This is a genomic window from Psychrobacter sp. TB67 (assembly GCF_000511065.1).
Classification (GTDB): Bacteria; Pseudomonadota; Gammaproteobacteria; order Pseudomonadales; family Moraxellaceae; genus Psychrobacter; species Psychrobacter okhotskensis.
In genome coordinates this window covers 1-57,671 of the sequence record NZ_AYYA01000006.1, presented here as the reverse complement: position 1 = coordinate 57,671, position 57,671 = coordinate 1, and the positions used below count along the sequence as shown (strand labels likewise).

Here is a 57,671-nt window from a genome sequence, read left to right as displayed (position 1 = left end):
AGTCCAAAACAAATCAAAGCCAAACCAAATTGAAATAAAAACAAGCTTTCAAGCTGACCATCGACAGCGAGATAGGGTGAGATAATCCGTGATAAGGGAATACCAAACTGTACCAAGCCAAAGCCTAATATCAAGCCACTAGTACGTTTGACGGTTGGCATACCTTGCAAGCAATAGAATAAGCCTAATATGGTCATGCCACTAGCAACCATACCACTGAGTCCTCTAGCAATGATTTCTAAGTAATAAGGATCAATTTGGATACTGGTAGCGTTCAATAGATGGCTACTGACCAACCACTGCAAACTCGTGGCCGCCAATAAAAAAAACAAGGTAATTTTACTAAAGAGTGACATGCCAAATTGCTGGCGAATTTTGTACAGTAGCACCGTAATACAAGCATTGGTCATATTATAGCTGACAGATATCCAACCACCTTCGACTGGTGTTAAGCCCATTTCGCCCTGAATTTGGGACAGGTTTGCCACCAATAGCCCATTTTGAAAGCTGGCGGTTATCCCAATAAAAATTCCGATCATTAAATAACATAGTTTACGGCGTGTAGGATGATCAGGGTTGGCAGGAGAACCAACCATCATTGGCTGTTCATGCGGCTTAAATTTGTATTCAGTATTCATGGGCGTAAGATAATCGGCGTGGTTGGATAGAACAAGACTGGACAAAACAAGACTGGGGTATTGCTACCCATAATGGGCAGCGCTATCATCAGAGTGATAAAATGAGAAAAATAGCCCAAGCTGAGTTTGAACTATTTTATCATAATTCTATTAAGAGTTATCTTACAGCGCCCATTTATTTATGAGTACGCTTGCTACGAGAAGTAAAATATTAGCGGCATAAGATTACTATGGACAAGGGGTAACGTCTAAATCATAAAGGATAAACAGTAATAGTTAACCCTAAGCAAAGGTCAAGATAGGCAGTAGCTGCTTTGAATCTCTATTAGGGCATGTCCTCAATTCAATTGACCCTATTTAAATAAGCTAAAAATGGCTGAATTTTAAAAAATTAGTGGCAATAGAGAGTTTAAATATGGGATAACGTGTAATAGCCATAAGTACAATGACTGATAATTGTTGAATTTTTATAGACAGGATGCTTGCCGGTTTAACTTTGTCGGGTCAAACTGTGATGCTTATTTATCAATTTCCATCAATAAACCACTAAGCAATAAAAAAAGAAAAAAGACACAAGGCAATGTCTATAAAGGCGTAATTACTCACTTTTATAAGGAAGCAAAATGGATTTTGCGCAGATAACGATAACAGCACCCAAATCACCGAGTGCGTGGCTCGACATGGATGCCCTCGATCATAACATTCAGCTGGTCAATCAAAAAACCCAAGCCGTTAGCCTACGTTTGGCAACCAAGTCACTGCGCTCGATTGACGTCTTACACTATATCAAACAACACTCTCCTCATTTTATTGGCCTCATGTCTTATGCTGCCGACGAATCTGTCTATCTGTTAGAAAACGGCTTTGATAATATTCTCTGCGCCTATCCGACATTAGATATGACGAGCGTCACGCAAACTTTTCCCTATATAAAACAAGGCGCGACCATGATTTGGATGGTAGATCGTCCTGAACATGTAGAGGCACTGAATAAAGTCGGTAAGGCGCATGATGTGGTGGTAGATATTTGCCTCGATATCAATATGTCGATGCCGCTGCCAACGTTGTATTTTGGCACCAAGCGTTCTGCCTTAATGAGTAAAAAAGACATTAAAAAACTCATCAAACACATCAAAAAATTGGCCAATGTCAATGTCTGTGCAGCGATGGGTTATGAAGCACAAATTGCTGGACTGCCCGAACATCTGCCAGGTAAAGCGCTACTAACGCCAGCCATTAAGCTGTTAAAAAACCGCTCAAAAAAACAAGTCAGTCAGCGGCGAGGCTCGCTGGTCAGTTGGCTCAAAAAACAAGGTTATAAGCTAAAGATCGTCAATGGCGGTGGCAGCGGTAGTATGGATTTTACTTCTCGCCAGCCTGAAATCACTGAAATCACTGTTGGCTCGGCATATTATAAGCCTGCGTATTTTGATTACATGGACAGCATGACTGAGTTTCAGCCAGCGGCAGGATTTGTGTTACCCGTCACACGTCAGCCCGAAAAAGGCGTTATTACTTGTCATGGCGGCGGGTTTATCGCTTCAGGCGCCACCGGAGTGGACAAAGCTCCTGTTGTGCACTATCCCTCCAATTTGTCGATAATGGCTGATGAAGGTTTTGGCGAAGTACAAACGCCGATGACGGCTAGTAAAGTTGGTAAAAAATCTGCTAATGGTGAAAATGAGCTAAATATTGGTGATGCTGTCTGGTGCCGACATGCAAAAGCGGGCGAGCTGTGTGAACACTTTAATGAGCTAAGCTGTTATCGAAAATCTGACATATCTGCGCATTTTTCAAATACTGGAGCAATAGCAAACGGTGCAAAAGTTGAGCAAGCCATGACCACCTATCGAGGAGAGGGTAAATGTTTTCATTAAGACAGTGGCAAGGCAATAACGACTGGCAGAATTGGGTCGGTTATGTGACTGCTCAGCCTGAGCAAAAGCTCATGCCCTCATCCGTTGCAGAACTGCAAGATATCGTCAAAAATGCCCGCGCCAACAAAAAGCGAGTTAGAGTTACGGGTGCAGCGCATTCGTTTAGTGGCTGTGCAAAGCCAGAAGAGATTGCCGTCAGCCTACACAATATGCGTGGACTTGTCTCAGTAGATAAAGAGGCTAAATTAGCGACTTTGCAGGCGGGTACTTATTTATCTGAAATTGGGGAAGCGCTAAAAGAACACGGTTTGGCACTAGAAAATATGGGTGATGTGCAAGCACAGACCATTGCAGGGTCAGCAAGTACCGCCACCCACGGCACAGGCATTAGCTTGGGCTCAATCGCCAATCAAGTCGTAATATGGGAATGGGTAGATGGGCGCGGGGAGCTGCATACTCATCACCGCGGTGATCCCGAAACCGACGATTTAGGCAATGCCTTGCATGCCAGTCTAGGTATGCTCGGCATATTTACCAAGCTCACCATCAAAGTTGTTGACCTTTATGGCCTAAAAGAGAGCAATGAAGTATTGGATTTTGAAGAGGGTTTGGCCAGATTTTATGAGACCGCCCACAGTCATCGCCATCTGGAATGGTTTTTATTTCCAGGTACCAATAAGCTCCAACAAAAAACGCTGTCTGTGATAGCGCCAAAGCCAATGAGTGAATGGCAGAAGTTTAAAGATCAGTTTGATAGTGCCGTGACCCTCAATGGCGCTTTTTATCTGCTTTGTGAGCTGGCACGTATGAAGCCCGCCCTCACCAAAAAAGTCAGTGAAATCTCGGCAAGATCGATACCGAATACCAAACGCGAAGGCTATAGTTATGAGGTGTTTCCGACACCGCGCGGTGTCAAATTCAACGAATCAGAATACTTTATTAAACTCTCTGACTTTGATGAATGTATCTCGGAGGTCAATCACCTTTTACTAAAAGATAATAAGGGCTCACATTTTCCGATTGAAGTGCGCACCCATAAAGGCGAAACAGGCATGTTGAGTCCAACTCAAGGAGAAGACTGTGCTGTCCTATCATTCCATGTGTATAAAGGAATGAATGATGAGCCACTATTTGAATGGTTATACCACTATATGAAAAAATGGGAAGGTCGTCCGCACTGGGGTAAGGTCAATAAACTGAGCCATATAGAACTACAAAACTTGTATCCTAAGCTAAATCGATTTTTGGAGATTCGCCGTCAATACGATCCCGATAATGTCTTTATGAACCGCTGGCTTGAAGAAAAGTTTCTCAACCGCTAATTTTAGACTTTTTCGAATCAGTCTCGTCAAACGATTAAGCGTTCATTTATAGTCATAATATCCTAAGAACGCGACGGTATTGCTGATATCAGTTTTCAGTTTTTTGTAGCCTCTGTCTGCGCAGGCACAGCTAGCAAGAAAAATTGATATCAGCAGTGCATGATGTATCGATATTACTTTTCACTGACGATAAGCAAATCGCACGTCTTTCGTTTATGACATAAAAAAGCAGCTCGTTAAAGAGCTGCTTTTTATAAAATTAATAATAGTTTAAGACTGGATTGATTCATCGTGTTCCGCTTCTAAGCGCATCGCACGTTGATGACTATCAAGACTGGCCAAGTGTAATGCATACTGCTTAATATTTGGATAGTTGTCTAATTTCTGACGACTGGCCAAAATAATTAAGTCAAATGACAACATAAAGTCAGCACCGCTAAGCTGGTTGCCGACGATATAAGACTTACCCTCGACCGCTGCATCTAAATACTTGAACAGTCTGGTTTTTTCTGTCTCTATATAACCGTTCAAAAACTCGTTGTCATTGATACCTGCTTTTTTAGAAAACAACTCAAGCATCAATGGCAGCATGAGCGAGCTTTCAGCAAAATCAATCCACTGTAGATAATGTCCATAATCCACACTATCAGTAGCGGGGCGCAAACGCTCTGGCGCAAAGCGTTCGATCAATAGCTCAGTAATGGCCCCTGACTCCGAGTATATTTCACCATCCATTTCGATGACCGGTGACTTACCAAGGGGATGTACGGCTTTTAAGCTATTAGGTGCCAGATGCGTTTTAGCATCGCGCTGATGACTAATAATTTCGTACGGCTCGCCTAGCTCTTCTAGCAGCCACAAAATGCGTAGCGAGCGTGATTGGTTTAGATGATGCAGTCGAATCATAATAGTACTCTTCTTTACTTTGTCAATTGGATTAACCGTTAAGCTTTGCGATCAAACGCTTAGCGGCTTCTTCTGACGATGCTGGGTTTTGACCTGTGATTAACAAGCCGTCTTCTACCACAAACGATTCCCAATCAGCTGCTTTTTCATAATTACCGCCATTGGCTATCAGTGCATCTTCTACTAAGAAAGGTACCACATCTGTAAGGCCAACCGCCTCTTCTTCTGAATTGGTAAAGCCAGTGACTGTTTTTCCTTTCACTAAATATTCGCCATCGATTTTGACATTTTTGAGGGCAGCAGGAGAGTGACAAACAAAAGCAACCGGCTTATCTTGCTTCACAAACGTCTCAATCAAATTAATAGAGTTTTTATCCACTGCCAAATCCCATAATGGGCCGTGACCACCTGGATAAAATACTGAGTCAAAATCTTCCGCTTTCATATCAGCAAGTTTTTTGGTATTGGCAAGATGCTTCTGCGCCTCAGAGTCTTCTTTAAAGCGCGTCGTATCTTTCGTTTGCGCATCTTCAGTATCGCTACTAGGATCAAGAGGTGGCTGACCGCCAGCAGGAGAGGCTAGGGTTACATTGACACCAGCATCCAAAAACGCATAGTAAGGGGCGGCAAATTCTTCTAGCCAAAAGCCTGTCTTCTTACCAGTATCGCCTAGTTGATCATGTGAGGTTAGTACCATTAAAATATTCATAAGTGTCCTTATTTATTGTTGATGTTGTTTTTAAATTATTGAGTATTAGCAGTCATGCTTAACTATTTATACTGAATTAATTATTCGTACTTAATTAATTTAATATTGTCATTAGCAATGACTGCTAACAGTATTCATGGTTAATGTGTCACTTTCAGTAGTTGTCGTAACGAATTATGTTGTGAAGTCGTTATTTAATGACTTAATTAACGTCACTTACTCGACGTCAGCTACTTTTACGACAGTTTTACCAAAGTTATCGCCATTGAGCATACGGACAAAGGCATTTGGTGCATCATCTAAGCCTTCAGCCATATATTCTTTAGTTTTCACATCGCCTGACTCTACCCATTTACTCATGGTTTTCAAGAATTCTGGGAAATGATCGCCATACTCTTCAAAGATGATAAAGCCTTTGATGGTTAGACGGTTGGCCAATACTTGACCCATTAGCATACCCAAGCGATCTTTACCATCAGGCAGTTCAGTCGCGTTGTATTGTGAGACCAGACCACATACTGGGATACGTGCATGAGCATTTAGTAATGGAATCACTGCATCAAACACTTTGCCGCCGACGTTTTCATAATAGATATCGATACCGTCTGGGCAGGCAGCTTTTAATTGCTCAGCGAAGTCATCCGCTTTATGGTCAATACAGATGTCAAAGCCTAGCTCATTAACAGCGAAATCGCATTTATCGACGCCGCCGGCGATACCAACCGTACGTACGCCATACTGATTACCTACTTGACCAACGGTTGCACCAACTGGACCGGTTGCAGCAGCGACGACTAGCGTTTCGCCTTTTTGTGGTTTACCGATATCGGTCAAACCCATATAACCGGTAAAGCCCGGCATACCGAGGACGCCTAAGCCATAAGAAGGGTTTGGCATATCTTTATCTAATTTCAACACGCCTTCGCCATCACTGACGCTGTAATCCTGCCAGCCTGAATTTGATACCACCAAATCACCGACGGCAAATTTATCAATGTTAGATTCAACGACTTGGGCAACCGTTCCACCCATCATTACGTCACCGACTTCTAAGGGATCAGCGTAGCTTTTGGCATCGCTCATACGTCCGCGCATGTACGGGTCTAATGATAGGTAAACCGTACGCAGTAGCATTTCATTGTCATTTGGCGTTGGGATATCGCTGGTAGCCATATCGAAGTTGTGAGCTTTTGGCGCGCCATGAGGACGACTGGCCAGTTTAATTTGACGGTTTGTTGCTTGGTTTTGTTGTTTTTCAAAGCTCATAGTGAAGCCCCTTTTTTATTTATTAAGTGTTAGATGTTGATGGTCAGTTAATGACTAATATTTAGACAGTTAACGGTTTAACGGTTAGATATTGCATAGTCGTTTTTTAATAGTTATTGACTCTTTGCTTGTTGAAAGCTAATGGCGGATTAAAAGGGCAGTAACTACTCATATTTGAATAGCTACTGTTACTGCAGTCATTAAAGATACTGGTATTCTAAAAAGTGGTATTTTGGCTATCAATATTTTGAGCGTTGTTGTTTCAGCCAAATACCATTCAATCTCAGACAGCATTCGTTTACTGTGTTGATTGGTTACGAAGCTTTGCTGGTCACTGCACGATCTAAGATGCGACGTGATACGTCAAGATCATTCGTGCCGTGCTCACCCAGTTTGACCATTTTATGAGATTCGAGCTGCTTAATAATAGGGTCAATTGCTGACTGGTCTAATTCAGCATCTTCTAAACTGACTGGTAAACCAAGCTCGCGGAAGAAGTTCTCAGTATTGACAATCGCTGTCTCAATGATGGTGTCTTCGTCTTGAGTGCTATCAGTAAGGTTCCAGACATTGCGTGCATACTGGAGCAGTTTGTCTTTTTTGCTGTCTTTTAGCTCACGTAGCACTGAGGGTAAGACGATGGTGAGCGTACGTGCATGATCAATGGCGTGCAATGAAGTTAGTTCGTGACCAATCATATGCGTCGTCCAATCTTGTGGCACACCAGTACCAATCAGACCGTTCAATGCCATGGTCGCGGTCCACATGATGTTTTTACGCGTTTCCATGTTTTCTGGATCTTTTTTGACGGCAGGGCCTTCTTCAATCAAGATTTTTAGTAAGCTCTCAGCGAAAGCATCTTGCACTTTTGCATTGACTGGGTAAGTCAAATACTGCTCCATAACATGGACAAAGGCATCTGCAACACCGTTCATTACTTGACGTTCAGGCAATGTTAAGGTTTTCGTTGGATCTAAGATTGAGAATTTAGGGAAGGCCAATGGGTTACCAAAGGGCAGTTTTGCCTGACGTTCGCTATAGTTGACGACACCGCCTGAGTTCATCTCTGAGCCCGTTGCTGGAATGGTCAATACAGCACCTAAATCAACGGCAGAGTCGATATTTCTGCAATAGCTGGTCAATGCATCCCATGCTTGCTCACGTGAGACAGACCCATCTTCTTCAGTTAATGAAGACACAAGCGCGACAAACTTACTGCCATCAATGACTGAACCGCCACCGACTGCTAATAAGAAGTCAATGTTATGTTCATTGACCATGTCAGCTGCTTTCAATAAAGTCACAAATTCTGGATTGGGCTCGATACCACCAAACTCAAAAATTTCACGATTGCCACTGGCTGCTAACGCTTCTTTAACTTCATCTAAAGTACCAGTGCGCTGAGCTGAGCCGCCACCGTAAGTAATGAGGACGCGAGCATCAGTAGGGACGAGCTCTGATAGTTGTTTGATTTGGCCTTCACCAAAAACGATACGTACTGGGTTGTAATATTGGAAGTTGTTCATAATTTTCCTAAAGGTTGTAGAGTGTATGTCTTACGTTTTAAAACTAAAATTCGTGATGCGTGTTCTAAACATCTGCACGCATTGTACATGAATTAGACCGGTCGTCTAGAGCTTGACCGTGAATGGTTACAAAACTATCGTAAAGCAAATGGTATGAATCTAATGAATGACTATCTATAACCACGGTGCGTTTTTATCAAAAACGTATAATCTAATTTATCAGAAGCATAGACCTAATTAGAGACGTACAGCTTCATGAAAAACAGGCGGCTTCGTTGAAAAAGCACCGTGAGTGACAGTGTGTGATGATGGTGCGTGCTGACAGTTAGCGACCCAGTTGCGAAGTCGTCATTTGCCAGACTTCTGCAAGTGGGGTATTGGTTTGGCTGGTTTTAGCGATTAAGCTGGCACCAAGCCACGCAAAGTACCAGCGCTTTGCCATACTCTCAGCAGCGATATTGTCGAGTTGTGGTACAGAGCCATCAGCCCAACCAGCCTTTATTTGTGTGGCAAGCCAAGTGACGGTTTGCTGATAGCCAGCGTTTAAGGCCTCACGCATTGTCTCTGACATATCTGCCACCTCTGCGCTAAGCTTGACGACCAAGCACTTCCCATGGTCACAGCCATTTTGCTGAGTGTCATACCAGTTTTGAAAGTAGTTATACAGTTTTTGCTGGGCACTTACATCTTGTTCGCCGATCGTTTCTAAACGATTTTTATAATTAAAAAAATAATCACCGATGATTGCCTCACCGAAAGCTTCTTTTGATTCAAAGTAATGATAAAAGGAGCCTTTGGGCACCCCTGCGGTATCCAGTATTTGTTTGATACCAACGGCTGTGAAGCCTTTTTTGGCAATAAGCTGGTAGCCTGTGGCTAATAGGTGGGCTTTAGTATCTGATGAAGTGGTCGTTGTAATAGTAGACATAAAGATAATGTCCTCCTGAGATTTTTTTGATAATTGGGATGGAATAGTTTGTGCAAAATTAAGTTGTGCAAATAGCATATTCGATTATAAAGTGCTTCATTGGTAGGTTTGGGCGAGATATAGATCATTACTTTTAACGCTCTCTTTCAACGTATTTTATTTGGCGTTACGTTTATTCAACAATCTTTAATGATAAATTATTCTCGTTTTCATGATGCCTATGGTAGCATTAGACCAGTCGTCTAGCAAGTTGCGTTTTATAACGGCTTATAACTGAGGTTTTAGTAGGCACTCATTTTTGAGATGCTGACGAAATTTTTTTAGCCCATCTAGATGACTATCGAGGGAATTGAAGACGTGCCCTAGTAGCAGCGTTCATTAATTGCATCATTAGTCATCTAGATACTTGCTAGCTCAACCACTTTATTTCACAACCATAAAATAAATAAGGATAATTATGTCAACCGATACCAATAAAACTGGCGTCTATAATGATTTTCATCTGCAATATATCGCAGGCTCATGGCAACAGGGTAAAGACGATAGCGTCAATACCAACACCAATCCCTTCAATGGCGACACGCTGGTCGAGATTCAACAGGCGACCAAAGATCAGCTCGATGAAGCTTATAAGGCGGCAAATGCGGCACAAAAAGAATGGGCGCAAAAGACGCCAGCTGAGCGTGCCAGTTTAATGTATAACGTCGTCAATGTCTTAGATCAGCGTCAAGACGAGATTGTCGATTGGCTCATCAAGGAGTCGGGTAGTACGCGTATCAAAGCAATGGTAGAGTTCGGTAGTGCGCGGGCGATTACACTTGAGGCCGCAAGCTTTCCTAACCGTGTCCATGGTGAGATTCGTGCATCGAATACACCTGGCAAAGAAAACTTCGTCTACCGTGAGCCAATCGGTGTCGTGGCCGTCATTAGCCCATGGAACTTTCCACTACATCTTACCCAACGCTCTATCGCGCCTGCATTAGCACTCGGTAATGCGGTCGTACTCAAGCCTGCAAGTGATACACCTATTACGGGTGGTTTATTGTTAGCAAAAGTATTCGAAGAAGCGGGTCTGCCAAAAGGACTGCTCAACGTCGTCGTCGGTGCTGGTAGTGAGATAGGGGACGCCATCGTCACTCATGATATTCCAAGCTTTGTCTCATTTACCGGTTCAACCTCAGTTGGCAAACATATTGGCGAACTGGCCAATGGTGGTGACTACATTAAGCAAGTCGCGCTTGAGCTCGGTGGTAATAGCCCATTTGTGGTATTAAAGGATGCTGATATTGAGCAAGCGGTAAAAGCCGCCGCCTTTGGTAAGTTCCTGCATCAAGGTCAAATCTGTCTCGCTATCAACCGTATTATCGTTGAAGACGAGATTTATGATGACTTCGTAGAGCGATTCTTAGCTCATGTTAAAACCTTAAACGTCGGTGATCCGAACAAGCAAGATACGGCAGTCGGTCCAATCATTAATGAAAAACAAGTCAAATCGCTGAAAGAAAAAATCGCTAAAGCACAGGAAGAAGGTGCCAAAATGATTTTGAGTGGTGAGATAAAAGGTCAAGTAGTACCGCCGCATATCTTTACTGAAGTCACTCGTGAGATGGATTTGTCACGTAATGAGGTGTTCGGACCATTGGTCGGTATCATCCGTGCCAAAGATGAGGACGATGCGTTATCGATAGCTAATGACTCCATGTACGGTCTATCTAGTGCGGTATTTACAGCAGATATGCAAAAAGGTCTGCGCTTTGCGCGTGGTATCAGAGCTGGCATGACCCATATTAATGATATCTCAGTCAATGATGAGAGCAACATGCCATTTGGCGGCGAAAAAAACTCAGGTATTGGTCGCTTCAATGGTGAGTGGATACTGGAAGAGTTTACCAGAACGCATTGGATATCAATGCAAAACGAACCGCGTCAATATCCATTCTAATTTAGCCGTTTTAGCTAGTCTTTTTAACTAGCTGTTTTAATAGTATGTTCTAGTCGAGTTAGAATTGTTAATAATGAAAAAGACCGCTTTTATAGCGGTCTTTTTTTTGTGAGTGTCAGCTGTCATTGTGAATCGCTTTATCTAAAAACAGGCTATCGAGAATGAAAACCTAGCAAAGCTTCAATCTCTTCAATAGTTATCTTTCTAACGAGCGCTTGCTCTTCTACTGATAGGCGATTGGTATGTTCTTTTATCATCGTATGGATGCTACGGGAGATCTCAGATGTCGTTGCATAATACATTTGCGGCTGTTCTTTGGTCAGCGTCATCAAAAACTTATTAACGATTTTACGCTTTTCAGCAGGTGCATTTTCTTCAGTCATAGTATTCTCCTAAGTGTCCACCATTTAATCAGCCCACTCAAGTAGAGTCAATGCTAGCGATTACAGTAGCTGCAAAAAGGCAGGTATTTAACACGTCCTATACTGTATCGCTTTTTTTAAAATATTATAGTCATAGCGTAGGGGCTTTTAAATTCTAAAGGATAAGCATGAGCAATCAGTTAGTAGCTAATGAGTCAGGTGAAAAAACAGTATTAATGCTGTTTCATAATGATCTGCGCGTGCATGACAACGCGACTCTGAATCACGCTGCAGCGTTGGCTGATAGTGGGTCTTTAATAATGGTTTATGCGTCGGAGTTGACCGATAGTCAAACGCCAAACTGGGGGCAAGCTTATCACTTTGATGAGAGGGGATTGGCGCGCCAGCAATTCTTAATGGAAAGTTTGGCAGATTTGGAGTCATCGATACAGCGTTTAGGCAATAGGTTGTTGCACTTAAATCAAGATAAAAAAGCAGACGAAGATGCGTTTACCCATCTGTGTCAGCTTATTGAATCACAAAATGTTAGTGATATCTGCGTTAGTAACACCGCCGACTACGCTCAGAATTTGGCTTATAAAGCGCTACGAAATAAGTATCCACAAATCATTTGGCACTATCGATCGACCGCAACGCTTTTTGCCTCAATGCCAACTCAAGAGCTACCCAAAAGCTTTACTCAGTTTCGTAAAAAAGTAGAGTATGAGCATAATCTATTGAGCGCTCAAGACGATCTTGCCATTTGTCAAACCCCCACTAAGTTACCACCTATGCCTAAAACGCTAGATAGTAGCCATTATATTTTTGAATCCAAAACATTTGATAAATCTGTACAGTTAGAGCCAAACTTCAAAGGCGGAGAAGGGCAGGCACTTGTACATCTAAATAATTATTTCAAGTCGGATGCGCCAAGTCGCTATAAGACCACTCGTAATGCGCTCGATACTTGGACTGACTCAACAAAGTTCTCGCCGTGGCTGGCTAACGGTTCACTATCGGTCAAAGTCTTATTAAACCGTTTGCGTCAGTACGAGCAGGAAGTGATCGCTAATGACTCGACGTACTGGATATGGTTTGAGTTGTTATGGCGCGAGTATTTTTACTGGTATGGCGTCACTCATGACAAGGAATTATTTTTATTCAAAGGTATCAGTCATCAGGCACCAGCCAATCGTCATAATCAACAGCGCTTGGAGGCGTGGCAAAATGGCGAAACGAGATATCCTATTATCAATGCCTGTATGAAGCAGTTGAATAGCACAGGATATATGTCAAATCGCGGTCGACAACTGGTTGCAAGCGCCTTTATTCACGAATTGGGACTTGATTGGCGCTACGGTGCGACTTATTTTGAGCAGCAGTTGATTGATTATGACGTCTGCAGTAATTGGGGCAATTGGCAGTATCTAGCTGGAGTCGGCGCTGACCCTAGAGGATGTCGTCAGTTCAATCTAAAAAAACAAACTCAGCAGCACGATCCTAATAGTGAATTTATGGATAAGTGGTTGTCTTAAATATTTCTTATCAGCTCAAATAACATATAAGTATGACTTATGAAAAAACCCAGTCCTTATTTAACGTTTGCCGGTGTCATTCCGTTCGTTGCCTGCGCCATCTTTATCACTATGGGCATTGACGCTATACGGGTACTGGGCGCAACCACGCAGATTCTTTCAGTCTATGGGTTAGTCATTGCCTCATTTATGGCAGGCGCGCATTGGGGCAATCATCTGGGGTTGGCTGATAACCATCCGTGGGCTGTCAAGCTACCTATACTCAGCAATATTATTGCGCTGCTGCTATGGCTTGGCTTTTTAAGCCTATCAACGACGGGTTTTATCTGGTTGCTTATAATTGGCTTCATTTGTCTGCTGCTCATTGATTATGGTTTACGTCGCGCTGATATTATTGATAATAAGTATTTTAAAGTTAGAAAGTACGTGACCCTAATCGTGGTTTTTTCTTTGTTTGTAGCCGCTATACAAATTTAAAGGCTGCTTGCTTAGCATCTGTATTACTTTATCAAATAGACATTAAAAAAGGCTATCACTCTAGTCGCCTTTGTTGTATGCATTCATCATTTTATAAGCTATCAAGTGCATTGCGCATATTGTATAATTTATAACATTCATTTAATATGAACTTTTAAGTAAGCGATTTAAATCAATTCTAAGAAGACTGCTATGCACTCTATCAAGCTACCGAGTAAAGCACCATACTCTCCACATCCTATTCTTAACCTCAGCTTTCGCCTATTTTTTAGTGCTGCGGCAGTATTTGCGATTATCATGATGGTGTTGTGGTCGTTTGTGTTTACCGGACATACCGACATCGATGCTCAGGTTTTAAACCCGCTGTACTGGCACGGTCACGAGATGATTTATGGTTATGCACTCGCTGTGGTGGCGGGTTTTTTACTGACGGCAGTAAAGACATGGACAGGAGTGATGATGCCGCATGGTTATTCGCTACTGGCAATCTTTGCTTGTTGGTTGCTGGCGCGTTTAGGATGGTTGGCTTTTGGGCTTGGCGTCACCATTGCAGGAAGTAGTGCATGGTTATTATATGCAGCGGCATTATTTGATTTGTTGTTTGTCGGCTCGATGGCTTTCGTTATATTTCGCGCAGTGCTACAAGTCAAACAATACAAACAAATGGGAATTTTGGCCAAGCTGGCGCTACTAACACTGGGTAACGGTCTGTGCTACTGGGGTATTATAAGCGCAGACATGAGTACGACCAGAGTAGGTATCTACTTGGGCTTTTACTTAATCATTGGCTTAGTGCTAACTATTGGGCGGCGAGTAGTCCCTTTCTTTATTGAGCGCGGATTAAGTGGGGCTGGCACTGGCACTATAACGCTACGAAATAGTAAAATTCAGGATATTGCCAGCTTGGCTTTTTTCTTCGCTTTCTTTTTGGCCGATTTGTTTTATCCTAATAAGTATTTGCTGACGATCACGGCACTTGGCGTAGCCGTGGTCAATATCATTCGTTTGTTGGGATGGTATAATCGCGGTATTTGGCAAAAGCCACTGCTGTGGTCATTATATATTGCCTTTTTGGGAATGTGTCTGAGTTTCCTGCTCTACGCTTTGCAGCCTTGGCTGGGCTACGCGCATAGTATTGCGCTGCACGGATTGGCCATTGCAGGGGTTGGGATGATGACGGTGGCGATGATGACGCGGGTATCGCTTGGACACACGGGCCGCAGTATTCATCAGCCACCAAAGAGCGTGAATGTCGTATACATTCTGATGATACTGGTATTTGTCAGCCGAGTGTTATTACCGCTGGTTGATATGAATCATTATTTGTTATGGATTATGGTGGCACAAAGCGCGTGGATTGCTTGCTTTGTACTGTTCTGCATCAGTTATTTACCGATGCTAGCACGACCAAGACCAGACGGCTTATTTGGATAATATGCATTAGAGCAAAAATTTCGAAAACGTATAATATGAAAGCATTAACTTTTAATAATCTCAAACTAGACAGGAGCGCGAATCAATGCGACTAACCAATTATAGTGACTACGCACTGCGCTCATTGATTTATTTAGCAGTGAAACCAGATCAGTACTCACTGGCCAACATCAGTGATATCGCAAACAGCTATAATATCTCTAAAAGTCATTTGACCAAGATTATTCATCAGCTCGGTCAGCTTGGCTATATCGATAGCGTCCGTGGCAAAAACGGCGGTATTCGGCTGGCATGCGCGCCAAAAGACATCAACTTGGGCGTATTGATTAAGCAGATCGAACCAGATTTTGCGCTAGTAGAATGTTTTGCGACGCAGTTGCCCAATGGCGAGCGCCAACCACATTCAAAAGGATTGCCCATTACGCTAATAGATGAGTCCGCATCTATCTCTAAGGTAGGCTGTGTGATTAGTCCAGTTTGCCAATTAAAAGGGGTGTTTTTTGAAGCGCTTACAGCCTTTATTGCGGTGCTTGAGCGCTATACATTGGCTGACGTGATGAATAATGAAGCGGAGTTGGCAGCATTATTGTCTTAAATTGCTTTACCATCAAAATCATTCTGTTCAAGGTTTTGGAAATAGACCCTATAATAATAAATTCATAAAAAAGCCGCTGATAATAGCGGCCTTTTTGCATTGAAAATTTTAGATACTGATAAGCTTTAAGCGCTTTCTAGTTTAGGACGCGCTTTATCAATGGTCTTTAACAATGCTGCGGTGAATTCGCCTGCTTCAAACTCGATCATATGGGTATGTGCCGCGCAAAAATGACGGACATCCCAATCATGAGCCAAGCTTGTTGCCCAGTCGCAATACTGTTTGCCAGCATTAGTTTCATTCTTCAGGGCTTTTTCGGTATCAGGTTGCAGTAGTACGTCAGGCAACACGGCATCTAGTAGCTTTAAAGGTGGCGTCACAAAGGTATCATCGACGTGCAAGCTGCGGCTGTCAGGATGATAAACCAATAGCGAACCAGCATGAATCTTTTCATCAGGCGCAATATAATAAATGCCCTTGGGTAAAGAGAAAGCCAGCTCAGGATAGCGCTGAGCTACTGCTTCGCTTTCAACCAAATCATCTGCCCATGCTACCTCTGGCACTTGTTCGGCATGACGGCTACTACCGTAAAATATAGCCTTTGGAAAGTCCTTGGCCATTTGCGCACAGTGTACCGTATGGAAGGGGTGGACATTGAGCACCGCCTCGACATCTTGACCGTCATTGGTCAATGCCATGACCTGAGCACGAACCTCATCGGTCAACGTATAGCTGTCCAAGAATACAAACTTTCCTGACTGTAAGCGTACCAAAGAGCATTGCGCGCCTATATTAACGACACCGCCTATTTTAAACGAGCCGCGTATGTTCCAAAAGCCTGAGCCCAAATCATGAATCTCGTCTGACATAGTTATTATTCCTTTTCATTTTTATTTATCATAACGGTACTAATCATAACGGTTCTACGACGTTACGCCTGCTCAAGCTTAGGACGCGCTTTGCTTACTGCCTTGACTAACGCCTTTTCAAATTCACCTTCTGCAAAGGTTGTTAACTCTGAGTGCGCTGCGCAAAAGTGACGCACATCACGCCACTCATGAGCCAAGCTCGTTGCCCAGTCGCAATACTGTTTACCAGCATCAGGCTCGCTTTTTAGCGCTTTTTTGGTCGTTGGGTGCAACATTATCTCGGGTAGCACCGCGCGCAGTAACTTTGATGGTGGATTCATAAAAGTATCATCGACGTGTAAGCTTTTACTGGCAGGATGAAATACCAATAATGAGCCTGCGTGAATCATCTCGTTAGGCGAGATATAATGCACACCTTGGGATAAAGAAAACTCTAGTTCAGGATAGCGCTGTGCCACCGCTTCGCTCTCCACCAAGTCATCTGACCATTGGACCTCAGGTATTTTTTTATGATGGCGGCTACTGCCATACATAGTGGCTTGCGGGAAATCCTTTGCCATCTGTGCGCAGTGAATCGTGTGAAAGGGGTGCAAATTAAGCACCGCTTCGACATCTTGACCGTCATTGGTCAATGCCATAACCTTGGCACGAATATCACCGGCCAATGCATAGCTGTCCAAAAATATAAAACGTCCCGATGCCAGCTTGATCAGTGAGCATTGGGTACCGATATTTAGGACGCCGCCTATACGAAAAGTTCCGCGTATGTTCCAGAATCCTGAGCCTAAATCTATAATTTTGTCTGTCATAATTATTTCTCCTTAATTGATCAATGATAAACAGTCTCGCCATGGATAATGACTTAGGACACGCTTAAAGTCTGTTATAAAAAAGATGTTATGTGTGGCGATATTCCATCAGCGCAGTGAATTCAAGAGAAATTGTCATTAATAAACGCGCATTCGCTTGGCTTTTTTCACTGCTGATGGGTTTTAATGCTTATAATTTACGCTTATTATTTGTGCTATTTCTTGTGATTGTTTAGACCATTCAAGTTAACTCATTTAAGCCTTCTCAAGCTCAGAACGGGCGCTGTGGATAGTAGACAATAATGCTGCTTCAAATTCACCTTCTTCAAACACTACTAAACCTGAGTGCGCGCCGCAAAAGTGACGCACATCGCGCCAGTCATGTGCCAAATTGATGGCCCAATCGCAATAATTTTTGCCCGCATCTGGTTCATCTCTTAGTGCTTTTATCGTCGTGGCATGTAAGTTTATACCCGCTTGTACCGCATTGAAGCGTTTTGACGGTGGCGTCTCGATGGTATCGTCGACATATAAGCTTTGGCTGGCAGGATGGAATACCAAGAGCGAGCTTGCATGTACCGTATCATCAGGGGCAATATAATGAATGCCTTGCGGTAGTGAAAATTCAAGCTCAGGATAACGCTCGGCGACCGCTGCACTTTCAACGTAATCCTCACTCCAGGTTACTTCTGGCACTTCTTTATGATGACGTGCACTCCCGTAAAATAGAGCATGTGGAAAGTCTTTTGCCACTCGCGCACAGTGCACCGTATGAAAAGGATGTACGTTGAGTACGGCTTCTATGTCCTGCCCATTGTTGGTCAGCGCCATCACTTGCGCGCGGACGTCACCCGTGAGCGTATAGCTGTCTAGCAGCACAAACTTTCCAGAGTGTAACTTTACTAAGGCTGATTGATTGCCTATATCGATCATGCCTTGTCTCACGAACGAGCCGCGAATGTTCCAAAAACCTGCACCCAAATCATGTATCTGGTCTTCCATTGTAGATAATCCTCTTTAAATCATAGCTGAATTCGATAGCTAAATTCGAATGTTCTTAGACCTAATATACGCAAATAAAGGGAGACTTAAAGCAAATGTCACCATTCCTATACACCGCTTTACGGACAGTCTTTATAATTGTAAGCAGAAATGCGCGGGCTTTTGCTATAGTTTTCGTTGGCACATAAAAACTTATCGAAGCGTGTGTCATTATTAATATGGCGCTGCATCCACGCGATGCCAGGCTTACTCAGCAATATCTCGTTAAAGCGGTAACTTGGACAAAAGTGGCTACCATTGTTTACTTCAACTATCATTTTGGGGCCGGTGGCATTTTTATAGAAAGCGTTGCTATATTTATTGTTAGGCGCAATCCGATCATGCTCGCAGGTAATGACTAAGGTTGGCGTTTTTACCGCGCCATAGCTTTTGTTATGGTAGGGTGCTAGTGGCATGATGGCTCGTACTGTGCTGCGCTCCGTTGCCAGTCTAAGCGCACCGCCGCCGCCCATCGACCAGCCAATAGCACCCAACCGCGTAGGATCTATCATGCTGCCGACGGTGTCATCAGCGATCATGTGGTCGAGCGCGGCGTTCAATTGAGCCGCTCTGCTATCTGGATCGTCATAGATAGAGTGGGTATTGATAGTGATAACGACGAAGCCCCAAGATGCCAGACGCGGCCCCCACCATTTAATAGCAGCCTCGTAGGACACATAACCCGGAACCACAGCGATAGCGCCTAACAGACCGCAGCCGCTAGCATTGGTCGGGTAGTGAATCGTACCACCACCGAAACCCTTTGCTGACTGTCGCGAAACGCGTTTGGTGCGGACAGAGAAGGGACCATTATCACGAGTATCTGACAGAGCATCTGCCGTGATTGCGCTATCTGCAATACAGTCTGATGGCATCGCTGGTACTTCTGGTAATGCTTCATTTACTGTATGAACTGTAATCTCAGATAGGCTGAGTTCAGCCAAAGTCGGCATAGAAAAAAACAACGCGCCCGTGACAATAATAGCTTTTGCAAGCCCAGCATTTTTTACCATGATAAACATTCTTGTATGTGAGGGTTGTATAATTTTGATTGGCTTAGCTATTGATTTTTTATTCTATTTTTGACGCTATACCTGATAAGGCAAAATAATAGTAGACATTAATCTTTTAATTGTCAAAGCCATAAACCGCCTGCACGGTATCGAATGCGACTAGGCTACAATGCCAATTTGAAGGTAAAGCGTGGCTAATGTTAAGTAGCGCGGCTAATTTTAAGCAAAGGTATTTCTATAAGTGGCGGCGCTATGATATAAAGAAAAATGGCAATATTTTTTGGTCAAATAACAAGGCTAATGTAGCGCCAATAACACATCTAAAACTGAGTATGAGGTCTGATGTGGTAACATAACTCGCTTGTCTTTAGGATAAATATTTATCATTTAAGAGGTATTTACTATTTAAAAATACCATTTTATCCTATAGATTTATCATATAACGCTTTTAGTATCTATAGTCAGTGAAAAGTAATATCGAACCATCACGCACTACTGATATCCATTTTCCTTGCTTGCTGTGCCTGTGCAGACAGAGGCTACAAAAAATTGATATCAGCAAGCAATACCGTCGCGTTTTTAGGATATTTTGACTATAGCTGTATCAACCATCTTTCATCCAAGTCAATAACAGGTATTTATCACTGTCATGGCATAACCAATATAGTCAGCCTCCTTGTGAATCATTCTACTGATCAGACCCAATATACCGCCCCACCGCCTTCCACTTCGCCAAATGGTTCTACGTCATGGGTTTTAAAACTCACCTTTGGCTTGATTGGCATGTTTGCTTTTTTACAAGTGTATTCTATTCAAGCGGTGCTACCTGTCCTGATGCTAGATTTTGCGGCGACTGAAGTCCAAGCGGGCATGATCGTTGGAGCAACTGTGTTAGCGATTGCTATCATGTCACCGTTTTTGGGTATGCTCTCTGATGCCGTGGGGCGTAAATCATTTATCGTTGGCGCGTTACTGTTTTTAGCGATTCCGACGGCGTTAATTGCGCAAAGCCCTAGCATTGGCTGGATGGGTATGTGGCGCTTTATACAAGGGTTGTCCGTGCCCGGTATCACTGTGGTGACGATTGCTTATATCGGTGAAGAGTTTGAGGGGCGGGCAGTCACTGAATTGATGTCTTTTTACGTCTCAGGCTCAGTGTTTGGTGGCTTTATGGGACGGTTTTTGCTCGGTCATTTACACGAGCTTATCGGCTGGCGCGCAGGCTACTATGTAATGGCAGCGATGACGCTGATTGGTGCGCTTTGGGTGGGTAAGATACTACCATCGTCACGTCACTTTGAAGCCAACCCGAACTTTCGCTCAGCGATACAGACACTTAGCGAGCACCTGACCAATCGTTATGTGGTCACTGCCTGTTTACTTGGTTCCTGTGTGCTATTTTCCTTAGTTGGCTGTTTTACCTTTATCAATTTGTACCTAGCAGGCACGCCCTATGAGCTTAGTACTGGGGCGCTGGCTAATATTTTTGCGGTATATTTAATTGGGGTGGTCATTACGCCATTATCCTCTACCTTGCTAAGACGATTTGGTTCAGCACGAACCGTTCGGGTAGCCGTTGTTGTATCAATGCTTGGGGTATTATTGACCCTTGTGACGCCACTTTGGGGTATTGTGGTAGGACTTGCAATTATGTCCTCGGGCGTGTTTGTCACGCAGGCGGCAACCATCAGCTATATCGCAGTCAATGTCAAAAAAGGTCGCTCATTGGCTTCTGGTTTATACTATATGGCCTATTATGCAGGTGGTACTTTAGGTGCTTGGCTATGCGGGATAGCCTATGCGCGCGGTCAATGGTCGCTTACGGTAGGGTTGTTATTATTCGTGCAAGTATTGGCATTATTAGTCGCTAGCTTTGGCATGATAAAAACCAAAACTCGTACTACTTAACCTATATAGCCAATAAAAAAGGGCAGGAAAATCACTGTTGCTGTTTCAGTACTTACGCAAGCAGCCTTTACATATAAGCGGTTTTTTCTTACTATCAGTATCAGGCTTATCGAACATATCTTTTATTAAAACAATAATTTTAGTTTGCCTCAAACCCTTTAATAGCCATTAAAATTATCAAAAATACTCAACAAGGACGTCAGATTTATGTCAAATATTTACCACAGCGCACCAGCTGCTTATGAGTTTCCACTTCTGATCAAGCAATTGTTAAACCGTGCCAAAACCGTCTCACAAGATCAAGAAATCGTTTACGCGGATAAAAAACGCTTTACTTATAAAGATCTGTTTAATCGTATCAATCGCTTAGCGAACGTTTTAGCCGACTTGAATCTCGCTACTGGTGATGTGGTCGCCGTCATGGATTGGGACAGCCATCGCTATTTAGAATCCTACTTTGCAGTGCCGATGTCGCAGTATATTTTGCAGACCGTCAATATCCGCTTATCACCAGAAAAAGTGCTGTACACCATTAATCATGCGAAACCAAAAGTGCTGATGCTGAACTCTGAGTTTGCCGCACTGGTGAAGGATTATCAGTTTGAGAACTCTAGTATCGAGCATATCATCTGGCTAGATGACAATGGCATGACAGTAGAAGGGGTCTTTGGTGACAACCAAAGTCGCGTAACGGGTGAGTATGAGGCATTGCTCGAAGCCGCTGATGACACCTTTGACTTCCAAGACTTTGATGAAAACACCATTGCGACGACTTTTTATACTTCGGGCACCACAGGCGACCCAAAGGGCGTGTTTTTTAGCCATCGTCAGCTAGTGCTACATAGTATGGCAGAAGCCGCCACCCTAGGTATGTTGCCGAACAAACAAGGCGTGAGTAACGGCGATGTTTATATGCCGATGACGCCGATGTTCCATGTGCATGCATGGGGTTTCCCGTTTACCGCAACGATGGTCGGTCTCAAGCAGGTCTATCCGGGACGCTATGCGCCTGATACTTTGCTGGATTTAATCATTAAAGAAAAAGTCAGTATCACCCATTGTGTGCCGACGATTTTGCAAATGGTACTCAAAGAAGCGCAAGATCGTGGGGCCAGCTTTAACGGTCTAAAAATGATCATCGGTGGTTCAAGATTGACCGAAGGCTTAGCAAAGTCTGCATTGGCGCAAGATATCGAAGTCTATACGGGCTATGGTATGTCAGAGACGGCGCCGCTTATTAGCTTGACAGAGTTTAGCCTCAACGAACCAGAAATGACGGAAGAAGAAGACATTTCTCGCCGTTGTATGACTGGTAAGCCAGTGGTCATGGTCGATGCACAGGTATGGGGCGAAAACAATCAATCGGTGGGTACGGGTGAAGAAAATACAGGTGAGCTGGTACTGCGCGCACCGTGGTTGACCCAGAGCTATCTGAAAAATGACGATGCAGGCAAAGAGCTGTGGGAAAACGGCTACATGCATACTCAAGATATCGCCTATGTCCGTCCTGATGGCTACATTAGAATCACCGATCGTCTAAAAGATGTGATTAAGTCAGGCGGCGAATGGATATCATCGCTTGAGATTGAGACGATTTTATCCCTGCATCCAGCAGTGGCTGATGTGTCAGTTATTGGCGTTCGCGATAAGCAGTGGGGCGAGCGTCCATTGGCCTTGGTGGTACTCAAGCCTGATTGCCAAGATACCAAGGTGGAGGACATCAAAGCCATCGCTGAGAAAGCGGTAGAGCGCGGTATCATTCCTAAATATGGTGTGCCCAGTCAGTTTAAGTTCGTTGATGAGTTGCCCAAAACTTCTGTAGGCAAACATGACAAAAAAGTCATGCGCGAAATGTACGATGAGCAGAAATAAGACTTCATTAAATAGTCAGCTGTTTAAAACGCTTGCGTTAAGCAAAATATCAAATGGCTGACATGCGTAGTAGTTGACCTTTATATCTAGCTCTGCTACATTTTAAACCGATACATAACGTATCGGTTTTTCAGTTCTGGCAGGGACAGCCAGTTTTATATTATGATAGTATTGAATAAGAGCGTATCTTATAAAGCGTCATATTATAAAATCATCTCTTATAAAAGCGCTTTTTATAGTATCGCTTATTATAACCTTGTTTTTTATAAAAACGTACAGCATTACCCATCGTTTACGCTAAGGACAGCCATTATGAACGAGCAAGCCATTCGTCAAAATTCTCAACAAACTAGCCAGCCAGCTATAAATCACAATAATAATCAAAACTTTAATCAATCCTCTAGCCAAGAGTCTCCCCCATCATTTAATAGCACGCAAAGCTTTGCCGATATTTATCAGTCCTCTATTGATAATAAAGAGCAGTTTTGGGCAGAGCAAGCCAAGCGGATTTATTGGCATAAAGAGCCTGAGCAAATCCTTGATGACAGCAATTTGCCATTTGCCAAATGGTTCGTCGGCGGTGAAACCAATCTTTGCTACAACTGTGTCGATCGCCACCTTGCAGAGCGCGCTGAGCAAGATGCTTTTATTTGGCTATCCTCTGAAATTAACCAAGAGTTAATCGAAACCTTTCCTGCCGTAGTCGATGCCTTTAAAGACTTGGGCAATAACGTTGAGCTTTATACCGATTATACTAAGCGGCGCCTGACTTATAACGACCTTTATAAAGAAGTGAATTACTTCGCCGATGTGCTACAGCGTCATGGTATCGAGAAGGGCGATCGCGTCATCATTTATATGCCGATGATATTAGAGGCGGCTTACGCCATGCTAGCCTGTGCGCGTATCGGTGCGGTACATTCGGTGGTATTTGGTGGTTTTGCTGCCCATAACTTGGCTATCCGTATGGATGATGCCGAGGCAAAAATGGTCATCACTGTCGATGCAGGTCTACGCGGCGGTAAAGTTATTAATTATAAAAGCCTCGTCAATCAAGGTGTTGAGCAAGCGACAATCAAGCCCGAGCATGTACTAGTGGTCAATCGTGGTGTATTACCGTTCGAGAAAAAATCTATCGATGTCGATTATGCAACCCAGCGTCGTATCAGTTGTGAGGCCAACGCCATTGTTGAGCCAGTTTGGTTAGAGTCAAATACGCCCTCTTATTTGCTTTATACTTCAGGCACCACTGGAACGCCAAAGGGTGTGCAGCGCGATACCGGTGGTCATGCGGTGGCGCTAACGACGTCGATAGATTATATCTACGATGGCAAAGCCGGCGAAACTTTTTGGGCGATATCAGATATCGGCTGGGCAGTTGGGCATTCTTATACCATTTATGCGCCGTTGCTCGCTGGCATGACCAGTGTCATGTATGAAGGTTTGCCGCATCGTCCAAATCCAGGTATTTGGTGGCGGATTGTCGAAGCAAACAAGGTGAATATTTTATTTACCGCACCGACGGGTGTGCGTATGCTGAAAAAACAAGATGAAACGTGGATGACGCGCTACGACGTTTCTAGCCTTAAGTCATTCTTTTTGGCAGGTGAGCCACTCGATGAGTCAACGGCCAATTGGTTGACCAAGCATTTAGGGGTGCCGATTTTAGATCATTATTGGCAGACAGAGTCTGGCTGGCCAATCCTAAGTAACACGCCTAAATTTAATCATAAACCGCACAAACAAGGCTCACCTGGTTATCCTATGTATGGTTATGATGCCCACGTCATCAATGAAGAAACCGGTGAGCTTTGTAAAGCTGACGAAAAGGGCTTGCTCGCCATTCGCGCACCACTGCCGCCTGGTTGTCTTACCACCGTATGGCGTAATGATGAGCGCTTTATCAGCAGCTATTTTGGTCTGTTTGATGGCAAGCACTACTCAACCTCAGACTATGCCGTGACCGACGACGACGGCTATTTTTATATCTTAGGACGCACCGATGATGTGATTAACGTCGCCGGTCATCGTATTGGCACGCAAGAGATTGAAGAGGCCATCAGTACCCATCCAGAGATGGCTGAGTGTGCGGTCGTGGGTATTCAGGATCAGTTAAAAGGCGAGTTGCCCATTGCTTTTTGTGTGCTAAAAGATCATGACCAAGTAGCGACGACCGAAAACCGCTTCCGTATTGAGCAGCAAGTGATTGGGGCAGTGGTAAAATCTCTTGGTGGTATCGCAAGGCCCGCGGCGATTTATTTCCCGCAAGCATTACCCAAAACGCGCTCTGGCAAAATCCTACGCCGTGCTATTCGCGCATTAGCAGAGAATAAGCCTACCGGAGATATGTCAACGCTTGACAATCCAACGGCCATTGACGCCATTAAACAGTCTATGAAAGATTATTAATCTAATGGCGTATCAATTGAAAAAAACCAGCCACCTTTGATACCGAAAAAGCCCATGCACAATCATGGGCTTTTTTTGGCCTAAATGTAGAGACAAGCAGTACACATAAAACACTTGACCCTAAAATTGATTTATTGTTATAGTCAATAATGATACAAAATAAATCACTTTAAAATAAAGCTTTATTCGTAGAAACTTATCGTTTCTAATTCTCTTTATAGATATGAAGATACCGTCAAACGGTAATCTTGCAAAAAAGATAAGGATATCTTATGCACCACGTTCAGCAGCTCATCAATGGTCAATTTGTTGATTCTAATACCAGCGAATGGATTGATATCACCGATCCCGCCACCCAAGAAGTTATCGCTAAAGTCCCTCAAACCACTGATGATGAAATCAATCAAGCCGTCGCTGCCGCTCAGAAAGCCTTTCAGACGTGGCGCAAAACGCCAATCACCACGCGTGCGCGTATCTTTTTAAAGTATCAAGCACTCATACGCGATCATATGGATGAGCTGGCAGAAATCCTGACAGCAGAGCAGGGCAAGACTATCGCTGACGCTCGCGGTGATGTATTCCGTGGTCTAGAAGTCGTCGAACATGCCGCAGGTATTGCCAATCTGCAAATCGGCGACTTCGTTGAAAACGTCGCCTCAGGCGTAGACACTTATAGCATTTGGCAGCCACTTGGCGTCTGTGCTGGTATCACGCCGTTTAACTTCCCAGCGATGATTCCACTATGGATGTTCCCAATGGCGATTGCTACAGGTAATACATTCATTCTAAAGCCTTCTGAACAAGACCCGATGGTGACCATGCGTTTGGTTGAGCTTGCCGTTGAAGCGGGCGTACCTGAAGGTGTGTTAAACGTCGTACATGGCGGCAAGGCGACGGTTGATGCCATTTGTGATCATCCAGATATCAAAGCGGTTTCGTTTGTTGGTTCTACCAACGTCGGCAAGCATGTCTACGAGCGCGCTAGTAAATCTGGCAAACGTGCCCAGTGCATGATGGGTGCCAAAAACCATGGCGTTATCCTACCTGATGCCAATAAAGAGCAAACACTCAATCAGCTAGCGGGTGCAGCCTTTGGTGCCGCCGGTCAACGTTGTATGGCATTGTCAGTCGTGGTGTTAGTCGGTGCAGCAGGTGAATGGATTGACGATATCAAAGCCAAAGCAACAGGCTTAGTCGTATCCGCAGGTAAGCATGATAAAGACTTAGGTCCACTAATTTCTCCTGCCGCAAAAGCCCGTGTTGAGCATTTGATTGATACTGGTGTAGAAGAAGGCGCTAGCTTGATTCTTGATGGTCGTGGCATTACTGTCGAAGGCTATGAGAAAGGCAACTTTGTAGGACCGACTATCTTTGATAATGTCACAAGTGATATGCAAATTTATCAGCAAGAAATCTTTGGGCCTGTTCTGTGTATCATGCGTGCAGCTGACCTTGATGAAGCGATTGAGCTATTGAATGCCAACCCACATGGTAATGGTACGGCGATCTTTACTCAGTCAGGCGCTGCGGCACATAAATTCCAACAAGATGTGCAAGTCGGTCAAATCGGTATTAACTTACCAATTCCTGTGCCACTACCGATGTTCTCATTCTCAGGCTCGCGTGCTAGTAAACTTGGTGATCTCGGTCCTTATGGTAAGCAGGCGGTACAATTCTACACCCAGACCAAGACGGTTACTGCACGTTGGTTTGATGATGAGGCAAGCCGCGGCGTGAATACCACTATTTCAATGTAATCGTTAATCCACTATATTGGCAGCATCTCAACAACATAGCGACAATCTTACTCAGTATGTTTTGACAAAGCATGATTTATGATTGTCGTTTTGTCGCTGCTATACTGTATAACGATATTGAACTGATGACTTATTAAACTTTCTTCACCATATTTGCTATGCAAGCACAAGGATGACCCTATGGATTTCTCATTAACGGAAGACCAAATTGCTTTTCGCCAAACCGCTCGGCAATTTGCCCAAAAAGAGCTAAAGCCGAACGCGGCTGAGTGGGATCGTACCTCACATTTCCCAATCGATGTCATCAAAAAATCAGGTGAGCTTGGATTTTTAGGGTTATATACCAATCCAGAATATGATGGCTTAGGGCTACCGCGCTTAGACTCTGCGATGGTGTTTGAAGAGCTGGCATGGGGTGATACGGCAGTCGCTGCTTATATGAGCATTCATAACATGGCGGGCTGGATGATCGGTGAGTATGGTAGTGATGCTTTGTGTAAAAAGTATTTACCCAATATGGTCAGTGGTGAATGGCTTGGAAGCTATTGCTTAACTGAGCCAAACGCCGGTTCTGATGCTGCCTCATTACGCACCAAAGCTGATAAGCAAGGCGACCATTATGTACTCAATGGCGAAAAAACCTTTATCTCGGGCGCAGGCTCGACTGACGTCTTAGTGGTCATGGCACGTACAGGCGGTGCAGGCCCAAAAGGGGTTTCAGCATTTGTGGTAGACGCTGACAGCGATGGTATTGAGTATGGTAAAAACGAGCATAAAATGGGTTGGAAAGCGCAGCCGACGCGTACCATCAGCTTTAAAGATGTCAAGGTGCCAGCAGAGAATTTAATCGGCGAGGAAGGCCAAGGTTTTCGCATTGCGATGAAAGGCTTAGATGGCGGTCGTATCAATATTGGTATCTGTGCGGTAGGTACGGCGCAGTCAGCGCTAGAGACAGCGACAAATTACGTCCAAGAGCGTAGCCAGTTTGGTAGCCCGATTGCCAGCTTACAGTCCGTACAGTTTAAGCTTGCGGATATGCTCACTCAGACCATTACCGCGCGACAAATGCTGTATCTAGCGGCTAATAAAGTCGATAACAATGATGGGCAAGCTTCTACCTATTGTGCGATGGCAAAGCGTCTTTCCACTGATCTTTGTTTCGATGTTGCCAATGAAGCCTTACAGCTACATGGTGGCTATGGTTATCTAAATGAGTATCCGCTAGAGCGACATGTACGAGACTTGCGTGTTCATCAGATTTTAGAAGGCACTAATGAGATCATGCGAGTGATTGTCTCGCGTCAGCTCATGCAGGATGATGCATTGAGTCAATTGCGTTAATCGAAGTACGCAACTATTTTATGACAATACTTTTATAGCAATACTTTAAGTTCGCTATGGTTTTCTATAGCTATTTTACCTAGCGCTTAACCAATAAATCTTACCAAATTCAGATAAAATAAAGGATTATTTATGACGGATTATACCAACCTCAAGTTATCAATTGACGGTCACATTGCTACCGTAACACTGAATAACCCACCAGCCCATACGTGGACGATGGACAGTCTACCAGCGCTAAAGCAGCTGGTTACTGACCTCAATGCCAATGATGATGTTTACGCCTTAATTATCCATGGCGATGGCGAGAAGTTCTTTTCAGCAGGTGCGGATTTAAACAATTTCTCAGACGGTGATAAAGGCCAAGCAATCAGCATGGCAATCGCGTTTGGTGAAGCGTTTGAAGCGCTATCAGCGTATCGCGGTGTCAGTATCGCGGTTATAAATGGTTATGCGATGGGCGGTGGACTTGAGTGCGCGCTGGCCTGTGATATTCGTATCGCAGAAGCGCATGCACAGATGGCTTTACCAGAGACGGGCGTGGGCTTATTGCCATGCGCGGGCGGTACCCAAAACCTCACTATGTTGGTTGGCGAAGGCTGGGCGAAGCGTATTATATTGTGTGGTGAGCGCGTCGATGCCGAGACCGCATTACGCATTGGCTTAGTCGAAGAAGTTACGGCAAAAGGTGGCGGTTTATTAGCGGCACAAGCATTGGCGCAAAAAGTTGCTAAGCAATCACCTGTTGCCGTCAGTTACTCTAAACAGCTTATCCAAGCCGCAAGAAATACCCCGCCTGCACAAAACCTTATCCATGAGCGCGAAGCTTTTGTTAAGTTATTCGACACCAAAGATCAGCGCGAAGGCGTGCAAGCGTTCTTAGAAAAGCGTAAACCCACTTGGCAAAATAAATAGGCCAAATTAAATCAGACTTAGCGCTAATATTTTTCCTTTTAATTTTTAGGTTACTTTTATGACAGCAGCTACGACAGCGACGGACGATACTAATAATCAAAATTCCGTAGAAACAATCACACAAGAAGCGCCAGTACTGTTCGATACCGAGCCGACAGAGTGTGGCCATCTTATTGGAATAATGACGTTAAACACGCCCAAATCTCTCAATGCGCTCAGTGTTGAGATGTGTCAGTTATTAGCCCAGCAGCTAGAGCAGTGGCAAAATGACGATCAGATAGTGGCATTGGTATTAAAAGGAGCAGGCGACAAGGCGTTTTGTGCTGGCGGCGATATCCGTAAGCTGTATGACAGTATGTCTACCAGTGCGCCGCTACCGAACCCATATGCGACAGAGTTTTTTGGTCATGAATACCGTCTTTATCGGCAGATGCATTTTTATCCAAAGCCATTAATACTCTGGGGTGACGGCATTATTATGGGTGGCGGCATGGGTTTGATGGCTGGCTGTAGTCATCGTTTGGTCACTGAGCGCACCCGCTTTGCTATGCCAGAAGTAACTATTGGACTGTTTCCTGATGCTTCTGGCAGTTGGTTTTTACAGCGCATGCCAGCTAAAACAGGTTTGTTCTTAGGGTTAACAGGTGCGATGTGTAACGGCAATGACGCTTTATTATCTAATCTTGCAGAGTATGCCGTTGCCAGTAGTGATTATGATGCCATCATACAAAGCTTAAAACAGAGCGATTGGCAAGTGGCAGCAGGTAGCACCGATAAATGTCACAACAATAGCGCTCATAGTATCGTTAGTCGCGCGCTGGCAGCACAGCCTGTTGCCGAATTGCCTGCTAGCAAATTAGCAACCTATTGGCATCCTATCCAACAGTTGATGAACAGCGGTGGACTGGGAGATATTGATGCACTTCTACAAAGTGACGAAGCGCTAGCAAAGCTAAACTCAGACTTTGCAGCAGACAGCTGGACGCAGCGGGCAGCAGACACATATCGTCAAGGTTGCCCAGTTACCGCCGCTTTGACCTACGCGCTTTATCATAAAGTCACGGACTTATCGCTAGAACAAGTTCTGTATTTAGAGGCCAACGTAGCGGTACATTGTGCGGCCAATCCTGACTTTAAAGAAGGCGTACGTGCGCTACTAATTGATAAAGATCGCAATCCACAATGGTCGCGTTCATTAGCAGACTGTCTCAGTACCGAAGGGCAGGAATATATACATCAGCACTTTGTGAACCCTTATGCTAAAGGCGAGCATCCTTTGGGCGATTGGTTGGGTGATGAAGCTTTAGGCAGCCAGCTTGTGCGCTAAGAGCTTGTAACCTCGTTATAAGAATCAGGTATAAATTAAAAAACGTAAAACTATGTGTAGCACTGTCTGCATAAGCAATCATCAAGGAGCGATGAGATGGGAACAAAGGATTCAGGTTTAAGCAATAAAGACTCAAATAATACTGGCAAGCCAAATATAGCCTTTATTGGGCTTGGCAATATGGGCGCACCGATGGCAGAGAATTTATTAAAGGCAGGTTATATGCTCTCTGTCTATGATTTGTCTGAAGACGCTACCCAGCGCTTGCAGAAAGCAGGTGCCAGTGTGGCTGCTAGCCCTAAAGATGCTGCGAACAATGCACAAGTCGTCATTAGCATGTTGCCTGCGGGCAAGCACGTCCATTCTGTCTATTTAGGTAATGATGGAGATAATGGGGCCGAAGGCCTACTGGCAGAATTGCCCAAGGGTACGTTGGTCATCGATAGCAGTACCATCGCGGCAGCTGATGCAAGATTGGTAGCAGAAGCAGCAAGTAAGCTTGGTATAGACTTCTTAGATGCGCCAGTCTCTGGCGGTACAGGCGGCGCCATCGCTGGTAGTTTAACGTTCATCGTTGGTGGTAGCGACGATGCGTTCGCCAAAGCTGAGCCGATACTCGCTGTTATGGGCAAAAATATATTTCATGCTGGCGACCACGGTGCTGGACAAGTCGCGAAAATCTGCAATAACATGCTGTTAGGCATTCTAATGGCCGGAACGGCAGAGGCGATTAATTTGGGGGTTAAGAACGGCCTTGACCCTAAAGTGCTATCAGATATTATGCTACAAAGTTCAGGTCGCAATTGGACATTAGAGGTCTATAACCCTTATCCGCAAGTAATGGAGAACGTGCCATCTAGCAATGGTTATAAAGGCGGCTTTATGAGTAAGCTCATGCAAAAAGATCTTAACCTTGCGATGCAAACGGCTAAAGATACGGAAGTTGAAACCCCAATGGGAGCCAAAGCGACAGAACTTTATGAAGCACATACGGTAGACAACGGCGATAAGGACTTTTCTAGTATTATGGCGCGCCATGATAGCTCAGTACTATCTTAATGCTCTAAATGATTAAGTCTCTTAAGCAGTTTTGAATACTGTGGTTTAATGAAGTATTAAAAGACTGTTCTTGATAGTGCGACTAAGAAAAGTATAAAAATAGCCCTGCCCTGAAAGGCTGATGCTAAAATCACCCCAAACGTTGTTGTAAACCTAGCTAAGGTCTCGACATTATCGTCGGTTTACGCCTAGTTTGGGACGATTTTAGCAATCAGCAGTCCTAATATTTGAATGTTCAACAGACCCTAAGTTCATCTATCTATTACCTTCAATTTTGTAGCTCGTATACCAGCGTCTGAATATCCTTCGCCGCTGCCTGCAAACGCGGCACGTGTGTCATTAGCTCATCTAATGACACGCGGATGGTTGGGGCGTGAATATATAAAGAAGCCAAATAGCGTGACTTTTTATCCAACACAGGCACCGATACCGCTACCATCTCTGAAATAAACTCTTCATTATCGATACCAATACCTGTTTCAGCGATACGATCAAGCTCGGCATTTAGAGTATCAACGTCAGTGATCGTATTTTTGGTGAATTTGTCTAGCGGCAGTCCTTGGAGGATTTTGTTGCGACTGGTGGTGGACAATTGACTCAGGTACAGCTTACCTGTAGCGGTACACCACATCGGTGATTTTGCGCCCACTGGTAGATAAATCTGTAATGGCAGCGACGTTTGAGCGCGGTTGGTATAGAGCATATCCATGTGATAGGGAATAGCAATACCACAAGTTTCTTTGATCTCATCAACTAACTTGTGCAAGATCAGCTGTCGTTCATTAAAAAACTGGCGCTGTTGCCAGAGCTCGACACTTAGGTTGCGGACCCGCTTACCGGGTATAATACCGCCACCGATATCAACGGTCACAAACCCTTCATCAACCAAGTTCTGAATTAGTCGATGGATGGTGGGTTTTGGGATATTTAGCTCTTGCGACAGTTCAAGTGGAGAAAGAGGTTTGGAGGCATAGGACACCGCTTCGATAATCTCTAACACACGGGTAATCGACGATACTTTAGGCATAAAAATGGCTCAATAATAAAAAATAATAAGGCAGAGAACGTCAAAACGTTTTAATCGATGAGTCAAATACTGGTAAAGCTAAGACACGACTGAATAACTCTCTAATTTAGCATAATATCAGTCTCAGACAAGCAATAGTCGCACTATGTAGTCAATCCGCTATAAAAGAGTGACAGCCTTTACCCAACTTGAAGTATGATTGCTAATTCTGCACTCGGTTGCCTTTACTCTCTTTTAAATGGAATCAACCATAATTAGTTGAATTATTATTTAAACATAGGCTTGTCGTATGATTCCTGCTCAAAATGGTCTTAGGCCAAAAGCTGCAGGATAAGCAATAAAAGATACGTCAACTCACAAATCACAACAAACTGTAGTAATAAGCCATATAACTACTATTGAATTAGTTTCATGGCTCGTCCATCATAATGACATATTTTGTAATACCATTACATGAACATTAAGCCATTTAGTATTCGTGTCTGTGCTCTTAAGTTACTTTGAGAGCGTTGTGTAACTGGAAGCCGAAGTTTTGCTGGTTAGTGTAGTAATTATTACAATTTCTATGCAATCTTTACATAATGGCAAATAAAAAGCGCGTTTATAGGGGTGACTTTTTGAGCCAAAATTGTTTTAATCTGCTCAACAAAATGATGGTTTAAAAAAAGCTGAATTATCATTTTTTATGGGCGAGTTATTTCACACTTTAGGAGAGTAATTATGAAATTTATTAAACTATCTGCAATCTCTGCCGCTATTCTAGCGTCAACTGCGGCTTTAGCTGCTGAACCTGTTATCGTTGTTGACGAAGCTGATGCTGTTGTATACGAAGCTGAGCCTGTTGCAGTTGCCTATGAAGCTGAGCCTGTTGCTGTCGCTTATCAAGCTGAACCTGCTTATGCATACAATGCCGACGCTGGCATAGTTCGTAACACGACTGGCGCAGTTTTTGGTGGTACTAAAACTTTCTTCCAAACCGCTGTTAACCCAGCCGCTGTTAGCGCTGAAGTGGGTACTTTAGGTTATGGTGCGAACATTGCTTGGTCAATGAACGAAAAAACTGAACTACAAGCTGGTTGGGCAGGCGGTGATGTAGCTGACCTATTCGGCGGTGATTTTGATGCAAATGATGTTAATTATGAAGTTGATTCAGACTTCAGCAACCCGTACCTTGGCGTTCAATACCGTCCTGCAGCTAACTGGTTCACTATGGGTGCTGGTGTTATTGTTCCTGACAACGATATCGATGTAACTGCTAATGCTAATGGTGGTGGTGAAAACAGCTATTACCAAATTAACGATGTTAAGTATAGTGCAGATGATGTAGGTACTCTACAAGGTACGTTGGAACACCGTAACAAGCTAGCTCCTTATGCTACTATTGGTTTCCGTCCTAACATCGGCAACAACTGGGGTGTATTCGGCGAAATCGGTGCAGCATACATGGGTAAAACTGATGCGACTGTTAATGCAAAAAACCCAGAAAAACTAGTAGGCATTTCTAATGGTGTTAATAATGTACCTTCTGGTTTAAATGCTGGCCAAGTTGCAAATCTTGCTGAGCAAGAACTTGAAGATAAAGATTGGTTAGAGTGGTTCCCAATTGTTAAACTTGGTGCAACTTACCGTTTCTAATCTAATCGCAGTCTAAGCACTGTATTTAGAGTAAGTAAAAAAGGCGGCCTTCGGGTCGTTTTTTTATTGTTTATAAGTAATTGATTTAATTAGTAAATATATATTTCTAATATGTTTTGGTAGCCACTTTGGTAGCCATTTTTATAGTTATCTATTCTTATTGGTAGCTATAGGGCGGTCTGTTTGTTCATGACTTGGCAAGCGGTTACCGCTGCTTAAGTAATTTTTATACGTCCGCATAATTAAAAGTTTAGCTATTGCTTTCTGCTTTAACCTCTATTAACTTTTTAACATGCTTGTTTTAACCAATTATAGACGCTAAGTTATACGCTATAAGGGTTCGGCTAGGTTTGCGGCTTTAACCTATTTTTAAAACGGGTTTTATTTTGCGCGTGGCAATAGGTGGGGTGTCCGTTGGTTCGAGCGTAAATATACCAAACAATACCCCCCTCTAACGTGTCCGAAAACTAACACACTCTATCAGGATTGCGAGCGTCCACCGTTTGAATAACTATCTTAACGGGCATTACCTCGCTGTCCTTATCACTATCACCTTTATCTAGCCCCAGTAGCTTAGCTTTTGACATGGTAGCAGCAACCATAGCAGATGCCTGTCCGTTAGCCTTAGCGGTCAATCTAGCATCGTCTAATTCTGTCATCAGGTCATCAATATTCATTTTCATTCTTTACCCCATAATATTTTTATAGGTTATCGCTGCTTGCTCAGACGACAATTCATTCATCAGCTCGCTAATGGTTTGCACCTCATCGGCATAAACATCTTTAATCACTGGCTTATCTAACCCTGTCAGCTTTGCCATAGTAGCAGTGGCTTGTATCATTGCAGACGGTTTGCGGTCATCTATGGCGATTTGCCTTGCCTGTTCTAACTGATCGAGTAAGTCATCAAGTGTTAATCTGCTCATGGCTCAATACTCCTCATCTAATCGCTTACTGATTGCCAGTGCCACTTCAGGCGTTAATGGTTCTGGTGATACACCTGCGATATTAAAAACGACTGGCTGACCGTTATGCGGTGTTATGTCCCTCATGTTATCCATGCCTAGTAACTTGGCTTGGCTCATGGTGGCTGTGACTATGGCGTTCGGATTGCGGTCATCAATCGCTATCTGCTTTGCTGTCTGCAAGTCTGCTATCAGGTCGTTAAGGTCTGGTAATCGCATTTGCTTACCTCTTATCTTGTGCAATTTAGTTTATCAAGGGTTGATTGCCATACCTCAACACTAAGTCGGTCATGCTCATTTACCAACCTATCAAACGTCTTTGAGTGCATGTAGCGAGGCTTTGCACCAATGCCATGAATAACGCCTTGCTGCCAACCTAAACGCGCTCTAATCGCTGCTATTCGACTGAATACACGGTCAATCGGTTGCTGTAACTGGCTGCCATAATTAGCCCCGATGCAATGACGGCAAACATACAAGCCAGCGCAATATAAGGTCGATGTTCTATGACGGCATTTAGGGCATAGCCACCAGTAACGATAACCGCCATAGTTGCATGACGTTTTTGTTAGCTGAATAGAGTATTGATAGGGTTTGCTGCGATGGTTATAACTGACTTCGATGCTTTTAGCGTTACCTTCTCTTAGCTGCTCACGATAGCGTGAGATAGGTAACTTTAAGTAGTCGTTTAAGCTGTGAGTAGTGGCAAGTGCTGGCATGATGATCTCTAATTGTTATCTAAATCATTAGGTAAATTCATCTTTATCATAACATAGTGAGTATTTTTAACCTCACGTTTTCTATACTTAAGTGCTCGTTATGCCTGCTAATATTACTTTATGCCCTGCTAAAATCTGCTAAAATCTGCTAAAGTTGCTAAAGTTCGCTCTATCCCTTTATTTATAAGGCTTTTGACTTAGCTAGCCACCTGCTAAGGGTCGCTAAAGTTGCTAAAGTTCGTCTGCATTGGCTAGGTTTAGCTAAAGATTAGCAAGTCTAGCAATGCTTAGCAGTCATACAGCTAAAGTAAAGCCCTTAACTGGTAAGGGCTGTAGGTAAGTTTAGCAAGTTTAGCGGCTTTTACTGGTCGCTAATCAGTCATAAGCTTAGGATTAACATACACTAAGCGGCGGCGGCCCTCACTTTCTAGCCTGATATGCCCCATGCTTTCAAGATCATCAAGTAAGTAATTAAGCTTTTTACCTCTTAGCGCATTGGGTGCATGCTGTGTCACAAAAGACTTGTTTAATACCGCTGGGTTTTTGTCTTTGGCTTTGTCTATTAGCCAGTTGCTTAACTTCTCAATGTCGGTTTGTTCACCGGTTGGCGTTGCATCTTGATAGCGCAAGCGTTCGGCCGTTGAGTAGCTAACCAACATAAAAGCCCGTTTAATGTCATCGGTAGTAATGGTCTTACGTTTATCAAAGAATGCTATCAAGGTGGCTATGCGGCTGGCATTTTCTGCCATACGTGAGGCATACGCTTTTAAGTATTCTAACGGCATGTTTTTAGCTTGCTGGTTCTCTATGGCCTGCATATGCTCATAGAATACTTGTTCTGTCTGCTTATCTTGCCAGCTCATCTTAAAGCGTTTGGGTGCTCCTTTCTCATCAGTGGGCGCGTTGCTGTCCACGGGGTCTAATAGGTCGCTGCATCTGCTCCAATAGGCTTGTAGGTCGCTATCCATAAACGGGCTTTGCTGTCTGCGCTCTATATCGTCCCATGTTCTATAACCTTGCAAGCTGTTAGGGCAAGCAATTAAGGCCCTTGCTAAAAAGCCTTGCTGGTTCATCATGTCATCAGTTAAGGCCGGTTCTAAGATAATACGTTGAGCCATTAGCATTAACGTCATACGCACGTTATAGGCTTTGGTGCGTGGGTTTGCATAAGCGTTCTTTTGTGATCGTGTCCGGTTCACTTCGCCGCCGCTGTAAAGGTCGGTAATGGCTGCTAGTGCGTTGCCGGCTGTGTCACCTTTCATGGTATGACCATTAAAGAATTGGGCTGCGTCATCAGTGGACCATGATGCATCTGTAATTTCACCATTAACAAACTTATCTAATACCGGCTCAATAGTGGCATCTTTAAATAGCCGTTCGGGGTTGTGGGGTGCTGGCTCATTGGCTTGGTAGTCTTTGAGTTCTGCACCTTTTAAGCTGGCAAGCTGTGCTTTGTGCTCCTCATGCCTTGTTATATATTGCTCATACTGTTTCTGCTCATACTCTTTTATTTTATGGTGGCTTAAGTCCATCGCTTGCGTTTTGCCGCTGCCACTTTCCCCCTCAGTGATCAAGATCAGGCTTGCCGGCATATGCTTATAGCCAATAGGTGCATCAACGTGGGCCTGTCCCATGTGGGCTAGTGCGCCTAAGATACATTGACCGGCCATAGCATCAGGCACTTGCTGATAATAAGCTATTTTCTTAATGACCTTTTGTAGCAGTCCGTCCCATGCTTCTATTGGGTAGCGTGTCGGCTTGCTTGGGTCACTTGATAGCGGTTCAGGTGTGGGCCATGCTATGGTTTTAAGGTCGATTATCTTTGTATCATCAAGGGCTAGTATGGCCTGATAAGTTAAGCGGCCATACTCTAAGTGCTCTAATACAGTGCGATCACTAGTAATAACGGCCCTTACGTTTGAGCCTATCAGTGGCTTGATAAACTTGTCTTTAACGTCCGCTGTGGTTATCACGGTAACGGGTGCATCTTGTGCAAAATGCTTAACCATGTCATTAAATGACCACTCATCACGGCTGGCTAGTATCGTTACCGGTTCACCTAACAAAAGATAAGACAGCTCTACGGCATCAGCTATATTATCAACGGCTATAAGTTCGTGGGTGCTGTCCATCGTGCCAATGATAAAAGCGGCCGTTTCAAAAGGATCAGTCACTATATAATCTTTGGGCTTGCCGTTTGGTGGTATGCATAACAAGTTTACCGGCTCATAGTCTTTGTTATGCAATACTAGGCCCACCATGCCCGTGGTTAGCAGCTCACCTTGATTTACTGACAAATTAGCCTTAATATCTAGTAGTCTGCTAGGTTCTAAAATATCGTGTAATTTCTTTAGCAGTTCGTCATCTTGTAGCGTTTGCGCCGTTGCTGGTTGATGTTCACCTAAAATGCTAACTAAGCCCGCCTTGCCGCGGGTTTTTTCTTGGCTGTCGGTTGGTGTGGTCATTGTTTGCCCTCCTTGCCGTCATCAACATATGATTGCTGTATCTTGTCCGCTGCCCGTTTGATTTGGTGGTAGCGTTGCATCTCTTTATCACGCCTTTTCTGTTCCCTGCCATGTATTGATTTAGCATAGGCCAGTTGAGCGTCCATAAAGGTTTTAGGGTTATCGCTGCTCATAAGTTACCCCTTGCAATTGTACTGGCTCGCAAGCGATCAATGCCAATGCTAAGCCAATGCCTGTAACCCATGCCATAAAGATGATAAAGCTAATTAGTAAGCCGCGTTTATGTGGCTCATTGCCATTATCTGCCCCGTTGTGGGGTTCAAGGTCAGTTTTGCGGTTATTATCACTCATGGCTGGCTACCTCCATTTGGTACGGTAATGCGTGTTCACAAAACATGTCACTAACAATGCCTGCTAGCTCGCTACTGGCATAAAGTGCGGCTTTGACTGCCACAAGTACGCCTTGACTAACATCATCTTTTGTTTTGATAGCATCTAGCGCGGTGGCTAGGTGTTCGGTATCGTTGTAAATATCTTGTATGCGGTCATACATAAGCCGTAAGTACAAACTATCTACGGTCATTAGGCGTTCGGCTGGCGTGTCGCTTGATATGCTGGGGTGGTTGCTCATTTGGTCACCTCATTGTCAATATCAATCCAATAGACGTTCCAGTGTTTGCCGTCTTTATCTACTCGCTTGCGCTGTATGGTTAAGCCTGTATTTTCTAGCTGGTTAATGCGAGTGGGTAGCGTGGCTATTCTATAAAGTTCGATAGCTTGCCAGCGTGTGATTGATTGACCAGTTAAAAGATGATCTTTAATGATTTGGTTTTGGGTGCGTTTTAGATTATCCATGATTAAGCCCCCTCATTAGTAGCGTTTAGATAGTCCACAATGTCGCTACCTTTGAAGTAGTAAACGCCATTGATAGATAACGGCTTTGTTATCGTGCCAGCTTTGATCCATCTACGGACGGTCTCAGGGTGCTTATGAAATACATCAGCTATCTGCTTAACCTGATAAAGCTCTTTTGGGTTCGCCAATAGGTAAGCTAAATTTAGCTTATTGGTGGGTGCTGCGTGGGTAGTGTTAGGCATTGCCTTAACTCCTTAACGGTTGTGGATTAATGTCGTTAAAGAGATATTATTGTAGGTAGGTGCTGTAAGGAATATTTATGCGTGTATAGCGCATGGTATGCCTGCATAGCGTGTTGTATGCCTGCATACCACAGTATGATAGGTTATGAAAAATCGCCTTTACGGGCTTCGCTTAACCATCGTTTGATAGAGTCATAAGACGGCTTTTTACCTGTTTCTATATTCTGCTTTATATATTCGGCTGTTTCAGCAAAAGTAGTAAAGTTCTGTTCGTCCATGATCTGTAAGTATTGTTTCTTTTTTTCAGGTCTGGTTTGATTGTGTTTTGACCATCGTTTATCAGCTGCTTTTTTACCAATAGTTGATACTACTGTTTCCATATAACTTATGTCATCAAAACTAGCATTAGTTAATGCACCTCCATATATCAGGATTGCCAATTCATGATGTTTACAAGATACATGATAAAAGCCAAGATCATAGGCTAAATAAGATAAGCATCTATATAAAATTATTTTTAGTATTTCAGTTAGATTGCAATCTAATAACCTATTCTTTTCTTCTATTACATACCTATGTAATATCTCATTCACTAAATCGTTATCATCTGCATACAATACAAAATTACGCGCTATATTCTTGAAGGCAGACATTACAAAAACATTCAAACTACATTCACAATCATAATCACAGCCACAATCAGGGTCGCCACTAAAATCATTATTTTTTTTATAATCTAACTCGGATTGTCGTACATAACTATTTACGTATGACTCTATATGCTCTAAAAAAGATAAGTTATTTTTAGACTGAATTTCACTGCAATCTATGTCATGTAAAATTGCGTTTGCAATGAAGTCATTACAGGGTGTTGATAAGTTAATTTCAAAAGCTGTATTCAATAATTTATACTGACGCGCCTCATTTTCTTTATCACACATAATCATGCCTTACTTGTCATTCATACCTTAATAAAAATAGGTGCAAGGCATGCCAGCCTAAGGCATGAAATGGCTGGCGTTCGGGTAATTAGTCCTAGCCTTGCATGGTCATTGTAGCAGCGTCTTAGCCCTGCTTTTGTGCTTGTTGTTTAAAATCAGCATGAATAACATTATCAAACTTGCCAGCTTTTACATCGTCTAGGTAGTTTGCCCAGTCATTCATCATTTTTGCTCTTTGATCTAAGCCAGTCATGCGATTGTATGCCGTACCGTAAGCGTTAAGCATACGGTGACCTAGTGCCAGTTCGGTTATCAGTTCGTCATAGCCTAGCCGCTCCATCAGCATGGTTTTTGCGCTACTTCTAAAACCATGTGGGCTATGAATACCTTTATAGCCCTGCCTGTTATTCATTAGATCACTGTTTAATACTTTGTTTATTTCTTGCGTATGGTGGTAAGGCTCAGTTCTACGCCTTGGATTATGGAATACATACTTGCTATTACCTGTCAGGCTTTGCATCTGCTCCAATATAGCTATGGCTTGCGGTGCTAGTGGTATAACTATGCTAGCCACCATATCGCCCCTGTTACCTGCCTTTTGTGGTTTAAGTTCCCATTGCTTTTTAAGCCAGTCAATATCTACCCACTGCATAGCGCAAGCATCACCAACGCGAACAAACGTTAATGATAGTAGCTGCAATATACGTTTGTTATATAGCTGGCTTGCATCGTCTAACTGGTCAATATCTTTTATCAGTTCTGCAAACTCTTTAGGGTCTGTTAGTGAAGGGTAGTGTGAGGGCTTATGAGTTTTGAGCGTGCCTTGCAAGTCGCTTGCTGGGTTGTACTCTATAATCATGTGTTTTTTGGCTAGCTGTAAAATGCTTTTAAGTAGCTTTTTAATCCTTAGTCCTTTGTCTGGGTTTTCTTTTTGAATACTGGTTATAAACTTAATGACTAGGCTAGGGGTTATGTCAGTCACACGCATTTGCCCTAAATTCTTTTGAATAGGTCTTAGCAGTATTTCATTATTATGATTTGTGCTATAGCTTAGATTTTTGCTGGCTTGTAAGTCTTGCCATTCACTAATGAAGTGATCTAGCGTGTTAAGCCTGTCTAGTAAGTCCTTTTGCTTTTCATTCTCTTTATGCTCTAAAGGGTCTGTACCTTTGGCTAGTAATGCCGTGTTATCTCTGTACATATCCCTAGCATCAGCAAGCGTTAAAGCTGGGTATTGTCCTAGCGTCATGTATGGACGTTTACCAGTAATAGGGTGGGTGTAGCGGTGTCTAAAATCTATTGCAGCATCTAAGCCATTCTTATGCGGTCTTATCCGTACTTCTAAGCCTTTATAGCCAGCAATGGGGTAGCTGACTGTCTTACCAGCTTGAATAGTATCTTTAACGGCTTTTTGGATTTGTGAGTCTAGCTTGATAGTTTTCTTTGTCATATCTTAACCCCATTGTAGGTAGCCAATCTGGTAGCCATTTTTTGATATTTGGTAGCCACTTTGGTAGCCATTCAAAACGCTTTACATTGTAGGGCAATGTTGTACGTTGTAAGCTATGATATATCTAATAGCCTTTAATATCAATGGATATGAGGTTATATTTAAAGAAAATTGTTATTTGAAATTAGATGATATTTGATGAAGTAAATTAGAAAAATGCGTCCTTCGGGTCGTCTTTTTTTGTTTGCATTAAAGCGGTAATCAGTAAAGTATTATCCAAGTAGGTGAATAATCTGGGCTATCTAAAAAATAACGACAGTTTGCTGCGACGATAAAACCGCAATGTGATAGTCAGTCTTATCATCACCAGTGATAACGAAAGATGATTTCTCACTCATTTTGTCAACCAAGCTGGGCAGTAAATAAGAGTAATCCATTCCCAATCCTTGCGCCAATTTATACTGATGAATCTTGATAAAGCTTTCTTTTATTTGCCAAAACAGCTTAGTCATGGTGCTGCGATCGCTTGCTGATAAGGCTTGTAAGGCGGCAATTTCATAAGGATGATAAAAGCGCTGTGCCACGTTCCGTGCAACCTCATTGGTCTCTATATCGATACCTACGGCGTGACGTCGACTGATGGCCACTGCAATTTTATTATTAGAAGATTTATGGCTAGGGTGACGAAAGTCTGTATCACTATCTGTATGCCTATCGTTTTTATAACCCGCACCCGTATGGCTAAAACATACGTAATATTTACTGTTCATCAGTCGATACGGGAAGTCGGATTCATCTAAGGTGTCAGTGATTGCTAACTTATTGAGCAATGCTTTTAACAGTAGCCGAACGCCTTTGCGTTGTTGCTGACGTTGATTGTAAGCGATATCCCGCACAGACAAATGACTTTGCGATGTATAATGCTGCCAGTTAGCATCATGTAGCTGATGCAAATTCATATCTGGTATATTAAAAACGGATAAGCATGCCGATTTACTCCTTGTTTCTCTAAGGTGTAAAGAGAGAGATTCGCTCACCTCTGCGGTAGCGCACCATGTCATTGGAGCAAGCTGAGTATATTTAACGTCTATTAACTGCAATTTTTGCATCATTATTATTCATTTTGTGCTTTTTGATATCCGCTATCTTAACTGACTGAAATGCAAAAAGCCCAGCAATATTGATATTACTGGGCTTTGATAAAGCGTATAAAGCTTTATGGATTATTGGCAGTTTACTTGATTTTAGTAAGACAACTCAGCACGGCGGTTTTGTGCATAGGCGTCTTCAGTATTGCCAGCTGCCGCAGGACGCTCTTCGCCATAGCTGATGACACGAATGTTATTTACAGCAACACCTTGAGCAGCAAGATAGTCACGTGCTGCTTGGGCACGGCGCTCACCAAGGGCGATATTGTATTCACGGCTACCGCGTTCATCGGTATGACCAGCGATCACGACACCAGCGGCTGGGTTTGAGCTTAACAAGCCTGCGTGTTGGTTCAACACACTGGCTGCTTGTGAGGTGATTTCACTGCTATCAAAGCCAAAGTAAACAACCGCTTGTAAGTTTTCAGCACCAGTAATAACGGCGTTTGAATTGTCTACAATAACAGCACCATTGTAGCCAGCTTGACCACCTGGGATACCTAGTGGTGCAACCACGACTTCAGAGGTAGCACGCTTGGTTGCACAACCTGTGGTAATGGCAACGGCGCTTGATAATACAGCGAGGACAGCGATCTTAGAAAAACTGATTGACATGACGAGCTCCTAAAATTTTAATTAGATTTGTTGTTTTAAACTGCTTACGATAAAACTTAGGCAATTACTATCTATCATATACTAAATGTTACTTTATGTAAGTAGTATTACTGTAAATAATCTGCAAATTACATAAGGTCTTTCATACTATTCAAACAACACGCGAATTTTTACCAACGATGTTTGCCCCAGTTTTCAGGATTGGCCCAATAATCTGCATTGAGCCAGTTTGGTAATTGCTTATAATCGTACAAATTAAATTGCCATAATGTTGGTAATGAGGAGTCTGGTAGGGAGTCATCTATAGCACTGCTGCCAGTTACTTTCACAGACGGTTCGTCTAAAATATCAAATGGCGTAAAGCCATAAGCTTTTAGGTCTATGGAGCTATCAAGTGCAATCAGTAGATGCGCGGCATAAAGATCGCGATAGCGCATGAGCAATGGAATATATTGTGGTAATAGCTCTGCTGATAAAGTGGGTAGCCAAAAGCAGGCGAGCTCATAACGTTCTGATAATTGCTGTTGCGTAAGTTCTGATAACGTTGATAAATGCATTTTTCCATTTTCATCAGCGTATTTTTTCAGTGTTGGCTGTAGGGCTAAACGCTCAGTTTTATCTTGCACCACCCACAGCAAATCAGAGCTATCATTGATTTGATCAAAAGTGATTTGATCAGCAGTGGTTTGTTCATTCGTGTCTGGCGACTTCACTTGTGTTGCTAATGATGGTAATAGCACATCAATATAATCTATTAAGAGTGGTAGGGTAATAGTTGCGCGATTAGCAGATTGTGTTGTCATTAATAAACCATTGATTGTTGGTGAGCTGTGTCTCTATTAAATCATTTTCATGGCGACTATCCAATGGATGATTGACGCTTTTGATATTTGCGTCGGATGATAGGCGTAATAATCTTGAGGGTTGCTCTTGAAATCTGCTGGTTTAGGTCAATGTAGCTAAATGTCGCTATTATTCTAATGATCATAAAAATTGTGCATAATTGACGTCCCGCCCTAATGTGATTTACCCAAATTTTTACTATAAATAATAATAGGAATCCCTATGTCTACTGCTGAAACTGATGCTCAAATTATCAACCCTGAAATGCCAGATGTGCCGCCGCATGCACCGAGTAAGATCAACTTAAAAGATTATAAAAAACCAAGCTTTGATGTAGAAACGGTTGATTTAGATATTAAGCTATTTGAAGAATATGCTCAGGTAGACAGTACCCTGAAGATGGTGCGCCAAACCGCTGGGAACATTGTATTATTTGGTGAAGAGTTGGAACTGCTGGCTATTACCATGAATGGTCGTAAGTTATCAGATGCAGATTATCAGCAACAAGCCGGTAAACTTACCATCACTGATATACCTGATGAACTTGAGGAAATCACTTTAGAGATTCAAGTACGTATTTGTCCGCAGACCAATACCGCCCTTGAAGGGCTTTACATGGCAGGTAGCGGTGACGATACCATGTTTGTGACTCAATGCGAGCCAGAAGGCTTTCGCAAGATTACTTTTTATCCAGATCGCCCCGATGTACTCGCGATATTCACCACCCGTCTTGAGGCCGATAAGCGCTATCCGACGTTACTAGCCAATGGTAATTTGGTAGAGGCAGGTGAGGTTACTGGTGCGTCAGACCGTCATTATGCGATTTGGCATGATCCGACCAATAAGCCAAGCTATCTGTTTGCCTGTGTCGTCGCTGACTTAGATGTATTGACGGATTCTTATACCACTAGCGAAGGTCGAGGCGTTTTACTAGAAATATACGCCAAGTCTGCCGATATCGATAAGTGTGATGTCGGTATGCAAGCCCTAAAAGATTCGATGAAATGGGATGAGGTTAATTATGGCCGCGCTTATGATTTAGACCGCTATATGATTGTCGCCGTTAGTCAGTTTAATATGGGCGCAATGGAAAACAAGGGTCTGAATATCTTTAATACCGCTTGTGTGTTGTCTAGCCCTGAGACCACAACGGACTCGCGTAGCTTTAGTGTGAAAGCTATCATCGCGCATGAGTACTTTCATAACTGGACAGGCAATCGCATCACGTGCCGTGATTGGTTCCAGTTGTGCTTAAAAGAAGGCTTTACTGTTTACCGCGATCAATCTTTTTCAGCCGATCAACAGTCGAGTGCCGTACAGCGTATCGATGATGTCGCGACTTTGCGTGCCCATCAGTTTGCTGAGGACGCAGGGCCACTGGCGCATCCTGTACGCCCTGAAAGTTTCGTTGAGATTAATAACTTTTACACGACGACCGTTTATGAAAAGGGTGCTGAAATCGTTCGTATGATTGCCAATACTTTGGGGGCAGATAACTTCCGTAAAGGTACTGATGAGTATTTCCGTCGTTACGATGGGCAAGCAGTTACCGTTGAGGACTTCTTGTCTGCGCTTAGTATTACTGATGATAAAATTGAAGATTTTATTGATTGGTATCGTCAACCTGGTACGCCAGTGGTGTCTGGTCACCAAGATTATGACAGCGCTACGCAAACATTGACCATTACTTTAAGTCAGCAAACCCGCCATGTTAGTGGTTTTGATGCGCCAAAACCTTTGCCTATTCCCGTAGCGACCGCGCTATTTGACCAAGATTCTGGTGCTATCGTCGCCGAGCGTATGCTGCTACTCGATCAAGCCGCGCAAACCTTTACCTTTGAAAATGTGACTAGCGAACCAGTAGTATCATTGCTGCGTGACTTTAGTGCGCCAGTACAGCTTAATTATGACTATCAAGATGAAGATTTGGCATTCTTACTCAAGCATGAAACCAACGGCTTTAACCGCTGGCAAGTGACGCAAATGCTGGTCAATCGCATCTTGCTGCAAGACCAAGGCGAGAAGAGCAACCCTGAAGTGTACCTACAAGCATTAGCGCAGACCTTGCCCGTGCTCGCAGCTGACGATGCGATGTTGGCGGCGCGTTTGCTTGATATTCCATCAGCGCAAGAGTTGGCTTCTGCTATTGCTGAAGATTATGATCCAGAGTTGGTCAAAGCGCAGCGTGAAGGCTTATATCAGCAAGTGGCAGAGATGCTAAAAGACCAATGGGCAGTACTTTATAAGCAGCTGCCCATGCAGTCTTATGAAGATAGCGCCGCCGCTCGTGGTACTCGTGCCTTGCGCAATGTGATATTAGACATGGCATTGACGGCTAACGTTGATGGTGCCAATGAATGGGCACAGCAGCAGTATGACAATGCCAGCTGTATGACGGAACGTTTTGGTGCATTAAAAGTGATGGTTAATCATCAATTGGCAGATGCGGATGCCTATTTGGCGGACTTTTATCAACGTTTCCAAGCAAATGACTTGGTTATCGATTTATGGTTTAGTGTGCAAGCATCAGCTGATACGGTCACTACTGAGGCTATCCAATCGTTGCTCACTCATACTGATTTTGATTGGAATACGCCCAATCGTGTGCGCTCAGTGATTAGCGCTTTTACCTCGCAGCCGACCGTCTTATGGACGGCAGAGGGTTTAGATATCTATATTGCTGTGATTAAAAAGTTGGATGATGCCAATCCTGTCTTAGCATCGCGCTTGTTGCAGGTGCTGGCGCGCTGGAATACCTTGGCTGAGCCACGTCGTCAGATGGCGCATGATAAGCTGTTAGATTTGCAGCAAGCCGTGTCTTCTAAACACGTGCTCGAAAGCTTAACGAGCGTACTAGGCGCAGCAAGTGAGTAGGACGGTTAGCTTAAGGCCTGTCCTCAAATTTATAAGCTGAAGTATAAAAAAAGCCCGTTTGACATTAATTATGTCAAACGGGCTTTTTGCTGAGTGGCCTAATAACGATTTATTATGACCAATCGCTATTAACGGTTAGGCAATACATCTTTTACCATGTCACGTAGATTGTATAGCGCAGTGACTGTGCTATCCCAATCTAAGCAACCATCGGTGATAGACTTGCCATACTCAAGCTGGCTCAAGTCAGCAGTTAGCTTTTGACTGCCGCCTTTAAGATGACTCTCAACCATCATGCCGATGATGGATTTGTTACCGTTTTGGATTTGCTCGGCGACGTTATTAATAACCATCGGCTGCAAGTACGGGTCTTTACCTGAGTTAGCATGGCTTGAGTCAATCATAATCTTGCTGTTGGTTTTTCCTTTTGCTAGCTCATTTTCCACTTGCGCAACAGCAGTTTCATCATAGTTAGGCTTGCCATTACCACCGCGTAGTACCACGTGTGCGTAAGGGTTGCCTTTAGATTTGATGATAGAGACTTTGCCATCTGAGGATAACCCTAAGAAGCTATGACCTTCTTTAACCGCTTGCATGGCGTTAACCGCAACCGTCATACCGCCGTCCGTACCGTTTTTGAAACCAACTGGGCATGATAAGCCAGAGCTCATTTCGCGATGCGTTTGGCTCTCAGTGGTACGTGCGCCGATTGCTGACCAGCTGATTAAATCCTGCATGTACTGCGGAGTATTTGGATCCAACGCTTCAGTCGCGCAAGGTAAGCCTTTCTCATTCAAATCAAGCAATAACTTACGAGCGGTACGCAGACCTTTTTCAATATCGAAGCTGTCATTCATATCAGGGTCGTTGATCATACCCTTCCAGCCGACCGTGGTACGCGGTTTTTCAAAATAAACGCGCATCACAACGAATATGCTGTCTTCGATCTCTTTTGCCAATGCAGCTAAGCGATCGGCATATTCGTGAGCGGCTTTGATATCGTGGATAGAGCAAGGGCCGATGACCACAAACAGACGCTTATCTTTACCATCCAAAATATCTTGGATCGTATTACGCCCTTTTAGGACGGTTTTATAGGCTTCGTCTGATAAAGGTAGCTCAGTTTTTAGCTCAGCGGGGGTGATCAAGGGAATGAATTTTTCAATATTCACGTCATCAATATCTGCATTATGGGTAGCTGGTGTTGTCATGATTATATATCGTCTAGCTGATTTATAGGAATAATCATTATGAGGACAAAAGTGCTGATTGACAAGGGTAGTGGCGCAGTTAATTAACTGATAACTGGAATGTGTAAACCAAAACTTCGTTATACTTCACCGTACTTTGTTCTGAACTGGGACTTTTAAACACCAGCTTACTGCGCAATTTTTTGCTTATGAAAGCGTCTTTGGGGGTTATCAGCCAACTGTGCTGAACTTTTATAAGCTAATTTAGCTATTTATAGCACGGTAACGTATGATGACAACATAAATGATATAACGCTACAATAGTAGTGAGGCAAGCATTTGCAGCTGTTAGCGCGGCATTACTCACTCGGTGGGTTATATTTTATAATAATTCTATTTTTGTTCATAATAATTGTACCCATTGTCATTTTTCATATTGAGAGCTTGTTATGACCGATTCTGCTACTTCCCATAAACATACTGACTTTATTGATCAGACAGATACCAATCAGCAGATGCCTGAATTTAAGACGGCACCACTGGTTATTGGTATTGTCGCAGGTGAGGTGTCAGGTGACAGTTTGGGGGCAGATTTTATGCAGCAGATGAATAACCTGCGTGATGATATCGTTTGGGTAGGCGTTGGTGGTACTAAGATGCAAGCGCAAGGATTGCAAAGTATTTTTCCACTAGAACGTCTGGCAGTGATGGGCTTGGTGGAAGTCATGGCGCAATTGCCTGACTTACTTAAAGCGCGCCGCGAGTTATTGAGCGCCTTCAAAATCGCTGATATCAATTGGTTTATCGGCATTGATGCGCCTGATTTTAATCTACGAGTCGCCAAAAAGTTAAAGCCAAAAGGCGTGTTTTGTGTACAGTACGTTAGCCCCTCTATTTGGGCATGGCGCGAGTCGCGTATTCATAATATTAAAGCAGCGACCGACCTTGTACTCTGTCTATTTCCGTTTGAGCTGCCAGTATATGAGCGCCACAATCATCCAGCGATATGTGTGGGTCATCCTTTGTTACGTACTATTGATCAGACCTTGATAGAGACGCCTATCAATCAGAGGCGCAGTGAGTTGGTCTGGCACAACGATGGTTTGCAGCAGTTTTTTATCGAGCGGTTCGATGATGTCAGCCAGCTTATTTGTGTGATGCCAGGCTCTCGGCGCGGGGAGATAACGGCTATTTTACCTCTTATGCTGGATGGTATTCAAAAGTTAATATTACTAGATCCGAAGCTGTGTTTTATCATTCCAACGGTCGATCAAAACCATCAGTATATCGTCCAAGACGTCATTGATCGACGATCAGAGCAATTGCGTGCCGCTATCGTGGTGGTCTATGACGACAGCCAGCCAGCGTTTAGTCAGCAGGCTATGGCTGCCTCGGATCTGGTGATGCTAGCATCTGGCACGGCAACCCTTGAGGCGATGCTGCTTGAGCGCCCAATGGTGGTGGTATATCAATTAAATAAGCTGACCTATCAGATTGCCAAGCGTCTGATCAAAGTCCCTTATGTGGCACTGCCCAATATTTTAGCCGACACCGCCATCGTCCCTGAGCTGATACAGGAGCAGGCGAGTGGTGATAATATTTGCCGCACCGTCATGCGTCTGTTGCAACCGCGTGCTTATGCAGAACAATTAAAAGCGCTTGTCGCTACCAAGCAGCTATTGCAGCAGCAAAGCAATCATGAGCCTGCTAATAGCGTGATTGATCAATGGTTTATGCAAAACCAGCATAAATCCTAAGGGATAATTGCGCATTATTTATCTTTAACACCTAAATCAATAAGACCACAAAAAATCATGAGCATTCAGAACAACCCTACAGATAGTATTATTCCGATTGACAAAAAAATCCAACAGATTGATATAAAATCCCAGTGCATTGATTTAGCCGAACCTATCCATTTATATGGGCAAGTGAATGTGACTAAGCTGCTCACTGAATATGGGATAAATACAGAGCCACACTTAAATACACAACAGCATGTAGAACGCTCAACGCTGCACAGCTCAACGCTGCAAATAGGTGTTGATGAAGCAGGGCGCGGACCACTTTTAGGTAGCGTTAATGTGGCCGCAGCGATACTGCCTGCCACGTGGTCAGGATTGATTGAAGAACAACCCTTAAAAGACACGCCTTTATCCATACTGACGGATTCTAAGCAGTTGAGTGAGAAAAAACGCGATATTCTTTATCCATTGGTGCAGCAAAATGCTGTGGGTTTTATCATCGCTGAAATACCAGCAGCGGTCATCGATCAGGTCAATATTTTGCAAGCAACGATGCTCGGTATGCGCTTATGCACTGAAGGATTGTTAGAGGCTATCGCTGAGCATCTTGCCACATCTATGCTGACATTTGAGGTTTTGTTCGACGGAAATCGCTGTCCTCAAGTAAACAATACCAAGCTCGCTGAATTAGGCATAGATCACTCTGCGATTGATTGCCAAGCATGGGTAAAAGGGGATGCGCGTCATACCAGTATCGCCGCAGCCAGTATATTGGCAAAAGTCAGCCGTGATACTACTATGTATACACTCGATACTCAGCATCCTGAATATGGGATTGCCAAACATAAAGGCTATCCAACCAAAGCGCATATGGAGGCGATTCAACAGTATGGGGTGCTACCCGAGCATAGACGTAGCTTTGCACCAGTGCGAAAGGCGTTGGAGAGTTAAAGACAAATGGAGAATTGCTTATTTATATAAATAGCCTAAGCAGAAATTATTTATCAATTTAAAAAAACATCCCTTAGTCAAAAATGAATGGTTTTTTGAGATTATGCGTATTAAGTTTTCATGTTTTATTAAATGACATTTGAATCGTTATTCGATAATATCCGTCATAGCTGATTTATTGCTCATAATAGGCACACCACTATCTTACAGGATAAAAGATGACTCTCAAATTACGAGAAAAAAACCTCGCGGCAGTAATATTTTTAACAGCGTTTTTGACGGCTTGTGGCGGCAGTGGCGGCAGTGGCGGAGACTCAGATGGCAGCACTAACAATACTACGCCCAAGCCAACACCGCCTGTTGCTAGTCCTGATGATACCTCGACTGATAAGCCTAATGACCAGACTGATAATGAGGCAAAAGCTGCATTAATTGCCAATAATACCTTTAGTCTAGCGCGCACCAGCTGTGGTCTAAGTGGTTTGTCTGCCGATACTGCACTGGATAATGTTGCGATTCAACATGCAAAATACATCAAGCATGTATTTGCTAATAGCACGCCGACTGCTTTTAGTCCGCACTATGAAAATAAGATTGCAGATATCGCCAACGTCACGGGTGATAATAACCCATTCTTTAGCGGAGTCAGCTTCACAGATCGGTTGTTACAGGCAAACTACGGCAACGCCCAATATGGTGTGACTGAGAATATTGCTCAGTCGGTCTATTATAGCTCGGCTGGCAATATTATAGGCTCTGATATAGTGGCAGGTGCAATGGCGAAGTCATTATTGGCAGCGCCTTATCATCTGCGTTCTTTGATGCTACCAGGCTCGAGTTTGACGGGTACGGGTATGGTCACTTATAAGCCTTATGGCAAAGACACGACCAACAATCAGGGTTATATCTTAGTCAACCATGCCTCAGCGACCAAGGCAAGCAAAGACAATACGGTGGCAGGCATATTCACTTATCCTTGCCAAGGGGTCAGTGGTACGGTGACTGCGCTGTATAACGAAACGCCAAATCCTGTCAAAGGAACGGGTCGTGACCTACGAGCTGATCCTATCGGGCAGCCCATCTATGTCAGTATGCCAGCTGCCCAGACCATTAAGCTCAGTAATATCAAGTTCCATGATGTTCAGCGTAACATCGATGTGCCCACTGAACTGCTTGATTATGGGCAAGATCCCCATAAGAATACCGTTTATGAGCTACCAGCGAACGAAGCTTTTATTTTACCCATTACGGATAATCTAAAAAGCTGCAAAATCACCACTAAAAAAGATCAAAACTGTGGTTTGCATGGCGAGAGTGAATATCGTGTAAGCTTTGATGTGTTAGTGGACAATCGAACGCTAAAGCAGCAGTCGTTTAGCTTTAGCACGGGTAAAGTGAACTACTAATCTATAGGGTATACCCTAGAATAAATAGCATAAAACAAAACAAGGGCTGAACCAGTTATCTGATTCAGCCCTTGTTTTTGTTATTATAAGTAACAACGCTTAGAATGAAGAATTCGGCTGCTGTAAAAATGCGTCTTCTTCTGCAGTCGACTCACGACCCAAGGCTTCATTACGGTGTGGATAGCGTCCAAATTCATCAATAATGTCTTTATGACGGCGTTCAAAGTCTAAAGTGGTTGGGTCATTTAGTTGCTCAAACAGCGGCAGATAGCGTTTATGGATAACAGCTGATTCAGAATGCATAAACGGCATAATAGTAAACTTGCGCCACTCCATCGGTAGGGTCTCAAAATGCGGCTGGGCAATGGCTTCTTGCGCTAATGCCACGGCCATACCGTCTTGAGCAAAGGCGCACGCTTGCTCGCGACATAGATTGCGGGAAAACTGATCTAAGACAATAATCTCTGCCAATCGTCCTGCCAAATTAGTGATTGAGCTATTCACATCGTTGTGATTGTCAGACCATCGCCACGGCGCACATTCACCGTGTTTTGCTGCTTGCCAGATTTTGCCAAACTTAGCCTTTATTTGCTTATCAAAGTTGTCATTTTGGGCAAACCAATATGGCTCATTATCTTGGTCGAACCAAAAATCCAACACTGCGCGCGCCTCAGCATCTAGATACTCTACATTAATATTCTTTGAATCGAGTTGCGATAAATTGGCTTGGCTAGCAGAGCTGGAATAATCGGTTGATAATGACATAAGATATTCTAATTACGGTGGATTTAGTCTACTATAGCGCAAATATTTATATCTGTCATGATACCAACAGCAGCTATTAGGTAACCTCTTATGAATGCAAAAACTTCGCTGAAAACCACAAAATCATCCTTGCCACCAACGCCTTATTATCTACTCGACGAAGCGGCAATCGTTGCCAATATGCAGATTATCGCGCGACTGTGTGAGCTGTCAGGCGCTAAAGCCTTATTGGCGCTCAAATGCTTTGCGACTTGGGGCGTGTTTGATGTGATGCAGCCCTATTTGCACGGAACCACTTCGTCGTCACTCAATGAAGTCAGACTTGGCTACGAGACTTTTGGTAAAGGTAAAGACAGTGATAATGAAAAAGAAACGCATGCTTATAGCGTCGCTTATAGTACGGATGAAATCGATGAAGTATTAAGCTACGCAGATAAGATTATCTTTAACTCAATCTCGCAGCTCAATGTATTTAAAGAGCAAGCCGCGGAAAAAGGTATTCCAGTTGGTCTGCGCTTAAATCCAAAGACCAGTAATTCATCGTTTATCATCGCTGATCCTGCACGTCCTTTTAGCCGTCTTGGCGAGCATGATAAAGATAAGATTGCAGCGGTATTGAGTGACATCACTGGCGTCATGATTCATAACAATTGCGAAAATGACAGTTTTGAGGCTTTTAGCGACAGCTTGGCTGATATCGAAGCTAGATTTGGTGACGTTTTAGCGCAGCTTGAGTGGGTCAGTTTGGGCGGTGGCATTCACTTTATCGCCCCTGATTATCCGCTAGAAAAACTTGCTGAGCGGTTGAAAGGCTTTAGTGAAAAATACGGCGTACAAGTCTACCTTGAGCCGGGTGAAGCGAGCATTCATGGCGCTGGATCACTAGTTACAAGCGTTTTAGATACTATGCATAATGAAAAAAACCTAGCAGTCGTCGATGCGTCTATCGAGGCGCATATGCTTGATTTACTGATTTATCGCGAGTCAGCACCCATTGCGGCTATTAATAAAGAAGCGATGAGTATTTCACCCGTTAATATGACCAAAACAGCTGACGTGGTGGACAACACTATTATTTATGGTCGTTCTTGTTTGGCAGGCGATATTTTTGGTGAGTATGCCTTGCCTAACCAATTACAGGTAGGCGATACCATTGCGTTTGGTAATGCGGCAGGCTATACCATGGTAAAGAAGAACTGGTTCAATGGTGTCAATATGCCAGCGATTGTGATTCGTCGTTTAGATGGTAGTATTGATGTGCAGCGCGAGTTTGATTACCAAGATTATAAGGCGAGTTTGTCATAACACTATTATGCTTGGCATTAATCAATAACACTGCCAAACAACTATCTAGAAATGAGTATTGCTCTCAGATTTTCTAAGTTATGTTGTAATTTTTGCCGAAAAGTAAGTAAAAATTGTTATAATCGCCACGGGCAAAAACAGCTGATTTTGCCCGACGGGTGCGTGGGTTTTCCTCGGTCTTCCTTTTTAATTCACGCATATCATTCACTCGTTTCTGTTTTGCATAGCCACAATCAATGGTATCGACAGGGACACAAAGGAGGATTGTTCATTGAACACAAACCAACCAGTTAAGCCCAACAAAAAAGACGTACTCATCATCGGAGCAGGCGGTGTCGCTCAAGTGGTCGCGCATAAATGTGCGATGCATAATGATGTGCTTGGTGAGATTCATATCGCCTCACGTACCAAAGACAAATGCGATGATATCGCGCAAAGCGTAAAAGAAAAAGACAGCTTTAAACAAGCTGCGATCTTGCACACGCATCAAGTCGATGCGATGGACAGCCAAGCGCTGGTGCAACTGATCAAAGAAATAGAAATTCAAATCGTCATTAATGTCGGCTCGGCATTTATCAATATGACGGTATTAGAAGCCTGTATTGAGACAGGTGTTGCTTATATTGACACGGCGATTCATGAAGATCCACGCAAGATATGTGAGACGCCGCCGTGGTACAACAACTATGAATGGCAACGTAAAGAGCGCTGTGCAGACAACAATGTCACTGCCATTTTAGGTGCAGGGTTCGATCCTGGTATGGTCAACGCTTATGCGCGTCTTGGCTATGACATGATGGATGCAGGTTCAGTTACCGATATCGATATCATTGATATCAATGCAGGTAGCCATGGCAAATACTTTGCGACCAACTTTGACCCAGAGATTAACTTCCGTGAGTTCACCGGTACCGTTTACTCTTGGCAAGACAGCAAGTGGCAGTCTAACAAAATGTTTGAAGTCAAACGTACGGATGACTTGCCAGTGGTTGGCGTACAGAATAGTTACCTGAGCGGTCATGATGAAGTTCATTCATTGTCAGCCAACTTAGATGTGCCAAACATTCGCTTTTGGATGGGCTTTGGTGAGCATTACATCAATGTCTTCACCGTCCTACAGAGCTTAGGATTGCTATCTGAGCAGCCAGTGATGACTGCTGAAGGCCAAGAAGTTGTGCCACTTAAAGTAGTCAAAGCAGTACTACCAGACCCAAGCTCGCTTGCACCGAACTATACAGGCAAGACCTGCATTGGTGATAAGGTCAAAGGCAAGATCAACGGTGTTGATAGCGAAGTCTTTATCTATAACGTCTCAGATCACAAAGACGCTTATAACGAAGTTGGTAGCCAAGGTATCTCTTATACCGCAGGCGTACCACCTGTTGCTGCTGCGATCCTAGTCGCGACTGGCGAATGGGATGCTGGCAAGATGGTCAACGTCGAAGAGCTGGATGCCAAGCCATTTATCAATCTGTTAAATGATATTGGTTTGCCAACGCGTATCAAAGATGCCAATGGTGATAGAGCATTAGAGTTTGATATTTAATTAATCGCAATATCTGTTCTAAAAGCCCAACTGACTTTAATTGAGTCAATTGGGCTTTTTTTTGAATCATGATTGAGGTTTCGAGGTGTAATGGACAAAATTCATGCTAAAAAGTAGAAGGTAGTCGCTAATGGACATAATTCATGCTATTTGAGAGACTTTGACCCTAAAAAGTCTTTAATAAACCGCAACTTACGCTGCTCATTTAGACCATGATGACTGTGTAATTGTCGCTTGAGCTCGCTGAATAATCCTTCAAGAGAATTGGTGGTATTTGGTATATCTAAATGCTTATATTCTTGATAAATGAATAACCAATCACTATTGGTTCTGAGGCTACGATAAGCACTTCTAAGGCGCTTATGCGTGTACCACGTTCTACTGTTATCGTCATTGGTACTACGTTCATTGAGATAGGCTTCATGAGTCACATACCAGTGATCTAAGCGCTGTATGAACGCCTCTTTATCAAGCAGTTTTATTTCTAAAGTAAGTCGTCTAAGCTCGATACTTGCACTGTTCTTAGGTCGACGAGTGAGGTAGCGGGTCACTATTTGCACCTGATGAAACTGGCACATCTGGCAAGGGGTGCGGGTGAATAACGTACGCAGTCCTCGTCTACCATCACAGGTGATGCTTTGTATATCAACGCCTAACGATGCTAGATGATCAATTCCTTGTTTGTAGGCACTGTTGGTTTCATGACTGACTATCGCGTAGTAAAGAACGGCTTTAGTGGTATTGTCCATAAAAACCATTAAACCGAACTTACGACCGAAGTAAGTGGTGTCCATGATGATGTTAGCAGTATTCGGTCGCTTAACTTGATAGTCAATACTGACTGTGTCTAAGCGTCTTTGAATGGTTTTAAGACTACAGCTATACTTGTCAGCCAGTTGTTTGTAGGTCTGTTTGCCCTGAGTGTATTCCGTCCAAAGGGTTTGGTTATTGAGTCTTTTGCCACCTAAAAACTGCCGTCTGCAAGCTAGACATTGATACTGTTGTTTGCCTAGCTTGCGTCCGTTCTTTTTAGTGTGTTTATCACGACAAAAAGGGCAGTTTTTTGATTCATGGCTTTGATTCCTTGCAAATATAGACAGTATATAGCGTTAGACCCTACGCCAGCATGAATAATGTCCATTACACC

Annotated in this window: 52 protein-coding genes (1 of these 52 running past the window's edge); 22 read left to right on the top strand and 30 right to left on the bottom strand. The window is 43.5% G+C overall.

Annotated features, from left to right (window positions below; genetic code table 11):
* Positions 1-638 carry the 5' portion of an MFS transporter gene (locus tag W293_RS0100995; RefSeq protein WP_025650677.1) on the bottom strand. The gene continues 1,051 nt to the left of window position 1, outside the view, so the window shows 638 of its 1,689 coding nt (coding positions 1-638); its start codon is at positions 636-638; its stop codon lies off the left edge, out of view.
* 623 nt (positions 639-1,261) lie between these two features.
* On the opposite strand from W293_RS0100995, the gene W293_RS0100990 reads away from it, so the two are divergent.
* Positions 1,262-2,515 carry an alanine racemase gene (locus W293_RS0100990; RefSeq protein ID WP_025650676.1) on the top strand — a complete coding sequence of 418 codons (1,254 nt, stop codon included), beginning with the start codon at positions 1,262-1,264 and terminating at the stop codon, positions 2,513-2,515.
* Positions 2,503-3,837, top strand: a complete 1,335-nt coding sequence (locus W293_RS0100985; protein ID WP_025650675.1) for a D-arabinono-1,4-lactone oxidase — start codon at positions 2,503-2,505, stop codon at positions 3,835-3,837. Before W293_RS0100990 ends, W293_RS0100985 begins: the two co-directional genes overlap by 13 nt.
* Positions 3,838-4,107: 270 nt before the next feature.
* On the opposite strand, the gene W293_RS0100980 is transcribed toward W293_RS0100985, so the two are convergent.
* The 5 genes from W293_RS0100980 to W293_RS0100960 form a co-directional block, all read right to left on the bottom strand.
* Positions 4,108-4,743 (bottom strand): glutathione S-transferase family protein, encoded by a 636-nt coding sequence (locus W293_RS0100980; protein ID WP_025650674.1) that lies wholly within the window; start codon positions 4,741-4,743, stop codon positions 4,108-4,110.
* Between the two features lie 31 nt (positions 4,744-4,774).
* Positions 4,775-5,452 carry a type 1 glutamine amidotransferase domain-containing protein gene (locus W293_RS0100975; protein WP_025650673.1) on the bottom strand — a complete coding sequence of 226 codons (678 nt, stop codon included), beginning with the start codon at positions 5,450-5,452 and terminating at the stop codon, positions 4,775-4,777.
* A gap of 216 nt (positions 5,453-5,668) precedes the next feature.
* A complete protein-coding gene (locus W293_RS0100970; RefSeq protein ID WP_025650672.1) occupies positions 5,669-6,718 on the bottom strand; it encodes an NADP-dependent oxidoreductase in 1,050 nt (349 codons plus the stop codon).
* A gap of 314 nt (positions 6,719-7,032) precedes the next feature.
* Positions 7,033-8,244, bottom strand: coding sequence for an iron-containing alcohol dehydrogenase (locus W293_RS0100965; protein WP_025650671.1), 1,212 nt, complete (start codon positions 8,242-8,244; stop codon positions 7,033-7,035).
* A 325-nt stretch (positions 8,245-8,569) separates the two neighbouring features.
* Positions 8,570-9,172: a TetR/AcrR family transcriptional regulator gene (locus W293_RS0100960; protein ID WP_025650670.1), complete on the bottom strand. Its 603-nt coding sequence runs from the start codon at positions 9,170-9,172 to the stop codon at positions 8,570-8,572.
* Between the two features lie 457 nt (positions 9,173-9,629).
* On the opposite strand from W293_RS0100960, the gene W293_RS0100955 reads away from it, so the two are divergent.
* A complete protein-coding gene (locus W293_RS0100955; RefSeq protein WP_025650668.1) occupies positions 9,630-11,114 on the top strand; it encodes an aldehyde dehydrogenase family protein in 1,485 nt (494 codons plus the stop codon).
* Positions 11,115-11,266: 152 nt separating this feature from the next.
* Here W293_RS0100955 and W293_RS0100950 read toward each other — a convergent pair whose 3' ends face one another.
* Positions 11,267-11,497: a hypothetical protein gene (locus tag W293_RS0100950; protein ID WP_025650667.1), complete on the bottom strand. Its 231-nt coding sequence runs from the start codon at positions 11,495-11,497 to the stop codon at positions 11,267-11,269.
* Positions 11,498-11,664: 167 nt separating this feature from the next.
* On the opposite strand from W293_RS0100950, the gene W293_RS0100945 reads away from it, so the two are divergent.
* The 4 genes from W293_RS0100945 (at position 11,665) to W293_RS0100930 (ending at position 15,517) form a co-directional block, all read left to right on the top strand.
* Positions 11,665-13,011, top strand: coding sequence for a DASH family cryptochrome (locus W293_RS0100945; protein WP_051395063.1), 1,347 nt, complete (start codon positions 11,665-11,667; stop codon positions 13,009-13,011).
* A gap of 39 nt (positions 13,012-13,050) precedes the next feature.
* Complete coding sequence (locus W293_RS0100940; RefSeq protein WP_025650665.1) at positions 13,051-13,488, top strand: DUF3429 domain-containing protein; 438 nt, start codon at positions 13,051-13,053, stop codon at positions 13,486-13,488.
* Positions 13,489-13,680: 192 nt separating this feature from the next.
* The gene (locus tag W293_RS0100935) at positions 13,681-14,922 is read left to right on the top strand and encodes an NnrS family protein (protein WP_025650664.1); all 1,242 of its coding nucleotides are present in this window, start codon (positions 13,681-13,683) and stop codon (positions 14,920-14,922) included.
* A gap of 85 nt (positions 14,923-15,007) precedes the next feature.
* Positions 15,008-15,517, top strand: a complete 510-nt coding sequence (locus W293_RS0100930; RefSeq protein WP_025650663.1) for an Rrf2 family transcriptional regulator — start codon at positions 15,008-15,010, stop codon at positions 15,515-15,517.
* A 125-nt stretch (positions 15,518-15,642) separates the two neighbouring features.
* On the opposite strand, the gene W293_RS0100925 is transcribed toward W293_RS0100930, so the two are convergent.
* From W293_RS0100925 to W293_RS15870, 4 genes are all read right to left on the bottom strand, one after another.
* Positions 15,643-16,386 carry a hypothetical protein gene (locus W293_RS0100925; protein ID WP_025650662.1) on the bottom strand — a complete coding sequence of 248 codons (744 nt, stop codon included), beginning with the start codon at positions 16,384-16,386 and terminating at the stop codon, positions 15,643-15,645.
* Between the two features lie 62 nt (positions 16,387-16,448).
* Entirely contained in the window at positions 16,449-17,195 is a 747-nt protein-coding gene (locus W293_RS0100920; RefSeq protein ID WP_025650661.1) for a hypothetical protein, read from the bottom strand.
* Between the two features lie 255 nt (positions 17,196-17,450).
* Positions 17,451-18,197: a hypothetical protein gene (locus W293_RS0100915; RefSeq protein ID WP_025650660.1), complete on the bottom strand. Its 747-nt coding sequence runs from the start codon at positions 18,195-18,197 to the stop codon at positions 17,451-17,453.
* A gap of 119 nt (positions 18,198-18,316) precedes the next feature.
* Positions 18,317-19,249 carry a dienelactone hydrolase family protein gene (locus W293_RS15870; RefSeq protein WP_025650659.1) on the bottom strand — a complete coding sequence of 311 codons (933 nt, stop codon included), beginning with the start codon at positions 19,247-19,249 and terminating at the stop codon, positions 18,317-18,319.
* 774 nt (positions 19,250-20,023) lie between these two features.
* Here W293_RS15870 and W293_RS0100900 point away from each other — a divergent pair.
* From W293_RS0100900 to mmsB, 8 genes are all read left to right on the top strand, one after another.
* Positions 20,024-21,157, top strand: coding sequence for an MFS transporter (locus W293_RS0100900; RefSeq protein WP_198015403.1), 1,134 nt, complete (start codon positions 20,024-20,026; stop codon positions 21,155-21,157).
* Between the two features lie 207 nt (positions 21,158-21,364).
* Positions 21,365-23,029 carry a fatty acid--CoA ligase gene (locus W293_RS0100895; RefSeq protein ID WP_025650657.1) on the top strand — a complete coding sequence of 555 codons (1,665 nt, stop codon included), beginning with the start codon at positions 21,365-21,367 and terminating at the stop codon, positions 23,027-23,029.
* Positions 23,030-23,341: 312 nt separating this feature from the next.
* Entirely contained in the window at positions 23,342-25,438 is a 2,097-nt protein-coding gene (locus tag W293_RS0100890) for a propionate--CoA ligase (protein ID WP_025650656.1), read from the top strand.
* A 272-nt stretch (positions 25,439-25,710) separates the two neighbouring features.
* Positions 25,711-27,195 carry a CoA-acylating methylmalonate-semialdehyde dehydrogenase gene (locus W293_RS0100885; protein WP_025650655.1) on the top strand — a complete coding sequence of 495 codons (1,485 nt, stop codon included), beginning with the start codon at positions 25,711-25,713 and terminating at the stop codon, positions 27,193-27,195.
* 180 nt (positions 27,196-27,375) lie between these two features.
* Positions 27,376-28,536: an acyl-CoA dehydrogenase family protein gene (locus tag W293_RS0100880; RefSeq protein WP_025650654.1), complete on the top strand. Its 1,161-nt coding sequence runs from the start codon at positions 27,376-27,378 to the stop codon at positions 28,534-28,536.
* A 132-nt stretch (positions 28,537-28,668) separates the two neighbouring features.
* The gene (locus W293_RS0100875; protein ID WP_025650653.1) at positions 28,669-29,451 is read left to right on the top strand and encodes an enoyl-CoA hydratase; all 783 of its coding nucleotides are present in this window, start codon (positions 28,669-28,671) and stop codon (positions 29,449-29,451) included.
* A 58-nt stretch (positions 29,452-29,509) separates the two neighbouring features.
* A complete protein-coding gene (locus W293_RS0100870; protein WP_025650652.1) occupies positions 29,510-30,778 on the top strand; it encodes an enoyl-CoA hydratase/isomerase family protein in 1,269 nt (422 codons plus the stop codon).
* Positions 30,779-30,874: 96 nt separating this feature from the next.
* Positions 30,875-31,837 (top strand): 3-hydroxyisobutyrate dehydrogenase, encoded by a 963-nt coding sequence (mmsB, locus tag W293_RS0100865; RefSeq protein WP_025650651.1) that lies wholly within the window; start codon positions 30,875-30,877, stop codon positions 31,835-31,837.
* Positions 31,838-32,105: 268 nt separating this feature from the next.
* On the opposite strand, the gene W293_RS0100860 is transcribed toward mmsB, so the two are convergent.
* Complete coding sequence (locus W293_RS0100860; protein WP_025650650.1) at positions 32,106-32,864, bottom strand: IclR family transcriptional regulator; 759 nt, start codon at positions 32,862-32,864, stop codon at positions 32,106-32,108.
* A 720-nt stretch (positions 32,865-33,584) separates the two neighbouring features.
* Here W293_RS0100860 and W293_RS0100855 point away from each other — a divergent pair.
* The gene (locus W293_RS0100855) at positions 33,585-34,499 is read left to right on the top strand and encodes a hypothetical protein (protein ID WP_025650649.1); all 915 of its coding nucleotides are present in this window, start codon (positions 33,585-33,587) and stop codon (positions 34,497-34,499) included.
* A gap of 467 nt (positions 34,500-34,966) precedes the next feature.
* On the opposite strand, the gene W293_RS0100850 is transcribed toward W293_RS0100855, so the two are convergent.
* From W293_RS0100850 to W293_RS0100780, 15 genes are all read right to left on the bottom strand, one after another.
* A complete protein-coding gene (locus W293_RS0100850; protein ID WP_156915596.1) occupies positions 34,967-35,182 on the bottom strand; it encodes a hypothetical protein in 216 nt (71 codons plus the stop codon).
* 3 nt (positions 35,183-35,185) lie between these two features.
* The gene (locus tag W293_RS0100845) at positions 35,186-35,425 is read right to left on the bottom strand and encodes a hypothetical protein (RefSeq protein WP_025650647.1); all 240 of its coding nucleotides are present in this window, start codon (positions 35,423-35,425) and stop codon (positions 35,186-35,188) included.
* A 3-nt stretch (positions 35,426-35,428) separates the two neighbouring features.
* The gene (locus W293_RS0100840; RefSeq protein ID WP_025650646.1) at positions 35,429-35,683 is read right to left on the bottom strand and encodes a hypothetical protein; all 255 of its coding nucleotides are present in this window, start codon (positions 35,681-35,683) and stop codon (positions 35,429-35,431) included.
* 11 nt (positions 35,684-35,694) lie between these two features.
* The gene (locus tag W293_RS17120; RefSeq protein ID WP_025650645.1) at positions 35,695-36,183 is read right to left on the bottom strand and encodes a hypothetical protein; all 489 of its coding nucleotides are present in this window, start codon (positions 36,181-36,183) and stop codon (positions 35,695-35,697) included.
* Between the two features lie 371 nt (positions 36,184-36,554).
* Positions 36,555-38,648 carry a DUF3987 domain-containing protein gene (locus W293_RS15860; RefSeq protein WP_025650644.1) on the bottom strand — a complete coding sequence of 698 codons (2,094 nt, stop codon included), beginning with the start codon at positions 38,646-38,648 and terminating at the stop codon, positions 36,555-36,557.
* The gene (locus tag W293_RS17115) at positions 38,645-38,821 is read right to left on the bottom strand and encodes a hypothetical protein (protein WP_156915597.1); all 177 of its coding nucleotides are present in this window, start codon (positions 38,819-38,821) and stop codon (positions 38,645-38,647) included. Before W293_RS17115 ends, W293_RS15860 begins: the two co-directional genes overlap by 4 nt.
* Positions 38,808-38,999 (bottom strand): hypothetical protein, encoded by a 192-nt coding sequence (locus W293_RS0100820; protein ID WP_025650643.1) that lies wholly within the window; start codon positions 38,997-38,999, stop codon positions 38,808-38,810. The genes W293_RS17115 and W293_RS0100820 overlap by 14 nt, the downstream gene beginning before the upstream one ends.
* Complete coding sequence (locus tag W293_RS0100815) at positions 38,992-39,279, bottom strand: hypothetical protein (RefSeq protein ID WP_025650642.1); 288 nt, start codon at positions 39,277-39,279, stop codon at positions 38,992-38,994. The genes W293_RS0100820 and W293_RS0100815 overlap by 8 nt, the downstream gene beginning before the upstream one ends.
* Positions 39,276-39,503: a helix-turn-helix domain-containing protein gene (locus W293_RS0100810; RefSeq protein ID WP_025650640.1), complete on the bottom strand. Its 228-nt coding sequence runs from the start codon at positions 39,501-39,503 to the stop codon at positions 39,276-39,278. The genes W293_RS0100815 and W293_RS0100810 overlap by 4 nt, the downstream gene beginning before the upstream one ends.
* Positions 39,504-39,505: 2 nt before the next feature.
* On the bottom strand, positions 39,506-39,745 hold the full coding sequence (locus W293_RS0100805; RefSeq protein WP_025650639.1) for a helix-turn-helix domain-containing protein: 240 nt from the start codon (positions 39,743-39,745) through the stop codon (positions 39,506-39,508).
* 143 nt (positions 39,746-39,888) lie between these two features.
* Entirely contained in the window at positions 39,889-40,686 is a 798-nt protein-coding gene (locus W293_RS0100800) for a hypothetical protein (protein ID WP_025650638.1), read from the bottom strand.
* A 124-nt stretch (positions 40,687-40,810) separates the two neighbouring features.
* On the bottom strand, positions 40,811-42,136 hold the full coding sequence (locus W293_RS0100795; RefSeq protein ID WP_025650637.1) for a tyrosine-type recombinase/integrase: 1,326 nt from the start codon (positions 42,134-42,136) through the stop codon (positions 40,811-40,813).
* Positions 42,137-42,438: 302 nt separating this feature from the next.
* On the bottom strand, positions 42,439-43,248 hold the full coding sequence (locus W293_RS15855; RefSeq protein ID WP_025650636.1) for a 4'-phosphopantetheinyl transferase family protein: 810 nt from the start codon (positions 43,246-43,248) through the stop codon (positions 42,439-42,441).
* A gap of 132 nt (positions 43,249-43,380) precedes the next feature.
* Positions 43,381-43,899, bottom strand: coding sequence for a peptidoglycan-associated lipoprotein Pal (gene pal, locus W293_RS0100785; RefSeq protein ID WP_025650635.1), 519 nt, complete (start codon positions 43,897-43,899; stop codon positions 43,381-43,383).
* Between the two features lie 170 nt (positions 43,900-44,069).
* Positions 44,070-44,702 (bottom strand): DUF6231 family protein, encoded by a 633-nt coding sequence (locus tag W293_RS0100780; protein WP_025650634.1) that lies wholly within the window; start codon positions 44,700-44,702, stop codon positions 44,070-44,072.
* Positions 44,703-45,006: 304 nt separating this feature from the next.
* On the opposite strand from W293_RS0100780, the gene pepN reads away from it, so the two are divergent.
* Positions 45,007-47,616, top strand: coding sequence for an aminopeptidase N (gene pepN / locus W293_RS0100775; protein WP_037024968.1), 2,610 nt, complete (start codon positions 45,007-45,009; stop codon positions 47,614-47,616).
* Positions 47,617-47,744: 128 nt separating this feature from the next.
* On the opposite strand, the gene W293_RS0100770 is transcribed toward pepN, so the two are convergent.
* Positions 47,745-48,827, bottom strand: a complete 1,083-nt coding sequence (locus W293_RS0100770) for a 3-deoxy-7-phosphoheptulonate synthase (protein WP_025650632.1) — start codon at positions 48,825-48,827, stop codon at positions 47,745-47,747.
* A 494-nt stretch (positions 48,828-49,321) separates the two neighbouring features.
* Between W293_RS0100770 and lpxB the strand changes: the two genes are divergently transcribed.
* From lpxB to W293_RS0100755, 3 genes are all read left to right on the top strand, one after another.
* Entirely contained in the window at positions 49,322-50,563 is a 1,242-nt protein-coding gene (gene lpxB / locus W293_RS0100765) for a lipid-A-disaccharide synthase (protein ID WP_101212875.1), read from the top strand.
* Positions 50,564-50,620: 57 nt separating this feature from the next.
* On the top strand, positions 50,621-51,502 hold the full coding sequence (locus W293_RS0100760; protein ID WP_025650630.1) for a ribonuclease HII: 882 nt from the start codon (positions 50,621-50,623) through the stop codon (positions 51,500-51,502).
* Positions 51,503-51,720: 218 nt separating this feature from the next.
* A complete protein-coding gene (locus tag W293_RS0100755) occupies positions 51,721-52,908 on the top strand; it encodes a CAP domain-containing protein (protein ID WP_025650629.1) in 1,188 nt (395 codons plus the stop codon).
* 99 nt (positions 52,909-53,007) lie between these two features.
* Here the strand turns inward: W293_RS0100755 and W293_RS0100750 are convergent, their stop codons facing one another.
* Complete coding sequence (locus tag W293_RS0100750) at positions 53,008-53,673, bottom strand: DUF924 family protein (RefSeq protein WP_025650627.1); 666 nt, start codon at positions 53,671-53,673, stop codon at positions 53,008-53,010.
* A 90-nt stretch (positions 53,674-53,763) separates the two neighbouring features.
* Here W293_RS0100750 and W293_RS0100745 point away from each other — a divergent pair, with 90 nt between their 5' ends.
* Both W293_RS0100745 and W293_RS0100740 read left to right on the top strand, forming a co-directional pair.
* Positions 53,764-54,978 carry a carboxynorspermidine decarboxylase gene (locus tag W293_RS0100745; RefSeq protein WP_025650626.1) on the top strand — a complete coding sequence of 405 codons (1,215 nt, stop codon included), beginning with the start codon at positions 53,764-53,766 and terminating at the stop codon, positions 54,976-54,978.
* Between the two features lie 271 nt (positions 54,979-55,249).
* Entirely contained in the window at positions 55,250-56,524 is a 1,275-nt protein-coding gene (locus tag W293_RS0100740; RefSeq protein WP_025650625.1) for a saccharopine dehydrogenase family protein, read from the top strand.
* Between the two features lie 146 nt (positions 56,525-56,670).
* Here the strand turns inward: W293_RS0100740 and W293_RS0100735 are convergent, their stop codons facing one another.
* Positions 56,671-57,318 carry a transposase gene (locus W293_RS0100735; protein WP_025650624.1) on the bottom strand — a complete coding sequence of 216 codons (648 nt, stop codon included), beginning with the start codon at positions 57,316-57,318 and terminating at the stop codon, positions 56,671-56,673.
* Between the last annotated feature and the right edge of the window lie 353 nt (positions 57,319-57,671).

Bases quoted from the DNA above. Each gene is read 5' to 3' on its own strand.
- W293_RS0100990 (WP_025650676.1), top strand. From the start codon at position 1,262: ATGGATTTTGCGCAGATAACGATAACAGCACCCAAATCACCGAGTGCG.
- W293_RS0100985 (WP_025650675.1), top strand. From the start codon at position 2,503: ATGTTTTCATTAAGACAGTGGCAAGGCAATAACGACTGGCAGAATTGG.
- W293_RS0100980 (WP_025650674.1), bottom strand. From the start codon at position 4,743: ATGATTCGACTGCATCATCTAAACCAATCACGCTCGCTACGCATTTTG.
- W293_RS0100975 (WP_025650673.1), bottom strand. From the start codon at position 5,452: ATGAATATTTTAATGGTACTAACCTCACATGATCAACTAGGCGATACT.
- W293_RS0100970 (WP_025650672.1), bottom strand. From the start codon at position 6,718: ATGAGCTTTGAAAAACAACAAAACCAAGCAACAAACCGTCAAATTAAA.
- W293_RS0100965 (WP_025650671.1), bottom strand. From the start codon at position 8,244: ATGAACAACTTCCAATATTACAACCCAGTACGTATCGTTTTTGGTGAA.
- W293_RS0100960 (WP_025650670.1), bottom strand. From the start codon at position 9,172: ATGTCTACTATTACAACGACCACTTCATCAGATACTAAAGCCCACCTA.
- W293_RS0100955 (WP_025650668.1), top strand. From the start codon at position 9,630: ATGTCAACCGATACCAATAAAACTGGCGTCTATAATGATTTTCATCTG.
- W293_RS0100950 (WP_025650667.1), bottom strand. From the start codon at position 11,497: ATGACTGAAGAAAATGCACCTGCTGAAAAGCGTAAAATCGTTAATAAG.
- W293_RS0100945 (WP_051395063.1), top strand. From the start codon at position 11,665: ATGAGCAATCAGTTAGTAGCTAATGAGTCAGGTGAAAAAACAGTATTA.
- W293_RS0100940 (WP_025650665.1), top strand. From the start codon at position 13,051: ATGAAAAAACCCAGTCCTTATTTAACGTTTGCCGGTGTCATTCCGTTC.
- W293_RS0100935 (WP_025650664.1), top strand. From the start codon at position 13,681: ATGCACTCTATCAAGCTACCGAGTAAAGCACCATACTCTCCACATCCT.
- W293_RS0100930 (WP_025650663.1), top strand. From the start codon at position 15,008: ATGCGACTAACCAATTATAGTGACTACGCACTGCGCTCATTGATTTAT.
- W293_RS0100925 (WP_025650662.1), bottom strand. From the start codon at position 16,386: ATGTCAGACGAGATTCATGATTTGGGCTCAGGCTTTTGGAACATACGC.
- W293_RS0100920 (WP_025650661.1), bottom strand. From the start codon at position 17,195: ATGACAGACAAAATTATAGATTTAGGCTCAGGATTCTGGAACATACGC.
- W293_RS0100915 (WP_025650660.1), bottom strand. From the start codon at position 18,197: ATGGAAGACCAGATACATGATTTGGGTGCAGGTTTTTGGAACATTCGC.
- W293_RS15870 (WP_025650659.1), bottom strand. From the start codon at position 19,249: ATGGTAAAAAATGCTGGGCTTGCAAAAGCTATTATTGTCACGGGCGCG.
- W293_RS0100895 (WP_025650657.1), top strand. From the start codon at position 21,365: ATGTCAAATATTTACCACAGCGCACCAGCTGCTTATGAGTTTCCACTT.
- W293_RS0100890 (WP_025650656.1), top strand. From the start codon at position 23,342: ATGAACGAGCAAGCCATTCGTCAAAATTCTCAACAAACTAGCCAGCCA.
- W293_RS0100885 (WP_025650655.1), top strand. From the start codon at position 25,711: ATGCACCACGTTCAGCAGCTCATCAATGGTCAATTTGTTGATTCTAAT.
- W293_RS0100880 (WP_025650654.1), top strand. From the start codon at position 27,376: ATGGATTTCTCATTAACGGAAGACCAAATTGCTTTTCGCCAAACCGCT.
- W293_RS0100875 (WP_025650653.1), top strand. From the start codon at position 28,669: ATGACGGATTATACCAACCTCAAGTTATCAATTGACGGTCACATTGCT.
- W293_RS0100870 (WP_025650652.1), top strand. From the start codon at position 29,510: ATGACAGCAGCTACGACAGCGACGGACGATACTAATAATCAAAATTCC.
- mmsB (WP_025650651.1), top strand. From the start codon at position 30,875: ATGGGAACAAAGGATTCAGGTTTAAGCAATAAAGACTCAAATAATACT.
- W293_RS0100860 (WP_025650650.1), bottom strand. From the start codon at position 32,864: ATGCCTAAAGTATCGTCGATTACCCGTGTGTTAGAGATTATCGAAGCG.
- W293_RS0100855 (WP_025650649.1), top strand. From the start codon at position 33,585: ATGAAATTTATTAAACTATCTGCAATCTCTGCCGCTATTCTAGCGTCA.
- W293_RS0100850 (WP_156915596.1), bottom strand. From the start codon at position 35,182: ATGAAAATGAATATTGATGACCTGATGACAGAATTAGACGATGCTAGA.
- W293_RS0100845 (WP_025650647.1), bottom strand. From the start codon at position 35,425: ATGAGCAGATTAACACTTGATGACTTACTCGATCAGTTAGAACAGGCA.
- W293_RS0100840 (WP_025650646.1), bottom strand. From the start codon at position 35,683: ATGCGATTACCAGACCTTAACGACCTGATAGCAGACTTGCAGACAGCA.
- W293_RS17120 (WP_025650645.1), bottom strand. From the start codon at position 36,183: ATGCCAGCACTTGCCACTACTCACAGCTTAAACGACTACTTAAAGTTA.
- W293_RS15860 (WP_025650644.1), bottom strand. From the start codon at position 38,648: ATGACCACACCAACCGACAGCCAAGAAAAAACCCGCGGCAAGGCGGGC.
- W293_RS17115 (WP_156915597.1), bottom strand. From the start codon at position 38,821: ATGAGCAGCGATAACCCTAAAACCTTTATGGACGCTCAACTGGCCTAT.
- W293_RS0100820 (WP_025650643.1), bottom strand. From the start codon at position 38,999: ATGAGTGATAATAACCGCAAAACTGACCTTGAACCCCACAACGGGGCA.
- W293_RS0100815 (WP_025650642.1), bottom strand. From the start codon at position 39,279: ATGAGCAACCACCCCAGCATATCAAGCGACACGCCAGCCGAACGCCTA.
- W293_RS0100810 (WP_025650640.1), bottom strand. From the start codon at position 39,503: ATGGATAATCTAAAACGCACCCAAAACCAAATCATTAAAGATCATCTT.
- W293_RS0100805 (WP_025650639.1), bottom strand. From the start codon at position 39,745: ATGCCTAACACTACCCACGCAGCACCCACCAATAAGCTAAATTTAGCT.
- W293_RS0100800 (WP_025650638.1), bottom strand. From the start codon at position 40,686: ATGTGTGATAAAGAAAATGAGGCGCGTCAGTATAAATTATTGAATACA.
- W293_RS0100795 (WP_025650637.1), bottom strand. From the start codon at position 42,136: ATGACAAAGAAAACTATCAAGCTAGACTCACAAATCCAAAAAGCCGTT.
- W293_RS15855 (WP_025650636.1), bottom strand. From the start codon at position 43,248: ATGATGCAAAAATTGCAGTTAATAGACGTTAAATATACTCAGCTTGCT.
- pal (WP_025650635.1), bottom strand. From the start codon at position 43,899: ATGTCAATCAGTTTTTCTAAGATCGCTGTCCTCGCTGTATTATCAAGC.
- W293_RS0100780 (WP_025650634.1), bottom strand. From the start codon at position 44,702: ATGACAACACAATCTGCTAATCGCGCAACTATTACCCTACCACTCTTA.
- pepN (WP_037024968.1), top strand. From the start codon at position 45,007: ATGCCAGATGTGCCGCCGCATGCACCGAGTAAGATCAACTTAAAAGAT.
- W293_RS0100770 (WP_025650632.1), bottom strand. From the start codon at position 48,827: ATGACAACACCAGCTACCCATAATGCAGATATTGATGACGTGAATATT.
- lpxB (WP_101212875.1), top strand. From the start codon at position 49,322: ATGCCTGAATTTAAGACGGCACCACTGGTTATTGGTATTGTCGCAGGT.
- W293_RS0100760 (WP_025650630.1), top strand. From the start codon at position 50,621: ATGAGCATTCAGAACAACCCTACAGATAGTATTATTCCGATTGACAAA.
- W293_RS0100755 (WP_025650629.1), top strand. From the start codon at position 51,721: ATGACTCTCAAATTACGAGAAAAAAACCTCGCGGCAGTAATATTTTTA.
- W293_RS0100750 (WP_025650627.1), bottom strand. From the start codon at position 53,673: ATGTCATTATCAACCGATTATTCCAGCTCTGCTAGCCAAGCCAATTTA.
- W293_RS0100745 (WP_025650626.1), top strand. From the start codon at position 53,764: ATGAATGCAAAAACTTCGCTGAAAACCACAAAATCATCCTTGCCACCA.
- W293_RS0100735 (WP_025650624.1), bottom strand. From the start codon at position 57,318: ATGGACACCACTTACTTCGGTCGTAAGTTCGGTTTAATGGTTTTTATG.